Annotated in this window: 47 protein-coding genes (1 of these 47 running past the window's edge); 16 read left to right on the forward strand and 31 right to left on the reverse strand. The window is 74.1% G+C overall.

Annotated elements, in window-relative coordinates; genetic code table 11:
- The 6 genes from MA879_RS08970 to MA879_RS08995 all read right to left on the reverse strand — a co-directional run.
- Nucleotides 1–260, reverse strand: a 260-nt coding sequence (locus tag MA879_RS08970; protein ID WP_248125308.1) for a hypothetical protein, incomplete at its 3' end; no start/stop codon positions are given.
- The gene (gene ruvX, locus MA879_RS08975) at nt 257–751 is read right to left on the reverse strand and encodes a Holliday junction resolvase RuvX (RefSeq protein WP_418001239.1); all 495 of its coding nucleotides are present in this window, start codon (nt 749–751) and stop codon (nt 257–259) included. The genes ruvX and MA879_RS08970, both read right to left, overlap by 4 nt.
- Before the next feature lie 11 nt (nt 752–762).
- Nucleotides 763–3,474, reverse strand: coding sequence for an alanine--tRNA ligase (gene alaS / locus MA879_RS08980; RefSeq protein WP_248125310.1), 2,712 nt, complete (start codon nt 3,472–3,474; stop codon nt 763–765).
- Nucleotides 3,471–3,890 (reverse strand): hypothetical protein, encoded by a 420-nt coding sequence (locus MA879_RS08985; protein ID WP_248125313.1) that lies wholly within the window; start codon nt 3,888–3,890, stop codon nt 3,471–3,473. The genes alaS and MA879_RS08985 overlap by 4 nt, the downstream gene beginning before the upstream one ends.
- A gap of 183 nt (nt 3,891–4,073) precedes the next feature.
- Nucleotides 4,074–4,700, reverse strand: a complete 627-nt coding sequence (rpsD, locus tag MA879_RS08990; protein WP_248125327.1) for a 30S ribosomal protein S4 — start codon at nt 4,698–4,700, stop codon at nt 4,074–4,076.
- A gap of 427 nt (nt 4,701–5,127) precedes the next feature.
- The gene (locus MA879_RS08995; RefSeq protein WP_248125330.1) at nt 5,128–6,543 is read right to left on the reverse strand and encodes a replication-associated recombination protein A; all 1,416 of its coding nucleotides are present in this window, start codon (nt 6,541–6,543) and stop codon (nt 5,128–5,130) included.
- On the opposite strand from MA879_RS08995, the gene MA879_RS09000 reads away from it, so the two are divergent.
- On the forward strand, nt 6,517–8,415 hold the full coding sequence (locus tag MA879_RS09000) for a choice-of-anchor I family protein (protein WP_248125333.1): 1,899 nt from the start codon (nt 6,517–6,519) through the stop codon (nt 8,413–8,415). The genes MA879_RS08995 and MA879_RS09000 overlap by 27 nt on opposite strands.
- A 75-nt stretch (nt 8,416–8,490) precedes the next feature.
- On the opposite strand, the gene MA879_RS09005 is transcribed toward MA879_RS09000, so the two are convergent.
- The gene (locus MA879_RS09005) at nt 8,491–9,828 is read right to left on the reverse strand and encodes an MFS transporter (protein WP_248125335.1); all 1,338 of its coding nucleotides are present in this window, start codon (nt 9,826–9,828) and stop codon (nt 8,491–8,493) included.
- Between MA879_RS09005 and dtd the strand changes: the two genes are divergently transcribed.
- Nucleotides 9,827–10,279: a D-aminoacyl-tRNA deacylase gene (gene dtd, locus MA879_RS09010; RefSeq protein WP_248125337.1), complete on the forward strand. Its 453-nt coding sequence runs from the start codon at nt 9,827–9,829 to the stop codon at nt 10,277–10,279. The two genes, MA879_RS09005 and dtd, sit on opposite strands and share 2 nt — an antisense overlap.
- Nucleotides 10,280–10,294: 15 nt before the next feature.
- Here the strand turns inward: dtd and MA879_RS09015 are convergent, their stop codons facing one another.
- Nucleotides 10,295–10,516: a hypothetical protein gene (locus tag MA879_RS09015; RefSeq protein ID WP_248125339.1), complete on the reverse strand. Its 222-nt coding sequence runs from the start codon at nt 10,514–10,516 to the stop codon at nt 10,295–10,297.
- Nucleotides 10,516–12,387 carry an aspartate--tRNA ligase gene (gene aspS, locus MA879_RS09020; RefSeq protein ID WP_248125341.1) on the reverse strand — a complete coding sequence of 624 codons (1,872 nt, stop codon included), beginning with the start codon at nt 12,385–12,387 and terminating at the stop codon, nt 10,516–10,518. Before aspS ends, MA879_RS09015 begins: the two co-directional genes overlap by 1 nt.
- Before the next feature lie 182 nt (nt 12,388–12,569).
- Between aspS and MA879_RS09025 the strand changes: the two genes are divergently transcribed.
- Nucleotides 12,570–13,838, forward strand: a complete 1,269-nt coding sequence (locus MA879_RS09025) for an APC family permease (RefSeq protein WP_248125343.1) — start codon at nt 12,570–12,572, stop codon at nt 13,836–13,838.
- Between the two features lie 37 nt (nt 13,839–13,875).
- On the opposite strand, the gene hisS is transcribed toward MA879_RS09025, so the two are convergent.
- Nucleotides 13,876–15,243 (reverse strand): histidine--tRNA ligase, encoded by a 1,368-nt coding sequence (hisS, locus tag MA879_RS09030; protein WP_248125344.1) that lies wholly within the window; start codon nt 15,241–15,243, stop codon nt 13,876–13,878.
- Nucleotides 15,244–15,429: 186 nt separating this feature from the next.
- Between hisS and MA879_RS09035 the strand changes: the two genes are divergently transcribed.
- Complete coding sequence (locus tag MA879_RS09035) at nt 15,430–17,025, forward strand: DUF349 domain-containing protein (RefSeq protein ID WP_248125346.1); 1,596 nt, start codon at nt 15,430–15,432, stop codon at nt 17,023–17,025.
- A 99-nt stretch (nt 17,026–17,124) separates the two neighbouring features.
- Nucleotides 17,125–17,769, forward strand: coding sequence for a hypothetical protein (locus tag MA879_RS09040; RefSeq protein WP_248125348.1), 645 nt, complete (start codon nt 17,125–17,127; stop codon nt 17,767–17,769).
- Between the two features lie 22 nt (nt 17,770–17,791).
- On the opposite strand, the gene MA879_RS09045 is transcribed toward MA879_RS09040, so the two are convergent.
- From MA879_RS09045 to MA879_RS09080, 8 genes are all read right to left on the reverse strand, one after another.
- Entirely contained in the window at nt 17,792–20,080 is a 2,289-nt protein-coding gene (locus tag MA879_RS09045; protein WP_248125349.1) for a RelA/SpoT family protein, read from the reverse strand.
- 70 nt (nt 20,081–20,150) lie between these two features.
- Complete coding sequence (gene secF, locus MA879_RS09050) at nt 20,151–21,173, reverse strand: protein translocase subunit SecF (protein WP_248125351.1); 1,023 nt, start codon at nt 21,171–21,173, stop codon at nt 20,151–20,153.
- Entirely contained in the window at nt 21,170–22,942 is a 1,773-nt protein-coding gene (gene secD, locus MA879_RS09055; RefSeq protein ID WP_248125353.1) for a protein translocase subunit SecD, read from the reverse strand. The genes secF and secD overlap by 4 nt, the downstream gene beginning before the upstream one ends.
- Nucleotides 22,943–23,007: 65 nt before the next feature.
- Nucleotides 23,008–23,421: a preprotein translocase subunit YajC gene (gene yajC / locus MA879_RS09060; RefSeq protein ID WP_248125354.1), complete on the reverse strand. Its 414-nt coding sequence runs from the start codon at nt 23,419–23,421 to the stop codon at nt 23,008–23,010.
- 54 nt (nt 23,422–23,475) lie between these two features.
- Complete coding sequence (gene ruvB, locus MA879_RS09065) at nt 23,476–24,489, reverse strand: Holliday junction branch migration DNA helicase RuvB (RefSeq protein WP_248125355.1); 1,014 nt, start codon at nt 24,487–24,489, stop codon at nt 23,476–23,478.
- Complete coding sequence (gene ruvA / locus MA879_RS09070; protein WP_248125356.1) at nt 24,486–25,133, reverse strand: Holliday junction branch migration protein RuvA; 648 nt, start codon at nt 25,131–25,133, stop codon at nt 24,486–24,488. Before ruvA ends, ruvB begins: the two co-directional genes overlap by 4 nt.
- An 86-nt stretch (nt 25,134–25,219) precedes the next feature.
- A complete protein-coding gene (ruvC, locus tag MA879_RS09075; protein WP_248125358.1) occupies nt 25,220–25,900 on the reverse strand; it encodes a crossover junction endodeoxyribonuclease RuvC in 681 nt (226 codons plus the stop codon).
- 5 nt (nt 25,901–25,905) lie between these two features.
- Nucleotides 25,906–26,667 carry a YebC/PmpR family DNA-binding transcriptional regulator gene (locus MA879_RS09080; RefSeq protein WP_248125360.1) on the reverse strand — a complete coding sequence of 254 codons (762 nt, stop codon included), beginning with the start codon at nt 26,665–26,667 and terminating at the stop codon, nt 25,906–25,908.
- 1,252 nt (nt 26,668–27,919) lie between these two features.
- Here MA879_RS09080 and MA879_RS09085 point away from each other — a divergent pair.
- From MA879_RS09085 to MA879_RS09095, 3 genes are all read left to right on the forward strand, one after another.
- Entirely contained in the window at nt 27,920–29,938 is a 2,019-nt protein-coding gene (locus MA879_RS09085) for a site-specific DNA-methyltransferase (protein ID WP_248125362.1), read from the forward strand.
- Complete coding sequence (locus tag MA879_RS09090; RefSeq protein ID WP_248125364.1) at nt 29,935–32,484, forward strand: DEAD/DEAH box helicase; 2,550 nt, start codon at nt 29,935–29,937, stop codon at nt 32,482–32,484. Before MA879_RS09085 ends, MA879_RS09090 begins: the two co-directional genes overlap by 4 nt.
- Before the next feature lie 99 nt (nt 32,485–32,583).
- Complete coding sequence (locus MA879_RS09095; protein WP_248125366.1) at nt 32,584–34,653, forward strand: M3 family metallopeptidase; 2,070 nt, start codon at nt 32,584–32,586, stop codon at nt 34,651–34,653.
- 16 nt (nt 34,654–34,669) lie between these two features.
- Here the strand turns inward: MA879_RS09095 and MA879_RS09100 are convergent, their stop codons facing one another.
- Nucleotides 34,670–36,118, reverse strand: coding sequence for an alpha/beta hydrolase family protein (locus MA879_RS09100; protein ID WP_248125367.1), 1,449 nt, complete (start codon nt 36,116–36,118; stop codon nt 34,670–34,672).
- Between the two features lie 100 nt (nt 36,119–36,218).
- Here MA879_RS09100 and msrB point away from each other — a divergent pair, with 100 nt between their 5' ends.
- The 5 genes from msrB to MA879_RS09125 all read left to right on the forward strand — a co-directional run bounded on the left by msrB (nt 36,219) and on the right by MA879_RS09125 (nt 42,068).
- The gene (msrB, locus tag MA879_RS09105; RefSeq protein WP_248125369.1) at nt 36,219–36,734 is read left to right on the forward strand and encodes a peptide-methionine (R)-S-oxide reductase MsrB; all 516 of its coding nucleotides are present in this window, start codon (nt 36,219–36,221) and stop codon (nt 36,732–36,734) included.
- A complete protein-coding gene (locus MA879_RS09110) occupies nt 36,731–37,858 on the forward strand; it encodes a threonine aldolase family protein (protein ID WP_248125371.1) in 1,128 nt (375 codons plus the stop codon). Before msrB ends, MA879_RS09110 begins: the two co-directional genes overlap by 4 nt.
- A gap of 68 nt (nt 37,859–37,926) precedes the next feature.
- On the forward strand, nt 37,927–38,535 hold the full coding sequence (locus MA879_RS09115) for a DUF3000 domain-containing protein (protein ID WP_248125373.1): 609 nt from the start codon (nt 37,927–37,929) through the stop codon (nt 38,533–38,535).
- Between the two features lie 29 nt (nt 38,536–38,564).
- Nucleotides 38,565–39,827, forward strand: coding sequence for an HRDC domain-containing protein (locus MA879_RS09120; protein ID WP_248125375.1), 1,263 nt, complete (start codon nt 38,565–38,567; stop codon nt 39,825–39,827).
- A gap of 78 nt (nt 39,828–39,905) precedes the next feature.
- Complete coding sequence (locus MA879_RS09125; RefSeq protein WP_248125378.1) at nt 39,906–42,068, forward strand: 3-hydroxyacyl-CoA dehydrogenase NAD-binding domain-containing protein; 2,163 nt, start codon at nt 39,906–39,908, stop codon at nt 42,066–42,068.
- 105 nt (nt 42,069–42,173) lie between these two features.
- Here MA879_RS09125 and MA879_RS09130 read toward each other — a convergent pair whose 3' ends face one another.
- Nucleotides 42,174–42,812, reverse strand: coding sequence for a hypothetical protein (locus tag MA879_RS09130; protein ID WP_248125380.1), 639 nt, complete (start codon nt 42,810–42,812; stop codon nt 42,174–42,176).
- An 84-nt stretch (nt 42,813–42,896) separates the two neighbouring features.
- Between MA879_RS09130 and MA879_RS09135 the strand changes: the two genes are divergently transcribed.
- Nucleotides 42,897–43,409, forward strand: a complete 513-nt coding sequence (locus MA879_RS09135) for a Rieske (2Fe-2S) protein (protein WP_248125383.1) — start codon at nt 42,897–42,899, stop codon at nt 43,407–43,409.
- Between the two features lie 6 nt (nt 43,410–43,415).
- On the opposite strand, the gene MA879_RS09140 is transcribed toward MA879_RS09135, so the two are convergent.
- The 7 genes from MA879_RS09140 to MA879_RS09170 form a co-directional block, all read right to left on the reverse strand.
- Complete coding sequence (locus MA879_RS09140) at nt 43,416–43,850, reverse strand: PLD nuclease N-terminal domain-containing protein (RefSeq protein WP_248125386.1); 435 nt, start codon at nt 43,848–43,850, stop codon at nt 43,416–43,418.
- Complete coding sequence (locus MA879_RS09145; RefSeq protein ID WP_248125389.1) at nt 43,850–44,824, reverse strand: aldo/keto reductase; 975 nt, start codon at nt 44,822–44,824, stop codon at nt 43,850–43,852. Before MA879_RS09145 ends, MA879_RS09140 begins: the two co-directional genes overlap by 1 nt.
- Before the next feature lie 4 nt (nt 44,825–44,828).
- Nucleotides 44,829–45,362, reverse strand: coding sequence for a hypothetical protein (locus tag MA879_RS09150; protein ID WP_248125392.1), 534 nt, complete (start codon nt 45,360–45,362; stop codon nt 44,829–44,831).
- Complete coding sequence (gene dxs, locus MA879_RS09155) at nt 45,359–47,407, reverse strand: 1-deoxy-D-xylulose-5-phosphate synthase (protein ID WP_248125395.1); 2,049 nt, start codon at nt 47,405–47,407, stop codon at nt 45,359–45,361. Before dxs ends, MA879_RS09150 begins: the two co-directional genes overlap by 4 nt.
- 118 nt (nt 47,408–47,525) lie before the next feature.
- Nucleotides 47,526–50,345, reverse strand: a complete 2,820-nt coding sequence (locus MA879_RS09160) for an aconitate hydratase (RefSeq protein WP_248125398.1) — start codon at nt 50,343–50,345, stop codon at nt 47,526–47,528.
- Between the two features lie 190 nt (nt 50,346–50,535).
- Nucleotides 50,536–51,993, reverse strand: a complete 1,458-nt coding sequence (locus MA879_RS09165; RefSeq protein WP_248125401.1) for a class I SAM-dependent RNA methyltransferase — start codon at nt 51,991–51,993, stop codon at nt 50,536–50,538.
- 104 nt (nt 51,994–52,097) lie between these two features.
- On the reverse strand, nt 52,098–54,110 hold the full coding sequence (locus MA879_RS09170) for an APC family permease (protein WP_248125403.1): 2,013 nt from the start codon (nt 54,108–54,110) through the stop codon (nt 52,098–52,100).
- Between the two features lie 80 nt (nt 54,111–54,190).
- On the opposite strand from MA879_RS09170, the gene MA879_RS09175 reads away from it, so the two are divergent.
- Together MA879_RS09175 and MA879_RS09180 are read left to right on the forward strand one after the other, a co-directional pair.
- Nucleotides 54,191–54,895, forward strand: a complete 705-nt coding sequence (locus MA879_RS09175; protein ID WP_248125406.1) for a potassium channel family protein — start codon at nt 54,191–54,193, stop codon at nt 54,893–54,895.
- A complete protein-coding gene (locus MA879_RS09180) occupies nt 54,892–55,659 on the forward strand; it encodes a potassium channel family protein (protein WP_248125410.1) in 768 nt (255 codons plus the stop codon). The genes MA879_RS09175 and MA879_RS09180 overlap by 4 nt, the downstream gene beginning before the upstream one ends.
- Here the strand turns inward: MA879_RS09180 and MA879_RS09185 are convergent.
- The 4 genes in view from MA879_RS09185 to dut are tightly spaced (at most 31 nt apart) and all read right to left on the reverse strand, a layout consistent with a single transcriptional unit that may run on beyond the window.
- The gene (locus MA879_RS09185) at nt 55,557–56,312 is read right to left on the reverse strand and encodes a DUF3159 domain-containing protein (RefSeq protein ID WP_248125414.1); all 756 of its coding nucleotides are present in this window, start codon (nt 56,310–56,312) and stop codon (nt 55,557–55,559) included. The genes MA879_RS09180 and MA879_RS09185 overlap by 103 nt on opposite strands.
- 31 nt (nt 56,313–56,343) lie before the next feature.
- A complete protein-coding gene (locus MA879_RS09190; RefSeq protein ID WP_248125416.1) occupies nt 56,344–56,646 on the reverse strand; it encodes a hypothetical protein in 303 nt (100 codons plus the stop codon).
- A complete protein-coding gene (locus MA879_RS09195) occupies nt 56,643–57,437 on the reverse strand; it encodes a DUF3710 domain-containing protein (RefSeq protein ID WP_248125418.1) in 795 nt (264 codons plus the stop codon). The genes MA879_RS09190 and MA879_RS09195 overlap by 4 nt, the downstream gene beginning before the upstream one ends.
- Nucleotides 57,434–57,671 carry the end of a dUTP diphosphatase gene (dut, locus tag MA879_RS09200; RefSeq protein WP_248125421.1) on the reverse strand. The gene runs 266 nt beyond the window's last position, so the window shows 238 of its 504 coding nt (coding positions 267–504); its start codon lies off the right edge, out of view; the stop codon is at nt 57,434–57,436. The genes MA879_RS09195 and dut overlap by 4 nt, the downstream gene beginning before the upstream one ends.

The raw sequence follows: 57,671 nt of genomic DNA on the forward strand, positions 1-57,671 counted from the left end.
GACGCCCCGGCCAGACCGGCGCGCAGCCGCCCCCGCGGCCCGCCGACGCCGAGCGCCCGGCGGGAACGCGCGGCCCCCGCGGCGGCACCGTCCGCGTCGACGGCGTCGCTCCCGTCCCGGCCGGCCTCGCCACGTCCGGACCCGGTGCGGTCCGCGGGGTCGCCCCCGTCCTCGTCGTCGTTGCTCACGAAGGAGAACACGTCGAGGTCGTCGTCGGGCTCATTCTCACGCCACTGCGGGGTCTCGGGCGGGGTGCTCATCGGTCGGTCTCCTCCTCGGCGGCCACACCGGCCCACGTGCCGGTGCGCCGCTGCTCGTCGAGCGCGGACTGCAGGATGGCCACGGCAGCGGCCTGGTCGATCACGTCGCGGCTGTCCTTGACCCGGCGCCCGGCCCGGTGGAGGCCCGCCTGGGCCGTCACCGTGCTCAGGCGCTCGTCCACGAGTCGGACGGGCACGAGCCGACCGCCCCGCGCCAAGCGCTCGCGGACGGCTCCCGCGTAGGAGAGCGCGTCCTCGGTGGACGGAGTGCTCTCCCCACGCAGGTTCAGCGGCAGGCCGACCACCACGGCCACGACGTCCAGCTCCGCGGCGTGGCCGGCGAGCTCGTCGAGGTCGCGCCGGCCGCGCGCATCGCGGCGGAGCGTGGCCACGGGAGTCGCCACGAGGCCGTCCGGGTCGGACGAGGCCAGGCCCACCCGGGACCGACCGACGTCCACCGCGAGCATCCGCCCGCGCACCACGGCGTCCACGGGGGCAGGCCTCAGGCGTCCCGCACGGCGGCGCGCACCGCGTCCAGGGCCTGCTCCACGGCGGAGACGTCCTGGCCGCCGCCCTGGGCGACGTCGTCCTTGCCGCCGCCTCCGCCGCCGAGCACGCCGGTGGCGGTCTTGACCATGGCGCCGGCCTTGAGCCCGGCGGCACGCGCGGCCTCGTTGGTGGCCACCACGACGAGCGGACGGCCCTTGGCCTCGCCGGTCAGGGCGACGAGCACGGGGGTCCCCGCGGCGTTGCCGGCGGCGTTCTCGAGGCGGGAGCGGAGATCCAGGACGAGGGAGCGCAGCTGGTCGCCGGCCACCTCGCCCACATGGTGGGCGAGGACCGTGACGGAGACGCCGGCCGTCGTCGTGACGTCCCGGGCCTGCGCGGCGAGGGTGCCGGCCTGCGCCTGGAGGGCCTTGGCCTGGAGGTCGGCGACCTGCTTCTCGGCGGCCTTGAGCCGGTCCATGGTGGCGGTGATGCGGTCCTTGAGCTGATCCGCGGGTGCCTTGAACATCTCGGACAGGTCGGAGACGAGGGTGCGCTCCGCGGCCAGGTGGCGGAACGAGTCGAGGCCCACGAGCGCCTCCACGCGGCGGTTGCCCGAGCCCACGGACTGCTCGCCGAGCAGGGTCAGCGAGCCGATCTGCGCCGTGCGGCCCACGTGGGTGCCGCCGCAGAGCTCACGGGACCACGCGCCGTCGATCTCCACCACGCGCACCCGGTCACCGTACTTCTCCCCGAACAGGGACATGGCGCCCAACTTCCGGGCCTCGTCCAGGGACATCTCCTGGGTGAGGACCTGGTGGTCGTCGCGGATGGCGATGTTGACCACGTCCTCGATCTCCGAGCGCGCCATGGCGGACACCGCCTCCGCCCAGCGGAAGTCGAAGCGCAGGTAGCCCTCCTTGTTGAAGGAGCCGGACTGCGTGGCCTCCGGGCCGAGGATCTGGTGCAGCGCGGCGTGCACCAGGTGCGTGCCGGAATGCGCCTTCTCGCCGTCCAGGCGGCGCTGCAGGTCGATCCGGCCGACGGCGTCGGCGCCCACGGGCACCTCGCCCTCCGTGACGCGGACCCGGTGCACGGAGAGGCCCTTGACCGGGGCCTGCACGTCGAGCACCTCGAGGGTGAAGCCGTCCCCCGTGATCAGGCCGGTGTCCGCGGCCTGGCCGCCGGACTCGGCGTAGAACGGCGTGGCGTCCAGGACGAGCTCGACCTCCTGGCCGGCCCCGGCGGAGGGGACTTCTTCACCGCCGGCCAGCAGGCCGCGGACCACGGACTCGGTGGTGTGCTCGGTGTAGCCGGTGAAGTGGGTCTGACCCTCGGCGCGCAGTCGCTGGTACACGGCGGTGTCCCCGTGGCCGGACTTCTTGGCCTTGGCGTCCGCGCGGGCGCGATCCCGCTGCTCGGCCATCAGGGCGCGGAAGCCCTCCTGGTCCACGGCGACGCCGGCCTCCTCCGCGATCTCGAGGGTCAGCTCGATCGGGAAGCCGTACGTGTCGTGCAGCTCGAACGCGTCCGTGCCGGCCACGCCGGCACCGGCGTCGCGGGCCTGGGCCAGCGCCGCGTCCAGGCGCGCGGTGCCGGCGGCGATCGTGCGCAGGAACGCCTTCTCCTCCGCGTAGGCGATCCGGGAGATGCGCTCGAACTCGTCCGCCACCACCGGGTAGGCGCCGGCCATCGCGTCCCGAGAGACCGGCAGCAGCTCGGGGAACACCGGCTCCGTGACGCCCATCAGGCGCAGGGCGCGGACCACGCGGCGGATCAGGCGGCGCAGCACGTAGCCGCGGCCCTCGTTGCCGGGGGTCACGCCGTCGCCGATCAGCATGAGCGCGGAGCGCACGTGGTCGGCCACCATGCGCAGGCGCACGTCGTCCTCGTAGTGCGGGTCGGCCGGGTCCTCGGTGGAGGTGTAGGACTTCCCGGCCAGCTCGGCGGCGCGGTCGAGCACGGGACGCACCTGGTCGGTCTCGTACATGTTCTCCACGCCCTGCAGGATCATCGCCAGGCGCTCGAGGCCGAGGCCGGTGTCGATGTTCTTGTTCTGCAGCTCGCCGGCCACGTCGAAGTCCACCTTGGAGCGGACCTGGGAGAGCCGGTACTGCATGAACACGAGGTTCCAGATCTCGATGTACCGGGTGTCGTCCGCCGCCGGACCGCCCTCGGCGCCGTACGCGGGGCCGCGGTCGTAGAAGATCTCCGAGCAGGGGCCGCCCGGGCCGGGCTGGCCGGTGTTCCAGTAGTTGTCCGCCGTGCCCATGCGCTGGATGCGCTCGGCGGGAACTCCGACGTCCTCGCGCCAGATGCGCGCGGCCTCGTCGTCCTCCTCGTACACGGTGACCCACAGGCGCTCGGGGTCCAGGCCGAACCCGCCGTCCGCCACCGCCGTGGTCAGCAGCTCCCAGGCCAGGGGGATGGCCTTCTCCTTGAAGTAGTCGCCGAAGGAGAAGTTTCCACACATCTGGAAGAACGTGCCGTGGCGGACGGTCTTGCCCACCTCTTCGATGTCCGCGGTGCGGATGCACTTCTGCACGGACACGGCGCGGGGCGCGGGAGGGGTCTGCTCCCCCAGGAAGTACGGGATGAACGGGACCATGCCGGCCACGGTGAACAGCAGCGAGGGGTCCGGGGAGACCAGGGAGGCCGAGGGCACGGCCAGGTGGCCGCGCTGCTCGAAGTAGGCCGTCCAGCGGCGGGCGATCTCGTGGGACTTCATGCGTTCGGGTCCTTCGGGGTGGTCGGGGCGGCGGGGACGTCGACGGCCTCGCCGGGGATGGTCATGCGGGCGGACGACGACGGGCGGGCGTCATCCCTCGGTCCTCCGGGCTCACCCGGGCCGGGGACGGTCTCGCCGGGCACGGTGGTGACGGCCGGGCCCAACAGCTGGGACACCCACGGCGGCGCATCGGCCCGCAGGCGCTCCGTGAAGGCCTGGGCGCTCTGGGCAACGGCCTCGGCGGCGGCCTCCCCCACGGCCTGACCGGCGGAACGGCCCAGTCGGGTGGGGTCCAGGGTCTCGCGGACACGGCGGCCCGCCTCCTGCTCGGCGACGCGGCGGCCCGACTCGGCGGCGCGATGGGCGAGCCACCCGGCGGCGGTGCCGGTGCCGAGCAGCAGCAGCGAACGGATCACGATGTCCTCCTGACATGGACGCCCCGGCGGGCGCACGGGCTCCATCGTACCGGCGCGGCCCCGGGGGCCCCGGGACGCCCGGCGTCCGGACAGGCCGCAGGCCCGGCCACCTCCAGGAGGTGACCGGGCCTGCGGGACGCGCGCGGCGTCGTCGTCCCCGGCGTCAGGCCAGGAGGGTGCGGATCAGCGCGCGTAGTACTCGACCACGAGCTGCTCCTCGCAGGTCACGGGGACCTCGGAGCGCTTGGGGCGGCGGGAGAGGGTGGCGCGCAGCTTCTCGATCTCCACGGTCAGGTAGCCCGGGGTGGCGGGCAGGACCTGCTGGTGGGCGCCGGCGGCGGCCAGCTGGAAGGGGACCATCTTCTCCGAGCGCTCGTGCACGTGGATCATCTGGCCCTCCTTCACGCGGAAGGAGGGGATGTCCACACGCTTGCCGTCCACCATGATGTGGCGGTGCACGACGAGCTGGCGGGCCTGCTGGATGGTGCGGGCGAAGCCGGCGCGCAGCACGAGGGCGTCGAGGCGCATCTCGAGGAGCTCGACCAGGTTCTCACCGGTCAGGCCGGCGGTGCGCTTGGCCTCCTCGAAGTAGCGGCGCATCTGGGCCTCGCGGATGTTGTACTGGGCGCGCAGACGCTGCTTCTCCTTCAGGCGCACCGCGTAGTCCGAGTCCTGCTTGCGGCGGGCGCGGCCGTGCTGGCCGGGGCCGTACGGACGGCGCTCCATGTACTTCTCGGCCTTGGGGGTCAGGGCGATGCCCAGGGCGCGGGAGTGCCGCACGGTGCGGCGGGTGCGGAGGTTGCCACTCATGGTGGATCTCGCTTTCTTCTCGACGTGCGGCACGGTTCGGGTTTGTCGACGCGGCCCTCGTCGAGGGGCGTGTCACCTGGCCTCCGCGGGTCCATCGGAGAGCTGAGGGGCGTGCCGCCGCCCGTCATCCACTGATGCGCTGCGCTCCCCGACCACGGGCACACGTGTGCCCTCGCAGGAGACCTGCGTCAGATCGGGGGGATCCGTCCGGTGGCGCAGCGCCTGCCAGACAGCGTTCAAGCCTAGCAGAGGCGCGGCGTCTGGCCCGGCGGCGGGATCCTCGCCGCGCGTCGCGGACCTCTTCCCCTGCTTCCCCTGCGCGTTGTGGTCACGACACGCCGCGGCGCGCCCGGTGCTCACGGCGTGTCGTGACCACGACGCGGGGGCGGAAGAAGGGTGCGGTGGCGGGGAGGGTCTCCCTCGGGGCTCAGCCGCCGCGGATGATCCGGCGCAGCGCGTCCACCTGCGCGGAGAGCTGGCGCTCGTGGCCGATCTGCTTGGGCCGGTAGTAGTCCCGGCCCACGAGCGGGTCCGGGGCGTACTGCTGGCGGGCGACGGCGTGGGGCTCGTCGTGGCTGTAGACGTACCCCTCGCCGTGGCCCAGGGCCTTCGCCCCCGGGTAGTGGGAGTCCCGCAGGTGCGGAGGGACGAGTCCGCCGCGGCCGGCCCGCACGTCCGCGATCGCCTCGTTGACCGCGGCGTAGCTGGCGTTGGACTTGGGCGCGGTGGCCAGGTGCGTGACGGCCTGCGCGAGGATGATCCGCCCCTCGGGCATGCCGATCAGCTGCACGGCCTGCGCGGCGGCCACGGCGGTCTGCAGCGCCGTGGGGTCGGCCATGCCCACGTCCTCGGAGGCGGAGATGATCAGGCGCCGGGCGATGAACCTCGGGTCCTCCCCCGCCTCGAGCATGCGCGCCAGGTAGTGGAGCGAGGCGTCCACGTCCGAGCCGCGGATGGACTTGATGAACGCGCTGATGACGTCGTAGTGCTGGTCGCCGTCCTTGTCGTAGCGCTGGACCTGGTGGTCCATCGCCTGGGCGGCGTCCTCCTCGGTGACCTCGACCGGACCCTCCGGGGCGCCACCGTCGGCCTCCCCCGCGGCGGCCGCCGCGCGGTCCAGCCCGACGCCGGCCGCGGCCTCGAGCACGGTAAGGGCCCGCCGCGCGTCGCCGCCGGCCATCCGCACCACGTAGTCGCGCGCACCGGGCGTGAGGGTCACGGTCCCGTTGAGCCCCCGCTCGTCCGCGACGGCGCGGTCCACGAGCGCGGCGAGGTCGGCGTCGTCGAGGGGGCGCAGGGTCAGGAGCAGGGACCGGGAGAGCAGCGGCGCGATCACGGAGAAGGAGGGGTTCTCCGTGGTGGCGGCCACCAGGACCACCCACCGGTTCTCCACGCCCGGCAGCAGGGCGTCCTGCTGCGCCTTGGAGAACCGGTGGATTTCGTCCAGGAACAGCACGGTGGTGCGGTCGTAGAGGTCCCGCTCGCGCTGGGCCTGCTCCATCACCTGGCGGACGTCCTTCACCCCGGCCGTGATGGCGGAGAGCTCCCGGAAGGTCCGACCTTCGGCGCGGGCGATCACGTGGGCGATCGTCGTCTTGCCGATCCCGGGCGGCCCGTAGAGGATCACCGAGCTCGGCCCGGCGGCCTGGCCGGCGGCGGAGGGCTCGGTGAGCTTGCGCAGCGGCGAGCCCGGCTCCTTCAGGTGCGCCTGGCCCAGCACCTCGTCCAGCGTGCGCGGCCGCATCCGCACCGCGAGCGGGGCCGAGGCGTGCGGGCGCGCCACCGTCCCGGTGGGGGCGTCGTCGCCGGCGGCGCCGTGCGCGGAGCTGAAGAGGTCGTCCATGGCCGTCCCAGCCTAGCGAGCGGCGGCGGCGCGGCGGCGGGACACCCGGGGTCCACCCCGCCCTGGCCTGCCGGCCACCGGCGGTTCACCGGTCTCGGGTGGAGTGGGAGGCACTGCCATCCCCACCTGCAGAAGGACCACATATCCCGCTCCACCCGCTCCCGGCTCGCCCGCCTCGGCGCCGCGACCTCCGCCGCCGCCCTGTCCGCCGCCGTCCTGGCGTCCCTGGCGGTCTCCGCCTCCGCTGAGCGCGCCGCCGCTAACCCGTCCGGCAAGACGGTCGAGCTCACCGCCGCCGGCACCCACGAGACCGGCGTCTTCGACGCCTCCGCCGCCGAGATCCCGGCGTTCGACCCCGCGACCGGCCGCCTGTTCGTGGTCAACGCCGAGAAGGGCGCCGTGGACGTGCTCGCGGTCGGCGCGGACGCCGTCCCGGCCTTCGAATCCACCCTCACCGTGGCGGGCCTGCGCGCCGCCGACGGCTCCGTGGTCGACGCCGGCGCCACCGTGAACTCCGCGGCGGTCTCCGACGGCGTCCTGGTCGTGGCCGTCGAGGCCGAGGCCAAGACGGACCTCGGCTGGCTCGCGTTCTACCGGACCGACACCCTCGCCCCGCTCGGCGCCGTCCGCGTGGGCGCGCTGCCGGACTCCGTGGCCGTGTCCCCGAACGGCGCCTATGCCGTGGTGGCGAACGAGGGCGAGCCCGCCGACGACTACGCGGTGGACCCCGAGGGCACGATCTCCGTGGTGATGCTGCAGAAGAACGTCCGCCAGTACGCCCGCCTGTCCCAGGACGCGGTGCGCACCGTGGACTTCCGCGCCTACGACGCCGGCACGCCGCTGCCCGCGGGCGTGCGCGTCTTCGGCCCGGACGTGCCCGTGCCGGCCGGCCAGGAGGAGGCCGGGTACATGGCCCGCAACCTCGAGCCCGAGTACGTGACCATCGGCGACACCGGCCGCACCGCCTACGTCTCCGTGCAGGAGGCGAACGCCGTCGTCGCGATCGACCTGACGTCGGCCACGATCCAGGACTTTTGGGCCCTGCAGCTCACCGACTGGTCGGAGGACGGCCGCCTGGACGCGTCCAACGACGACGGCGGGATCACCCTGCAGAACTGGCCCGTGATGGGCGTGCCCATGCCCGACGGCATCGACTCCTACCGCTGGCGCGGGCAGGACCTGGTGGTCACCGCCAACGAGGGCGACTCCCGCGAGTGGGGCGACGTCGTGGACGCCGAGCGCGTGAAGGACCTCGAGCTCTGCGCCGCCGAGTACCCGGATGCCGAGGCGCTGCAGAAGAAGGCCGCCCTCGGCCGCCTCACCGTGGTCACGGACCTCGGCTACGACGCCGAGCGCGAGTGCCACTCCCAGCTGCACGCCTTCGGCGGCCGCTCGTTCTCCATCTACACCGCGGACGGCGAGCTGCTGTTCGACTCCGCGGGCATGATCGAGGAGCAGATCGTGCGGCTCATCGAGGCCGGTGAGCTCCCCGAGTCCGCGTTCAACGCGAACAACGACGAGACCCCGTCGTTCGACTCCCGCTCGGATGACAAGGGCCCCGAGCCGGAGTCCGTCGTCGTCGGGCAGGTCCAGGGCCGCACCTACGCGTTCGTGGGCCTGGAGCGCATCGGCGGCGTGATGGTCTTCGACATCACCGACCCGACCAAGGCCGCCTACGTGGACTACGTCAACGAGCGGAACTGGGACGCCGAGGGCGACGACGCCGCCGCGGGCCTGGGCGACATGGGCGCCGAGGGGCTGACGTTCGTCCCGGCGCACGAGTCCCCCTCGGGCGAGGCGCTGCTGATCGTGGCCAACGAGGTCTCCGGGTCCACGACCGTCTACGAGGTGGAGCCGACCCGGGCCCGCTGACCCGCCACTCCTCTTCCCCGTCGGGCGGTCTCGGTTGACTTGTCACGGGTGTCCGGCCCCCGGACCCGTGACAAGTCAACCCGAACGGGGAGAGGCGAGGTGCCGGACCGCCAGCAGGACCATCCCCAGCCCGGCCACGGCCAGGGCCAGCCGCGCCCCCAGCACCCACCCGACCCCGAGGGCCGAGCCGGCGATCCCGCCCAGCAGCGTGGCCGGCGGCACGGACCCGCGGCTGAGGGTGCGGCGCATGGCCGTGACCCGTCCGAGCGCCCCGGGCGGGCACGCGCGGGCGAACACCGCCCCCTGGGTGACGTTGCCGAGCACGATGAAGAACCCCCACGCGGCGTTGCCGGCCAGCAGCCAGGCCGGGGCGTGCGCCCGGTCCGCCAGCGCCGCCACCAGCAGTCCCACGGCGACGACGCACCCCGTCGAACCGACGACGAGCACCGTCCGCTCCCCCAGCCGGCCGATCGCGCGACCCACCGCCGCCGACGCGGCCAGCGCCCCGACCGCCCCCGCCGTGAGCTGGAAACCGACGAACTCCGGCCCCAGCCGCAGGTCCGTGAGGATCCACACCGCCTCCACGGGCGCGAACAGCGCCATCCCGACGTTGCCGACGGTGGACGCCAGCGTGAGCGCCCACAGCACCGGGGTGCGCCGCAGCGTGGTCCAGCCCTCGGCGGCCTCGGCGAGGAAGCGCCGCCACACGCCCAGGGTGGCGGCGGCCGCGGGGGCGTCGGGGTCGGCCTGCGGCACGTTCGCCCCGTCCTCGTCCCCGTCCACCGTCTCGGCGGCCGCCACCGGGGCCATCCGGACCGTGGCCGCGGTCAGCCCCGCCGCCGCCAGCAGCGCGGCCGCCAGCCCCGCCACCGGCCCCGCGCCGAGCGCACCCACGGCCAGGCCCGCCGCCGCGGGGACGGCGACACCCAGGGCCGCGTCCGCTGACTCGAGACGCGCGCTCAGGCGGGCGACGCCGTCGGGGCCCGTCACCCGCGGCACCAGCGTGGTCTGCGTGGTCTCGGCGAGCACGGTGAGCACACCGAGCCCGGCCATCACGGCGGCCAGGTGGGCGAAGGTGAGGGCGTCGAGGGCCCAGGCGGCGACGAGCGTGCCCAGCAGCGCCCCCTTGGCCAGCCCGGCACCGGCCAACAGCCGTGGGCTGAGGTGCCGGTCCACGAGGATGCCCAGCGGCACGCCCAGGAAGAGGAAGCCCAGGCCGGAGAGCGTCATGAGCACGCCCATCTCGGCGGCGCCCACGCCCAGGGCGAGGACGGCGATCACGTCCAGGGCGACGTCGGTGGCCGAGCGCCCGGCGGCGTCGAGGGCGTTGGCCGCCACGAGGCGGCGAGCGGAGCGGCGAGTGGACCCGTCGTCGGAGGCGGGCGGGACCGCCGGATGGGACGATGGGGCCATGCGTGCAGTATGTCAGCGAGCCCGGTCCGCGTCCGTGAGCGTCGGGGACGAGGTGGTCGGCGCCTTCGAGGGCGAGGGCCTCGTGGTCCTGCTCGGGGTGTCCGTCGAGGACACCGAGGCCGAGGCGGTGCAGACGGCCCGCAAGGTCGCCGGCCTGCGGATGCTCGACGGGGAGCGCTCCGTGGCCGACGCCGACGCGCCCGTCCTGGCGGTCAGCCAGTTCACGCTTTACGGGGACGTGCGCAAGGGGCGACGGCCCTCCTGGACGCGCGCGGCGAAGGGCGAGGCCGCCGAGCCCCTCTACGAGCGGTTCATGGCGGAGCTCGAGGCCGCGGGCGTGCGCGTGGAGCGCGGCGTGTTCGGCGCGGAGATGGACGTGTCCCTCACCAACGCCGGTCCGTTCACGCTGATCGTGGACACGGACGACCTGGCGGCCCCGCGCCGGGGCTGAGGGGCGGGGCGGAGGTCAGCCGCGGCGGCGGCGCGCCCACAGCGTGACCGCCACGACGCCGACGGCCAGCCCCACGCCCAGCGCGATGATCCACCGGACCCACCAGGGCCAGTCCGTGGCGACGTCGATGAGCATCGACGCCAGGAAGGTGGCCAGGAGCGTGGGCAGCAGGCGCACCGACGTCGGGGGGACCCCTCCGGATCCCGCCGACACGCGGCGCTCGGGCTGGCCGGACATCAGCGCAGCTCCGCCTCGTCGGCCGCGGTCCGCTCGTCGTCGGCCTTGGCCTGGGCCTCGGCGCTCTTGTCCCCCGCGCCCTTCTTAGGCTCCGGCTTCGCGTCCACGCCGGCCTCCGTGCGCTGCTGCGCGGTGATGGGGGCCGGGGCGGCGGTCAGCGGGTCGTAGCCGCCGCCGGTCTTCGGGAACGCGATGACCTCGCGGATGGACTCGGTGCCGGCCAGCAGCGCCACCACACGGTCCCAGCCGAAGGCGATGCCGCCGTGCGGCGGGGCGCCGTACTTGAAGCCCTCGAGCAGGAAGCCGAACTTCTCCTGGGCGTCCTCCTCGGACAGGCCCATCACGCCGAAGACGCGCTTCTGCATCTCCTGCTGGTGGATGCGGATGGAGCCGCCGCCGATCTCGTTGCCGTTGCAGACGATGTCGTAGGCGTAGGCCAGCGCGGAGCCCGGGTCGGTATCGAAGGTGTCCGCGAACTCCGGCTTCGGGGAGGTGAACGCGTGGTGCACGGCGGTCCACTTCCCGGAGCCCACGGCGACGTCGCCCGAGGCCACCGCGTCCGCGGCCGGCTCGAACAGGGGCGCGTCCACGACCCACACGAACGCCCAGTCGGCGTCCTTCGCGGCCACGCCGTCCCCGGCGTCGGTGAACAGCCCGCAGCGGCGGCCGATCTCCACGCGGGCCGCGCCGAGCAGGGCGCGGGACTCCTTGGGCTTGCCCGCGGCGAAGAACACGCAGTCGCCCGGGTTCGCGCCCACGGCGGCGGCCAGCCCGGCCTTCTCCTCCTCGGAGATGTTCTTGGAGACGGGGCCGGTGAGGGAGCCGTCGTCCTGGATGAGCACGTAGGCCAGGCCCTTCGCGCCGCGCTGCTTGGCCCACTCCTGCCAGGCATCCAGGGTGCGGCGGGCCTGGGAGGCACCGCCCGGCATCACGACGGCGCCGACGTACTCGTTCTGGAACACGCGGAACGGGGTGTCCTTGAAGTACTCGGTGAGGTCGGTCAGCTCGAGGCCGAAGCGCAGGTCCGGCTTGTCCGAGCCGTACTTCTCCATGGCCTCCGCGTAGGTCATGCGGCGGATCGGGGTCTCGACCTCCACGCCCACCAGCGCCCACAGGGCCTTGACGATGCGCTCGCCGAGAGAGATGACGTCGTCCTGCTCCACGAAGGAGGCCTCGATGTCCAGCTGCGTGAACTCCGGCTGGCGGTCCGCGCGGAAGTCCTCGTCGCGGTAGCAGCGGGCGATCTGGAAGTACTTCTCCACGCCGCCCACCTGCAGCAGCTGCTTGAACAGCTGGGGGGACTGCGGCAGGGCGTACCAGGAGCCGGGCGCCAGGCGGGCCGGCACCAGGAAGTCACGGGCGCCCTCCGGAGTGGAGCGCGTGAGGGTGGGGGTCTCCACCTCGATGAAGCCGTCCTCGTGCAGCAGCTGCCGGGCCACGCGGTTGGCCTCCGAGCGCAGGCGCAGGATCCGGCCCGGCTCCGGGCGGCGCAGGTCCAGGTAGCGGTGGCGCAGGCGCGCCTCCTCGCCCACCTCGACGTGCTCGTCGATCTGGAACGGCAGGGCGGCGGCGGTGTTCAGGACGGTGACCGTCTCGGCGATCAGCTCGACCTCGCCCGTGGGCAGGTTCGGGTTCTCGTTGCCCTCCGGGCGGCGCTCCACGGTGCCGCTGACCTGCAGGACCCACTCGTTGCGCAGCGGGTCGAAGTCGGCCTCATCGCGGACGACCACCTGGGCGCGGCCCGACGCGTCGCGCAGGTCCACGAAGGCGACGCCGCCGTGGTCGCGCCGCTTCGCCACCCAGCCGGTGACGGTGACGGTCTGGCCGATGAGCGAGGCGTTGAGCTCGCCGAGATGGTGGGTGCGCAGCACGAGGCTTCCTCTCCGTCCGGGTCACGGACGATGTGCGGGGTTCATGTCGTGGTCGATCCGGTGTGGTACCCGTGTGGGGCGCGGATCGCGTCGGCCCCAGTCTACGGGGACGCCCGGCCCGGGCACCGACCGCCCGCCGCCCCCGTCCCGACCCCGTGCCCGCCCCCGACGAGAGGACCTCCATGACCCCCACCCTGCAGCGCCGCCTGACCCTGCCCGGGGCCCTCGCCATCGGCGTGGGCTCCATGGTGGGCGCCGGCGTCTTCACCTCCCTCGGCCTCGCCGCGCTGCTGACCGGCGGGCGCGTGGGTCCGCTCGTGGCGGCCCTGGTGCTGGCGGCCGTGGTGGCCACGTGCAACGCGATCTCCACCGCCCAGCTCGCGGCCGTCCACCCCGCCTCGGGCGGCACCTACGTCTACGGGCGCCGGCAGCTGAGCCCCCTGGCCGGGTTCGTGGCCGGCTGGGGCTTCGTCACCGGCAAGACGGCCTCTGTGGCCGCCATGGCGACGACGGCGGGCCTCTACCTCTTCCCCGGCTCCCCCCTCGGTGCGCGCCTGACGGGCGTGGCCGCCGTCGTGGTCCTGACGGCCGTGGCGCTAAGGGGGATCACCCGCACGGCGCAGGCGACCGTGGCGATCCTGGTTCCCGTGCTGCTGATCCTGGGCCTGGCCGTCGTGTCCGGGCTGGCCCTCGGGGAGGCCGGCCGGACGCCGGGGTTCGACCCGGCGGCGCTGGACCTCGGCGGGGTCCTGGCCGCCGCGGGCGTGCTGTTCTTCGCGTTCGCCGGGTACGCCCGCGTGGCCACGATGGGCGAGGAGGTCGTGGACCCGGAGCGGACCATCCCGCGGGCCGTGCTCGGGGCGCTGGGGTTCACGGTGGTCCTCTACGGCCTGCTCACCTGGGCCCTCGTGAGCGCGCTCGGCGCCCATGGCCTGGCCATGGCCGACGCGCCGGTTCGAGCCGGTCTCGAGGCATCCCTGGGGCCCGGCTGGGGCTGGCTCGCCGTCGTGGGGGCGGTCCTGGCCTCCGCCGGGGCCATGCTGAACCTGCTGGCCGGGATCTCCCGGACGGCCCTGGCCATGGCGCGGGAGGGCGACCTGCCCGGCCGCCTCGCGACCGTCGGCGAGCGCACCGGGACGCCGTGGGTCGGGCAGCTGGCGGTGGCCGTCGTCGTGATCCTGCTGGTGCTGGCCACGGACGTGCTGACGATCGTCGGCTTCAGCTCGTTCGGGGTCCTCGTGTACTACGCCGTGGCGAACCTCGCGGCGCTCACGCTGCGCCCCGAGCAGCGGGCCGTGCGCGTGCCCCGGGCCGTGAACGTCCTCGGCCTGGTGCTGTGCCTCGTGATCGCGTTCACCCTGCCGGCGGTGTCCGTGGCGGCCATGGTCGGCGTGTTCCTGGTCGGCGTCGGGGGACGCTGGTTCCTGCAGACGCGCCGCCCGGGCCGGTGAGGGAGCTGCCCGCCCGCCCGCGCGACGACGGCGCCGGTCACTCCCCCGTGCGCGTCACCTGCGGCACGAGGTCCTCGGCCGGCGGGGCCCAGGTGGCAGCGTCGGCGGCGACCTGCTCGCCGGAGCGGATGTCCTTGACCTCGTCGGACGCGCCGTCCGCGCCGAGGAACCAGACGTAGGGGATGCCGCGGCGGGCGGCGTGCTTGATCTGCTTTCCGAACTTCTCGGCGGACACGGCCACCTCGGCCGCGATCCCCCGCCCGCGCAGCGCCGCGGCGACGTCCTGGCCGCGGGCCCAGTCGTCGTCGTGGGTCAGGGCGACGTAGACCGCGGTGGGCACGGAGCGCGAGGCCGCGGCCATCTCCTGAGAGAGCATGCGCATCACCAGGCGGGTCACACCGATGGACAGACCCACGCCCGGGAACACGCGGTTCCCCTTGGACGCGAGCGCGTCGTAGCGGCCGCCCGAGCAGATGGACCCGAGCTGCTCGTGGCCCACCAGCACGGTCTCGTAGACGGTGCCCGTGTAGTAGTCCAGGCCGCGCGCGATGGACAGGTCCGCCACCGCACGCCCCGGGGCGCGCCGGTGCAGGGTGCCGACGACGTCGGCCAGCTCCGTCAGGCCCTCCTCCAGCAGCGGGTGCTCCACGCCGAGGGCCCGGACCTGCTCCACAAAGGCCGTGTCCGGGGTGCGGATCTCCGCCAGCGCGAGGGCCTGCCGGGCCTGCTCCTCGGTCGCGCCGACCTCCTCCTGCAGCAGGCGGGCCACCTCCTCGACCCCGACCTTCTCGAGCTTGTCGATATTGCGCAGGACACCGGTCGTGTCCTCCAGGCCGATGCCGCGGTAGAACCCCTCGGCGAGCTTGCGGTTGTTCACGCGGATGAGGAAGTCGCCGATCGGCAGGGCGCCGAGCGCCTCGGCCATCACGAGGGCGACGTCGGCGTCGTACCGCGGGGAGAGCACGCCGTCGCCGACGACGTCGATGTCCGCCTGCGTGAACTCACGGGCCCGGCCCTCCTGGGGGCGCTCGCCGCGCCACACCTTCTGGATCTGGTGGCGGCGGAACGGGAAGGCCAGGTGGCCGGCGTTCTCCACCACGTAGCGGGCGAAGGGCACGGTGAGGTCGAAGTGCAGGGCCAGACGCTTGGGGTCGGCGGGGTCCTTGGCCTGCCGCACGCCGTCGGCGACCTCCTGGTCCTCGGCCAGGCGGGAGACGGCGTACACCTCCTTGTCCACCTCGCCCTTGCGCAGCAGCTGGCCCAGGGTCTCGACGGCGCGCGTCTCGATCCCGGCGAAGCCGTGCAGCTCGAAGGTCCGCCGCAGGGTGTCCAACACGTGCTGCTCCACGATGCGCTCGGCGGGGAGCCACTCGTGGAAGCCGGACAGCGACTGCTTGCGGGACATGGGGCTCCTTCGTCGTCGGTGCGGGGCATGGCCCAGCGGCGCAGACGTGGGGCCCGCCAGCGCCCGGGCCGTGGTCCGCACAGTCTAGGGGCGGGGCGGGGGTCCGGCCGGTACGCTGGCCCTGTTCGTGTCCATCCCCACCGCCGCGCATCCCGGCGCGGTGCACAGTCAGGGAGAGTTCCAGCGGTGACCCACCAGCATCAGTCCGACGACCAGCAGACCCCCGCCGCCGACGAGGCGCCGGCGGCTGCCGCCCTGCCGCCCGAGGCACGCCCGCTGCCCGAGATCCTTCCGGACGCCTCCGCCCACGGCTCGGACGAGTCCGCCGAGGACACCGCTCCGACCTCGCAGGACGAGGCCGCCCCGGCTGAGGACCTGGCCGCCGCGCCCGCCCCCGCGGAGGAGCCGGCCACCGCCCCCTCGGCCCCCGTCGCCCCTTCCCCGGCCGCCCTGAAGCCCTCACCGGCCCAGGCCCGCCCCGCGAAGGCCGCCGCGCCCGTCGCCCCGGCCCCCGCCGTGCCGCCCACCCCGCTGGAGGAGGCCGCCGCGTTCGCCCGCGTCTCGGAGGACGGCCACGTCACCCTGCTGGACGGCGAGGAGGAGGTGGCGGTGGGTCAGGTCCCGGACGCCACCGAGCAGGACGCCCTGGCCTACTTCGTGCGCAAGTACGACGACGTCCGCGCCCAGATGGCCCTGTTCGAGCAGCGCATCGCCGCGGGCGCCCCCTCCTCGGAGCTGGGCAAGGCCCTCGGCCAGATGACCGCCGCGGTGCAGGAGCGCCACATGGTGGGCGACGTCGCCACGCTGCGCACCCGACTGGCCGCGCTGGAGACCCTGCTGGGCGACTACCGCATCGCCGAGCAGGAGAAGCGCCAGGCGGCCCAGGCCGAGCAGCGCGCCGCGCGCGAGGCGATCGTGGCCGAGGCAGAGCAGTACGCCGCGACGCCCGCCGAGCGCATGCCGTGGAAGCAGGCCTCCCACCGCATGGCGGAGCTCTTCGACGAGTGGAAGGCCGCGCAGAAGGCCGGCCCGCGCCTGTCCAAGTCGGTCGAGGACGGCCTGTGGAAGCGCTTCCGCGGCGCCCGCACGCAGTTCGACAAGACGCGCCGCGCCCACTTCTCCCAGCTGGATGCGAAGTCCGCGGAGGCCAAGCAGGTCAAGGAGCGCCTGATCGCCCGCGCCGAGGAGCTCTCCTCGTCAACCGACTGGGGCGTCACCGCGGGCAAGTACCGCGACCTGATGGACGAGTGGAAGCGCGCCCCGCGGGCCTCCCGCAAGGAGGACGACGCGCTGTGGGCCCGGTTCCGTGCCGCGCAGGACGTCTTCTTCGCCGCCCGCAAGGCGGAGAACGCGCAGATCGACCAGGAGTTCGGCGAGAACCTCAAGGTCAAGGAGCAGATCCTGGCGGACGGTCAGAAGCTGCTGCCGTTCACGGACGTGAAGGCCGGCCGGCGGGCGCTCAACGAGCTGCGCGGCCGGTGGGAGGAGGCCGGCAAGGTCCCCCGCGGAGACATCCGCCGGATGGAGGAGGGCTTCCGCAAGCTCGAGGACGCCCTCAAGCAGGCCGAGAACGAGCACTGGCGCCGCACCGACCCCGAGACGAAGGCCCGCACGAACTCGGCCCTCACCCAGCTCGAGGAGACCATCGCGGGGCTCGAGGCCGACCTCGAGAAGGCCAAGGCCAAGGGCGATCAGAAGGCCATCGCCCGGGCCCAGGACGCCCTGGACGCCCGCCTGCAGTGGAAGTCCGCCCTGGAGGCCTCCGCCTCCGAGCTGCGCTGATCTCCGCTCCTCCGGGCTCGGACCCGTCCCGCAGCCCCCGCCGCGCGCCTGTCCACAGGCACCCGGCGGGGGCTGCTGACGTCCTGGCAGGATGCCCGCATGGAGACGACCCACGCGCAGCGGATCGACGACGGCGGCGCGCCGCCCATCTGGTCCCTCACCGAGGGCCTGCTGCTGGCCGGGGAGTGCTTCACCGCCGCAGAGCTGCGGGTGCTGGCGGCCCGTGGGGCGGTCGAGGAGGTGCTGCCGGGCGTCTTCCGTCCCGCGGACGGGCCCTCGCGTCCCGCCGAGCGGGCCCGGGCACTGGGCCTGCTGTGCGCACCCGTGCTCGCCGCCGGGTGGACGGCCATCGGACCGTCGGCGGCGTGGGTGCACACCGGTGGCACGCCTCCCGCCCGGGTGCACGCGGCCGTCCCCCACTTCCACCGCCGACCCGCGGGCGGTCCGGGCGTGCCCTTCACGCTCGTGCAGTCGGACGTCGCGGCGAGCCCGGACGGCTTGGCCCCGGCCGAGCCGGACGTCCGGCGCGTGGGCGGCGTGCGGGTCACCACCCCCGCGCGCACCGTGGAGGACCTCCTGCTGACCGGGGACCCGGACCACACCCGCCGGGCGGCCCGGCTCATCGCCCGCCACGGGGCCGCGGGCCTGCGGGAGCGGCTCGCCCGCCCGAGCCGACGGCCGGGGGCGGTGGGCGCCCGACGCCGGCTCGCCCAGCTGCTGGAGGCCCTCGAGGCGCCGGCCTGACCGGCCGTCGGGCGCCCTCTGCTCAGGTGCGGCGGACCTCGAACACGCCGTCGATCCGGCGCACCGCGTTGACCACGTGCTCCAGGAACAGCGGGTCGCCCATCTCGAACACGAACCGGCTCATTGCCACGCGGTCGCGGGTGGTGTTGACGGACGCCGAGAGGATGTTGACGTGGTTCTCGGACAGGACCCGGGTGACGTCCGAGAGCAGCGAGGTGCGGTCGAGGGCCTGCACCTCGATCTCCACCGTGTACACCGCGTCCCGCGACGGCGCCCACGTCACCGGCACGCGCCGCTCGGGCTCGTTCTCCAGGATCGTGGCGAGGTTCCGGCAGTCGTGCCGGTGCACGGACACCCCGGACCCGCGCGTGACGAACCCGACCACCTCGTCCGGCGGCAGGGGGTTGCAGCAGCGGGCGAGCTTGGCGAGCACGCCGCCGTCGCCGTCCACCAGGACCCCGGCCTCGTTCGTGGCGCGGGCCGGCGCCCGGCGGGAGTGCGCGGGGACCAGCCCCTCGAGGTCCACCGCCCCCACCGAGAGCTCGCGGTGCGGCTCGGCGAGGGCGGCCGGCGGCGGGGCCTGCAGGGCGGCCAGGCGCTCCACGGCGGCCTGGGGCGAGACGTGCCCGTCCGCGAGCGCGGCGAACAGCCCGTCCGGGTCGTGGTAGCCCAGGTCCCCGGCGAGCACGTCGAGGTCCTCGCCGCCGAGGATCTTCTGCACCGACATCCCGGCACGGCGCAGCTGCCGGGTGAAGGCCTCGCGGCCGCGCTCGATCTGCTCGTCGCGGCGGCGGGTGGCGAAGTGGTGGCGGATCTTCGACTTGGCCCGCGGGGACACCACGAAGCCGAGCCAGTCGCGGCTGGGGCCGGCGTCCTCGGCCTTGGAGGTGAAGACCTCCACCGTCTCGCCCTGGTTGAGCGGGGTGGACAGCGGCACGAGCCGCCCGTCCACGCGGGCACCCACGGTGCGGTGGCCGACGTCGGTGTGGATGGCGTAGGCGAAGTCCACGGGCGTGGACCCGGCCGGCAGGGAGCGGATCTCCCCCTTGGGGGTGAACACGTAGACCTCGTCCGCGCCGATCTGGGTGCGCAGGGAGACGAGGAACTCGTCCGGGTCGCTGGTCTCGTGCTGCCAGTCCATGACCGAGCGCAGCCAGCCCGGGGTCCCCTGGCCCGGGGCCTCGCCGGCCTCGCCGCGCGCGCCGGCCTTGTACCGCCAGTGGGCGGCCACGCCGTACTCGGCCTGGCGGTGCATGTCCCACGTGCGGATCTGGATCTCCACGGGCTTCCCGCCCGGGCCCATCACGGTGGTGTGCAGCGAGCGGTACATGTTCAGCTTCGGGACCGCGATGTAGTCCTTGAACCGCCCCGGCATCGGACGCCACCGGGCGTGCACCACGCCGAGCACCCCGTAGCAGTCCCGCACGGAGTCCACGAGGACGCGGATCCCGGTGAGGTCGTGGATGTCGTCGAAGTCCTTCCCGCGCGTGATCATCTTCTGGTAGATCGAGTAGTAGTGCTTGGGTCGGCCGGTGACGGTGGCCCGCACGCGATGCTCCCTCAGCTCCTCCTCGATCGCCCCGCGCAGGGCCGCGATGTGCTTCTCCCGCTCCGGGTTGCGCTCCCCCACCAGGCGGACGATCTCCGCGTAGACCTTGGGCTTGAGCGCCGCGAAGGAGAGGTCCTCGAGCTCCCACTTGACGGTGTTCATGCCGAGGCGGTGCGCCAGGGGCGCGTAGATGTCCAGGGTCTCGCGGGCCTTCCTGGCACTGGACTCGGGCGAGACGTACCGCCACGTGCGCGCGTTGTGCAGGCGGTCGGCCAGCTTGATCAGGAGGACGTTGACGTCCTGGGCCATCGCGATGACCATCTTGCGGACCGTCTCAGCCTGCGCGGCGGCCCCGTAGGTGACCTTGTCCAGCTTGGTGACGCCGTCCACGAGCAGGGCCACCTCAGCGCCGAAGTCGGCCGTGAGCTGCGCGAGCGAGTAGTCGGTGTCCTCTACCGTGTCGTGCAGGAGCGCCGCCAGCAGGGTGGAGCCCGTGACCCCGAGCTCGGCGAGGATCGTGGCCACGGCCACGGGGTGGGTGATGTAGGGGTCGCCCGAACGGCGCATCTGCCCCTCGTGAGCGCGCTCAGCCACATCGAACGCCCGGACGATCCGCTCCTGCTCGGCGTGCGTGGTGCGCTGGCGCACCGTCCGCATCAGCGGTTCTAGCAGCGGCGAGTACTCCGTGGCCCGGCGGCCCGTGAGCCGCGCGATCCGGCCCCGGCGGGCGGGAGCGGCGGGGTGGCAGTCCTGCTCGGTCACGGTGCCTCCTTCTGGGCCGTCCCGGCCCGGGGTGATGCGGCAGTCTACTCCGGGGTCGGCCGTCCGCCGGTCACAGCACCGCGCCGTGTGCGTCCTCGAGGTCGGTCTGCTGGCCCAGCCCGTCCCGGTCCCGGCCCACGCGGGCGTCCTGGTCGCGCACGTCGGCTTCGCCGCGGCGCAGCAGGGCGTACAGCGGTGCCTGGAGGAACAGGGTGGACAGGGTGCCCACGATGATGCCGATGAACAGGGCCAGCGAGATGTCCCGCAGGGTCCCCGCGCCGAGCAGTCCGGCGCCGATGAACAGGATGGAGGCCACCGGCAGCAGGCCCACGATCGAGGTGGTGATCGAGCGCACCAGGGTCTGGTTCACGGCCAGCTCCACGTTCTGCTCGAACGTGCGTTCCGGGTCCTCCTCCTGGCCCACGGTGTTCTCGCGGACCTTGTCGAACACCACCACGGTGTCGTAGAGGGCGTAGGAGAGGATCGTCAAGAAGCCGATGATCGCCGACGGCGTCACCTCGAAGCCGGTGGCCCCGTAGATCCCGGCGGTCAGCGCCACCACGTAGAGCATCCCGACGACGGCGGCCAGCGACATCTTCCATGTGCGGAAGTAGAGGGCCATGAACACTGTCACGAGGGCCACGAAGATCACCAGGCCGAGCAGCGCCTGCTGGGACACGGCCTCACCCCACGTGGGACCCACGAAGGTGGAGGTCACCTGGTCCTGCGTGACGCCGTAGGCCTCCTGCAGGTTCTGGGCGACCTGGCGGGTCTGGGCGTCGTCCAGCTGCTCGGTCTGCACCCGCATGGTGCCCGGGGCGATCGCGGTGACGGTCGGCTCCACGCCGGGGACGACGTCGGCCACGGCCTCCCTGCCCGGGTCCACTTCGCCCGTGGCGGCGTCCGAGACGGTGAACTCGGAGCCGCCGCGGAACTCGATGCCGAGGTTGAATCCGCCCCGCAGGGCGGTCAGGCCCCCAGCGAGGACCAGCAGGGCCGCGGCGATCGCGAACCAGAGCCGCCAGCGGCGGACGAACGGGTAGGCGCGGCGGCCGGTGTACAGGGCGTTGCCCCAGTCGGCGAAGCGGTTCACGAGGCGTCCTCCTGGGTGTCGGCCGGGCGGCGGGCGGCGGGGTCGGCCGCCCGGGCGCGCTCGGCGCGGCGGCGTTCGGCGATGGTGAGGGCGGGTTCGCCCCGGCCGCGGCGGCGGCCCGGGCGGACGTCGGACGTGGGGGCCGAGGCGACGGCGGGGCGCGGCTCGCGGACCTGCCCGGCGCCGCGGTAGAGCGCGGAATCCACGCCGAGCTGGCGCGGGTCCAGCCCGGACATCCGGTGGCCGCGGCCCACGAAGTCGCCCTGGGCGAGGAGCACCATGAGCGGGTGGGTGAAGAGGAACACCACGATCAGGTCGGCGATCGCGGTGAGGCCGAGGGTGAAGGCGAAGCCGCGCACGTTGCCCACGGCCACGAAGTACAGCACGAGGGCGGCGAGCAGGTTCACGGCCTTCGAGGCGGTGATCGTGCGCTGGGCGCGCTTCCAGCCCTCGTGCACGGCGGCCTCGACCGGGCGGCCGGCGCGCAGCTCGTCCTTGATGCGCTCGAAGTAGACGATGAAGGAGTCGGCGGTCAGGCCGATGGCCACGATCAGGCCCGCGATGCCGGCCAGGGAGAGGCGGTAGTTGTCCGTCCAGCCGAGGATCGCGATGGCCAGATAGGTCATCAGGCCCATCACCAGGATCGAGGCGAAGGTCAGCAGGCCCAGGGCCCGGTACTGGAAGAACTGGTAGAGGGCCACGAGAGCCAGACCGATCAGCCCGGCGATCAGGCCCCAGCGGAGCTGGTCCTCGCCGAGGGTGGCGGAGATCTGCTGCTCGGACTCGATGGTGAAGGAGATGGGCAGCGAGCCGTAGTTGAGCTGCTCGGCGAGCTGGTTCGCGGACTGCTCCGTGAAGGACGGACCGTCGATCCGGGCGCTGCCGCCGGTGATCACCGCGTTCGAGCTGGGGGCGGAGATGACGCGGCCGTCGAGGACCATGGCGAACTGCTTGCGCGGGTCCCCGGCGGGCATGGGAGTCAGCCGCTGGGTCACCGCCTGGAAGGCACGGGCCCCCTCGTCGGTGAAGTCCACGTTCACGCCCCACTGGTTGGTGGACACGCCGCCTGAGGTCTGGGCCAGACCCGGCTGCGCGCCGTCGACCTCGGTGCCGGAGACCACCACGGGGCCCAGGACGTACTTGATCGCCGGCGCGGCCCCGGCCGGGGTCTCCTCCGCGGGCTGGCAGGCGACCACCGCGCGGTCGGCGGGCATCGGCGCCGCGCCCGGGTCGCGCGGGACGGCGCAGTCGGTGCGCTGAAACTCGTCGGCCAGGTCCGGGGTCAGCCAGTTGGAGTCGTACGCGTCGGACGGCTCGGCCGAGGGCGCCGGGAACTGCTCCTTCGGGAGGAGCTGGTCCTCGGGGGTGGGCTCGCCGGGGGCGGCCTGGAGCACGGGGCGGAACTGCAGGTCCGCGGAGGCCTGGATCAGGCGGCGGGTGTCCTCGTCCGGCACACCCGGCAGGGAGACGACGACGTTCTGGTCGCCCTGGGTGGCGACCTCCGCCTCGGCCACGCCGGAGCCGTCCACGCGCTGGCGGATGATCTCCACGGCCTGGCCGAGCTGCTCCGGGGTGGCCTGCTCACCGGAGGCCGTCTGCGGGGCCAGCACCATCTGGGTGCCGCCCTCGAGGTCGAGGGCGAGCTTGGGGGCCCAGCCGGCCTGGCCGCTGGCCACGCCGATGCCGAGGATCGCGGTCAGGCCCACGACGAGCGCGGCCAGCCAGGCCAGGGCGCGGCCGGCGGCGCGGGAGGGGGAGGTCTTCGCCATGCGTCACGTGCTCTCTGTGCGCGGCGCGGGCCCGGCGGTGCGCGCCGGGCCCGGCCGAGGTGGTCTCAGGCGCGGTCGGTGCGCGGGTCGACGCCGTCCGCGGGGGCGTCGGCGGCGGTCGAGCGGTGCTGCCCGTCCGCGGCGGAGGACGGGTCCACGGCGGCATCAGGATCGACGATGTTCGCCACGCCCTGCAGGTGCACGTCGAGGCGCGTGCCGGGGGAGGTCTCGAGCGTGACGCGCTGATTCGGCTCGTCCACGGCCACCACGGTGCCGAAGATGCCGGCGGCGGTCATGACCTCCATCCCCGGGGTCAACCGGCTGCGCATCTCCGTGGCCTGCTGCTGCGCCTTCTTGGCGCGGCGGAAGGACAGGAAGAGCATCAACGCCAGGGCGGCGAACATGACGAGCATGAACACGTTGGTGCCCCCGGCGGCCTGCTGGGCGATCACGGGGGCGGAGGTCTGGGACAGCGGCACGGGGCGCACTCCTCGGGTCTGGACGGGATCGGAATCCGGGCCAGTCTAGGGGGATCAGCCGGGCGTGCCCTCCGGCGCCGCCATGCCGAGGTGCTCCCATGCGGCGGGCAGGGCCACGCGGCCGCGCGGGGTGCGGGCCACCATGCCCTCGCGGATGAGGAAGGGCTCCGCCACGGTCTCCACGGTCTCGGCCTCCTCCCCCACGGCGGTGGCCAGCGTGGTCAGACCCACGGGGCCGCCGCCGAACACGGTGCACAGCGCGGTGAGCACACCGCGGTCCAGGCGGTCGAGGCCACGGGCATCCACCTCGTACATGGTCAGGGCGGCGGAGGCGGCCTCAGCATCCACCGTGTCCAGGCCCTTCACGAGGGCCCAGTCGCGCACGCGCCGCAGCAGGCGGTTGGCGATCCGGGGGGTGCCCCGCGAACGGGACGCGATCTGGCGGTAGCCGTCCGTGTCCACGCGCATGTCCAGCAGCGCGGAGGAGCGGCGAAGCACCCTCTCGAGCTCCTCCTCGGCGTAGAACTCGAGGTGCCCGGTGAACCCGAAGCGGTCCCGCAGGGGCCCGGGCAGCAGGCCGGCGCGCGTGGTGGCGCCCACCAGGGTGAACGGCGGCAGCTCGAGCGGGATGGACGTGGCGCCGGCGCCCTTGCCCACCACGATGTCCACCCGGAAGTCCTCCATGGCCATGTAGAGCATCTCCTCCGCCGGCCGGGACATGCGGTGGATCTCGTCGAGGAACAGCACCTCCCCCTCGGTGAGCGAGGACAGGATCGCGGCGAGGTCCCCGGCGTTCTGGATGGCGGGCCCGGAGGACAGCCGCAGGGGCGCGTTCATCTCCGCGGCCACGATCATGGCCAGCGTGGTCTTGCCGAGCCCCGGAGGGCCGGAGAGCAGCACGTGGTCCGCCGTCCGTCCCCGCAGTCGGGCCGCGGCGAGCATGAGGTCCAGCTGCTCCCGGACGCGCATCTGCCCGACGAACTCGTCCAGGTGTCTCGGCCGCAGGGCCGCCTCGAGGCGGCGCTCCTCGGCGTCGGCCTCCAGAGCGGAGACGGGGTGCTCGGTCATCGCGTCCGGCCCCCTCGCACGGCGGCGGCGGTGCCGACGTCGCGCAGCGTGGTGCGCAGCAGGGCGGCGACGTCGCCGGAGCCGGCGACATCCGGGTGGGCGGCCACGGTGGCGGCGACGGCCTTGGCCGCCTCCTTCTCGGACCAGCCCAGGCCGGTCATCGCCTGCACGACGTCGGCGTGCCATGCGTCCGTGGGCGTCTGCGGCTCCGCGGCCGCGGCCTCGTCGTCGCGCGCCTGACCCGTGGGAGGCAGGCGGCCGGCGAGGTCCACGATGATCTTACGGGCCATCTTCGGGCCGATCCCGGGCACGAGCGTGAGGGCCTTCTCGTCCTCCTCCGTCACGGCGCGCCGCACGTGCTCGGGGTGGTGCACGGCCAGGATCGCCAGGGCCAGGCGGGGGCCGACGCCGTTGGCGCCCAGCAGGACCTCGAAGACCTCGCGCTCGGCGCGGTCCGCGAAGCCGTAGAGGGTCAGAGCGTCCTCCTTGACCACCAGGTGGGTCTGGACGGCGGCCATCCGCCCCTCATGGAGCGTGGCCAAGGTCTGAGGCGTGGCCGCGAACGCCAGGCCCACGCCCCCGGCGGTGATCACGGCGTGGTCCAGGCCCACGTGTTCGACGGTGCCGCTCAGGGATGCGATCAACTCGGTCCGCCTTCCGGGCTCGAGGGGGGTGGGACGGATTCGAACATATCATCGAACGCCGCGCGCGAGGCCGCCGCTCGGGACGGTCAGGCGCGGCGCCCCGGACGGGCGGCGGCGGAGCGCTCGGCGGCCAGCCAGGCGCGCTGCGCTGCGGTCAGCTCCCCTGCCGGCGCCCTCCGCACGCGAGCTCCCCCGGCCCCGCGGGAGGCGCCGGTGCGGGAGGTGAGGGAGGCGGTGTCGAGCCCGGTGTGGCCGGCGGCCACGCCCAGGGCGGTGCCGCGCCACGCGTGCGTGATGGCCAGGGCGAGGGCGTCGGCGGCGTCGGCCGGCCGCGGCGGGGCGGCCAGGCGCAGGATCCGGGTGACCATCGTGGTGACCTGCTCCTTGCCGGCGTCGCCGTCCCCGGTGACGGCGGCCTTGACCTCGGAGGGGGTGTGCAGGCCCACGGGAACCCCGGCCCGGGCGGCGGCGGCGATCGCCACGCCGGCGGCCTGCGCCGTGCCGAGCACGGTGGGGGTGTTGTTGTTCGCGAACATGCGCTCGACGGCGGCGCGCGTCGGCGAGAACCGCGCCAGGACGGTGCTCACGGCCTCGTCGATGCGCAGCAGGCGCGCGTCCAGCGGGGTGTCCGCCGGGGTGCCCACCACCTCCACGTGGACGAGGCAGGCCCGCCGACGCGCGTCCACGTCCACCACGGCGATCCCGCAGCGGGTGAGCCCGGGGTCCACCCCGAGCACGCGGACGACGTCGACGGGCCTCCCCGCCACGACGCTCAGTCCTCCTCGAGCTCGGACATCACCTCGGGGGCGATGTCCACATTGGAGAACACCGACTGCACGTCATCGAGCTCCTCGAGGGCGTCCACGAGCTTCAGGAAGGTGCGGGCACCCTTGGCGTCCAGCTCGGTCTTCATGGTCGGCAGGAACTCGAGCTCGTCGGTCTCGTAGGCGATCCCGGCGGCGTCCAGGGCGCCGGCCACGGCGCGCAGATCGGAGGGCTCGGAGACGATCTCGAACTCCTCGCCGGACTCCACGACCTCCTCGGCGTCCGCGCCGCCCTCGAGCACGGCCTCCAGCAGGCCGTCCTCGGTGTTGCCCTCGGCGGGCAGACGCACGACGCCCTTGCGGTTGAACAGGAAGGACACGGAGCCGGAGTCGGCCATGGTGCCGCCGTTGCGGGTCACCGCGGCGCGCACGTCCGCGGCGGCGCGGTTCTTGTTGTCCGTCAGGCACTCCACCAGCAGGGCCGAGCCCTGGGGGCCGCGGACCTCGTACATGATCTCGGTGTAGTCGATGACCTCGCCGGTGAGGCCGGCGCCGCGCTTGATGGCGCGCTCGATGTTGTCGTTGGGCACCGAGTTCTTCTTGGCCTTGGTGACGGCCAGGTCGAGGGCCGGGTTGCCGGACAGGTCCGCGCCGCCGGCGCGGGCCGCGACCTCGATGCCCTTGATGTACTTGGCGAACGCCTTGGCGCGCTTGGCGTCCAGGGCGGCCTTCTTGTGCTTGGTGGTGGCCCACTTGGAATGACCGGACACGGGCGTCTCCTCCTGCTCGTCGGGGCGGCACGCCGACGACGGCCGGCGGGCCTGCGCTTGACCGGCGCGCCGGGGCGCACCGCACATTCGACCGCCCATCCTACCGGCGGGCGGCGGCGAGTCAGCGTGGTCGGGGACGACACAAGAGACCCCACACCCAAGGGGTGCGGGGTCTCCGAGTGAGATGCGGCGGTCCTAGCCCGCCGCTCGCTGCGGACAAGACTATAACCTCATCCTCATGGCGGCAATCTCTCCCTTCACGCGCATGGTGGGAGAGGCGCGCGCCCAGGTCTACTTGACCGCCGCAGTCCACGACCTCGATCTCGCAGCCCGCTTGTATCTCTGGGGAGTCGACCTGGCAGGCGCCTGGCACTCGCATCTCAGTCACGTGGAAGTCGCCGCCCGCAATGCCATGGATCGAGAACTCCGCGTCTGGAATGCTTCACAGACTGCCGCGGATGGCCGCGCCTTGAGCGCTGACTGGACACGCGACCAGGGGGCAGCGCCCCTGCTCTACACGGTAATCGGGCGCAAGATTATCCAGGCACGGCGAGACGCTCGGCGCACTGCCGATGCGCGCCCGTTTGAGCATCCCCGCCACGGTGCCGCACCCCAGCATGACGACGTCGTGGCGCAGTTGATGTTCGGGACGTGGACCCAGCTGCTGCGATCGCCTGGGCGGACCGCGCCGACGGCGGCTCAGCGAGAACTCTGGGAGGCCTGCCTCCACCGAGCATTCCCAGGAGCGCCCTCCGGCCTGCAGGGCCTGACGGAGGTGGGCGCGGGGCTTGAGACCCTTCGGGTCCTCCGAAACCGAGTGGCACATCATGAGAACCTCTTCTCGGTGGACACCCCCGCTCGTCTCCGTGGATCGCTCACACTTCTGGGATACATCGACTCAGGTCTGCCGACGTACGTCATGGGGCGAAACCGCCTACGACGCCTGCACCGCGAAGATCCTCGCCGCCGGCCGGCAGGAGACTCCTGACCTGGCCGTGCGGCAGATGGCGTCACGGGAGAGCAACACACGCCATGAGAACGGACCGCCAGGAGCGCCCGTCGAACCGGGCGTAGCGGCGGTACAAGTCGCCAACGGCGGCTCCGACGCTCATCTGATCCCCTCTTGTGGCGGATGTAGTGCCGCCCGTCATGCCCGGTCCCGGGGCGCGCCATTGCGGGCCGTTACTGTGTGCGGAGGGCAACGGCGGCGAGATGACGCCAGACCCGTCCGAGGACAAGAGGAGGACCGCTGGTGGCACGCACCCGTCTGGAACTGACCTGGGCCAACAAGGACAGGGCGCTGATCCCCACGGAGCACGGCCGCTACGGCTACACGTGGGTGGACCCGCGGGACCCGCGCTACTGCGAGGTGCGCCCGCTGGTGCTGGGCGAGCAGGTGACGGGGCAGCAGGCCCCTAAGGACGACGCCGGCCACTACACCGAGCGGGCGGACCTGCCCCCGCAGTCGGACAACCTCCTCATCCACGGGGAGTCCGGGGACGTGCTGGAGGCCCTGACGCTGGTGCCGGAGCTGGCCGAACAGTACGTGGGCCAGGTCAAGTGCGTGTACATCGACCCGCCCTTCAACACGGCGCAGACGTTCGCCAACTACGAGGACAACCTCGAGCACTCCATCTGGCTGACCATGATGCGGGACCGCCTCCTGCATCTGCGGACGCTGCTCAGCGACGACGGCTCCATCTGGGTGCACCTCGACGACGTAGAGGTGCACCGCATGCGCGTGCTGATGGACGAGGTGTTCGGCGCGTGCAACTTCGTAGCCGAGGTGGTGTGGCAGAAGGCTTATTCGCCAAGAAATGATGCTCCTGGGTTCTCTGTGGACCAAGACATCATCCTTGTTTACTCCAAGCACCCCGACTGGCGGAGCAATCGTCTGCCGCGATTAGCATCTCGTGATGCTCTTTACAACAGTGTCGACGGAGATCGCAGACCATGGATTTCGGCCGACCCCGCGGCACCAAGCGCTCACAGGAACCAACTCTGGGTTTATGCGATTCAAAACCCCATCACCGGCGACCTAATTTACCCGGCCACGGGTAGGTGCTGGGGGCAGAATCAGGACACCATGCACTCCATACTCGAAGAGTGGGACGTCCCCTACCGGCGTGAGGTGATCGCCGACGCCGACAGGCGGGCGCAGATCGCAGGAGTTCCCACAACCGAGGTTCGTCAGGGGGTTCCCGCCCTCCTGGTTGATATCCCCTTGGAGGAGGCCGCGAATCGCGCGCAAGAGCGCTATAAGATGGGAACGTGGCCGGACCTATATTTCACCAAAAAGGGGAAAGGGGGAATCAAGCGCAAAAGATACTTGGATTCGGTCAGCGCGAGCAGAGCGCCTCAAACTTTATGGCTGCACGAAGACGTGGGTCACAACCGTTCTGCCAAGCATGAAATAGGCCTACTCTTTCCGAACAGCCATCCGTTCTCCACCCCCAAGCCGGAGCGACTGCTCGAACGCGTCATCCACATCGCCACGAACCCTGGCGACGTGGTGCTGGACGTGTTCGCCGGGTCCGGCACCACGGCGGCCGTCGCGCAGAAGATGGGGCGCCGCTGGGTGACCTGCGAGCTTGTGGAGGACACGCTGGAGCGGTTCACCCGGCCGCGCCTGGAGAAGGTGGTGCGCGGGGAGGACCCCGGTGGCGTCACCTCCGTGGCCGGTGAGCGTGTGGCCGCGGACGGCGTCGACCTGCCCGAGGGCGTCTCCGCCGAGGACGCCCAGGCGTTCACGTCCCTGCTGAACAAGGTGATCAAGGCGGACCCGGACGGGACTCTGGCCACGGATCCTGCGGTCAAGCGGCTCAAGGCGCTGACCAAGACCGTCAAGACCAAGCCGGCCCTGAACTGGCGCGGGGGCGGCGGGTTCACCACCGCCACGCTCGCCCCGCCCGTGTTCGACTACGACCCAGACCTGCAGCTGGTCACCCTTACCGAGCACGCCACCGGCCCCACCCTGATCCGCTCGGTGGCCGCCAACCTCGGGTTCCGGCTCACCCCTGAGCACCCGCACTTCCACGGCGTGAAGAACCGGATGCGCCTCGTCATCGTGGAGGGCACCGTCACCGAGGACACCGCCCTGGACCTCGCCGGCCATCTCGCCGCGGGCGAGGGCCTGACCATCGCCGCGCTTGGCCGTGAGGAAGGCGTCCAGGAGGCGCTGCGCCGCGCCGCCCGCGGCGTGCGCGTGCTGCACGTGCCCGACGACCTCTTCCGCCACGGCGGAACCGCTGCCGAGGAGGAGACCGCATGAGCGCCCACCCGCTGAACCTTCCCCTGGACCAGGCGGTGATCGACCAGCTCAGCCGCGAGTTCGGCCTCCGCGCGCACAACGCGGAGGGCCTGCGCCAGCTGGTGTTCGCCCTCTCCGGTGGATACGACCCCGCCGTGCCGCAGGTCATGGACATGTGCACCGGCTCCGGCAAGACCTACCTGATGGCCGCGTTCATCGAGTACCTGCGCCGGCAGGGGCACCGCCACGTCATGGTGGTCACCCCCTCCACCGTGGTGCAGACCAAGACCGTCCAGAACTTCACCCCCGGCTCCCGCCGCCACATCTCGGGCGCCGCCGTGCACCCGCAGGTGACCACCCCGCAGGACTACTCCGCCTGGCGGGCAGCGCAGGCCTCCCCCGGCGGGCAGCTGTTCGGCGAGGGCGCCTCCCAGCTGTTCGTGTTCAACATCCAGCAGCTGATCGCCCCCAAGCAGGCCGAGGGCGAGACCGCCGGCGAGGGCATGGCCGCCATGCAGCGGCGCATCCGCCGGTTCGACGAGTCCACCGGCAACCTGTTCGAGCACCTGCGCGCCCAGGACGATCTGGTGGTGATCGCCGACGAGTCCCACCTCTACGGCACCCAGGCCAAGGCCTTCCACCAGGCCATCCGGGACCTCGAGCCCGCCGCCACCGTGGGCCTGACGGCCTCCGCGAGCGCGAAGGACCACGTGGTGTTCCGCTACCCACTGCACCAGGCGATCTCGGACGGCATGGTGAAGACCCCGGTGATCGCGTACCGCTCCTCCGGCTACCCGGAGGTCGGCGGCGAGGAGCTGCAGCTGCAGGACGCCCTCGTGCTGCTGAACGCCAAGCAGGCCGCCTACGAGGGCTATGCCTCGGAGACCCTGGGTGCGAAGCCGGTGAATGCGGTGCTGTTCGTGGTCTGCGCTGACGTCGCGCACGCCACCGAGGTGGCAAAGCTGCTGCGCACCCCCGCCTACTTCGGTGCCGATGACGCCGTCCTCCAGGTGGACAACGCCCACGACGACGTGGTCACCCAGCAGCGCCTCGAAGACCTGGACCAGCCGTTCTCCACGGTGCGCGCCGTGGTGAGCGTGAACAAGCTCAAGGAGGGCTGGGACGTGCGCTCGATCGCCGTGATGGTGACCCTGCGTGCTCTGGCCTCCGAGACGCTGACCCAGCAGACCATCGGCCGTGGGCTGCGCCTGCCGTTCGGCCAGCGGACCGGGGACCCACAGGTGGACACCCTGGACATCCTCAGCCACGCCTCCGTGAAGAAGCACCTGAGCTCGGAAAAGGTCCTCCAGGAGTTCGGGCTCGTCGATGCCGTGCGCCCACAGGACGCGGATCGTACGCTGCCGCCCGTGCCCACGGACCCGGGGACCGGCGCCGACGGCAATGCGTCCGGGCAGGAGGGGGTCGACGTCGTCGGCCCGGACGGAACCACGAACCCGCCGGAGTCGACCCGGACGCCCGACCCGCGGCCTACCGTGGCCATGCGCGAGTTCGGCGACACCAAGGACTTGGACCGGCAGGTGAGCCGCCCGGAGCCGGTGCGAGTGGGCCTCCAGCCGAAGTTCCAAGCCGTCGGCGGCTTCCAGGTGCTCTTCCCGCGTGTCACGAGCGAGCGGGTGATCGCGCCGCTGAATCTGGCGCGTCTGTCCGACGAGACCATCCGTTCCCACGCGCGCAAGGTCCTCGACACGGGTGAAGTCCTGCATCGCCAGGAGCTGCTGGCGAACCGGCTCAAGACCCGGCTCCAGCTGCACTCTGTGGACCAGGCCAACGTGGCGTCCGTGCCCGTGGAGCCCGACGACGTCGCCCGTGAGCTTGAGAGGGCCGCGCTCGCCGTGGCTTCGCTCCCGCGCACCGCGACAAACCTGACGCAGATCAAGCGGTACGTGGTTCCCACGTTCATCCGTCAGAGCGACACCGCCGAGTGGACCGTGAAGTCCCTGGCGTCGGCCTGCGACCGGCTGACGGACATGCTCAAGCAGGCGGTGCGGGACCACGAACGCTCCGCCACTACAGCGGACATCGTGACACCGGTGCCCGTGCCCCGGACCGACCATCACCTGCTGCCCGCCGGCGAGGTCGTCCATCCCCGACCGGAGGCTCGGGGCGACTTCGTGGTGCGCCGGTGGTACGAGGGCTGGCAGCGCAACGTGTTCACCGCCGCCCGCTTCGACTCCTGGACCGGCGAGTACGCCCTGGCCGAGCTACTGGACATCTCCCCGGACATCACCTGGTGGATGCGTCTGGAGCCCGCCGCCGGGGCCGGCATTGCCTACACCCCGCGGGACACCTACTACCCGGACTTTCTGGCACTGGACGCCGACGGCACCCACTGGATCATCGAGGGAAAGAACGACGCCGGCGCCGGGGACGCGACCGTGCAGCTCAAGCGGGAGGCTGCCCAGCGGATCGTGCGCGAGCTGATCGGCGTGGAGGAGTTCATGGACCAGCGGTGGGGCTACCTCATCGCATATGAGGGGGAGATCGCCCGGGCGGACTCATGGAAGGACCTGCTATCCGCCAGTGCGCCGGTGGTGACGCCTGCCTGACGGAACCACAGTCGCCGCCCGGACAGCCCCGGGTGGCGACGCCGGAGCGTGCCCCCGACCTCGCCCAGACCCCGGATCCTGATCAGTAGGGTGGGGCACATGACCCCAGTCACAGCCACATTGCCCGAGGATCACCCCCTGCTGACCTCCTCTCCCCTCCCCCTCGAGCTGCCCGACTTCGCCGCCGTGAGCGACGCCGAGCTCGCCGCCGCGCTGCGCCACGGCATGGCCGAGCAGCGCGCCGAGGTGGAGGAGATCCTCTCCGCCGAGGCGGCACCGACGTTCGAGAACACCGTGCGCGCCCTCGAGCTGTCCGGTCAGCTGCTGCGCCGCGTGGCCCCGATGTTCTTCACCCTCGTCGGCTCGGACGGCACGGACGCCCGGCAGGCCCTCGCCGAGGAGCTCTCCCCCGAGCTCGCCGCGCACGAGGACGCGATCCTGTTGGACCCGCGCCTGGCCGAGCGCGTGGCCGCCGTCGATGACGCCGCCCTCACCGGGGAGGACGCCCGGCTCCTGCACCATCTCCGGGTGCGGCTCGAGCTCGCGGGCGCGCACCTGGACGAGGCGGCTCGCCACGAGCTGCGCCGGATCAACGGGGAGCTGGCCTCCGCCAAGGCCGCCTACACGCGCCGCCTCGTCGCGGACACCGCCGCCCGTGCGGTGCTGGTGACGGACCGCGAGCGCCTGGCCGGCCTCGGCCGGGACGAGATCGCGGCCGCCGCGGCGGCCGCCGGGGAGGCGGGCCACGGCGACGGCGACGCGGAGACGGGCCCGTGGCTGCTGACGCTGTCCCTGTTCACCTCGCAGCCGTGGCTGGCGGACCTGGCGGACGCCGCCCTGCGGCGCGAGGTCTTCGAGGCGTCCGTGGCCCGCGGCTCGGAGGGCGAGCACGAGACGCTGACCACCGCCATGCGGATCGTCCGGCTGCGCCTCGAGAAGGCCCGGCTGCTGGGGGCCTCGTCCTGGGCGGAGCACGCGTTGAAGGACCGCGCGGCGCCGTCGGTGGCCGCGGTGGAGGAGCTGCTGGGCGCCCTGGTGGGCCCCGCCATGGCGAACGCGCGGGCGGACGCGGCCGCCGTCGCCGCGGACGGCGCGGAGGTGGCCCCGTGGGACTGGCCGTACCTCTCCGCGCTGCACGCGCGCGAGGCGTTCGCGGTGGACGCGGGGGCGCTGCGCCCGTTCTTCGCGCTCGACCGGGTGCTGACCGAGGGCGTGTTCGCGGCGGCGACGGCGCTGTACGGCCTCTCGTTCACCGAGCGCCCGGAGCTGGCGCCGCACCTGTACCGGCCCGGGATCCGGGTGTGGGAGGTGGCGGACGAGGCGGGCGCCGTCGTCGGGCTGTTCGTGGGCGACTTCTTCGCGCGTCCCACCAAGTCGGGCGGCGCGTGGATGCACACGGTGCGGGACAAGGCGGAGGCCCTCGGCGAGCGCCCGGTGGTGTTCTGCACCATGAACATCCCGGCCCCTGCGGCGGGCCGGCCGACGCTGCTCACGCTGGACGAGACGACGACGCTGTTCCACGAGTTCGGCCACGTGCTGCACGGCCTGCTGGCCGAGGGCGAGTACGCCTCGCTCACCGGCACCGCGGTGCCGCGGGACGTCGTCGAGTTCCCGAGCCAGGTGAACGAGTACTGGCTGCGCGAGCCGTCGCTGCTGGACGCGTACGCGCGGCACGTGGAGACGGGCGAGCCGCTGCCGGAGGGCACGCTGGAGCGGCTCGAGGCGGCGGACCTGTGGGGCGAGGGCTACCGCACGGTCGAGTACCTCGGTGCCACGATCGTGGACTGGGCGTGGCACACGGTCACCGAGGAGACGGTGGAGGAGGCGACGGCGGACCCCGCCGCGTTCGAGCGGCGCGCCCTCGAGGCCGCGGGGATCGACCCGGACCTGGTGCCGCCGCGCTACGGCACGGGCTACTTCAAGCACATCTTCGGCAACGACTACGCCGCCGGGTACTACTCGTACATCTGGGCGGAGGTGCTGGACGCGGACGCCGTGGAGTGGTTCCGGGAGAACGGCGGCATGACCCGCGAGAACGGGCGCCGGTTCGCCGCGGAGCTGCTCTCCCGCGGCGACACCCGCGACCTGCTGGAGTCCTACCGGGCCTTCCGCGGCCGGGACGCCGAGCTCGAGCCGCTGCTGCGCCGCCGCGGGCTGCTGGCCGACTGAGCACCGCTCAGGCGGATCAGTCGGTGCGCCCCGGCCGCGGCGCCGCCAGCACGGCGCGCAGGAAGCCGCGCACGGTGCGGTCCCACTTCACGGGGTCCACGTTCTGCTCGCGGGTGTGGCCCGCCTGGGTGAACCGGACGAACCGCACGAGCTCCGGGTTGCGCTCGGCCAGGGCCATGGACGGGCCGACGGGCACGTACTCGTCGTCCTCGGAGTGCAGGATCAGGGTGGGCACCCGCACGTGGTCGGCGCGGGTGACCCAGTCCAGGGCGCGCAGGTCCACGGGGGCGGCCATGCCGGTGGCGAGCCGGCCGGCGCGGTTGGACAGCAGCCACTGCCCCAGCAGGCCCACGGCCTCGGGGATGCGGTTCAGGCGGGCCTGGTGGCGCAGCACGTCCATCCAGTCCACCACCGGTCCGGTGAGCACGATCCCCCGCACGCGGACGGCCAGGTCCGAGCGGTCGGCGAACTGCAGGGCGATCGCCCCGCCCATCGACCAGCCGAACAGGACCACGTCCCGCGCCCCCTGGTCGAGGGCGTACCGCACCGCGGCCGCCACGTCCTCCCACTCGGTGGTGCCCAGCCCGTAGCGGGCGTCCTCGGCGTCCGGGGCGTCGCCGTCGTTGCGGTAGGAGACGAGCAGGGACGTCATCCCGAGCCGCTGCGCCGTGGGCACGGCGCGCAGGCCCTCGGTGCGGCGGGCGCCGCGGCCGTGCACCATCACGGCCCACAGCCCCTCGGCCGGACGCGGCTCCGCGGACGGCCCCGGATCGATCCGCCAGGCCGGGGCCACGCCCCCGGGCACCGGCACCTCCACGTCCGTCGCATCCAGGCCCGCGTCGGCCGGCGTGGGGTAGACGAACCCGGTGAGCCGTCCGCGCACGGCGGAGCGCAGGTCCCCCGAGTAGACCTCCTCCACCACCCGCTGGACCGTCCCGTCGCGGGGGTCGTGGGAGCGGATCGCGCCGATCCGCGCCACGTGCTCGCCCTGCCCGTACGTCAGGGAGTACGCGCCGGGCGCGGTGGTGTGCCGGTCCGCCGGCAGGATCACCTCGAGCCCGTCCGGTCCGTCGACGACGGCGAACACCGCGGTGTCCTCGGCGTGGCCCCGCACGGGCGTCACCACGGCGCGCGCGAACACGCCCGCGAGCGCCGAGCTGGCCCCGGCCACCACGAACGCCCCGGAGGCGGCGACGGAGAGCGCGGTGGGGGCCAGCCGGGCGGCGGGACTGATGACGGCGGCCGTGCCGCGGGCGCTCCCGACGACGGCGCGGCGCACGGCGTCGGCCCACGGATGGGCCGGGGCGGGCGGCGGCATGCCGGGCAGGCGCCGCAGCAGGGCGTCCGCGGCGGGCCGGGCCCGTGCCGGGGTGAGCCGACGGGCGACGGCGAGCGGGGGGACGGCGGGACGGGCGAGGAGCCGTCCGCGGCGGGGGCCGCGGCGGCGTCGGCGGGAGGTGGCCATGGCGACCATTCTGACCTACGGGCACGGCGCGCACGCAACCGCGGAGCAGGGGGCGGACCGCGCGGGAACATCGGGCCGCCGTCGCCGGTTGGCACCGGACATGAGCACCCCTGAGCCGAGCATCAACCCTGCCGTCGCCCCGGCGGACGCCGCCGACGCGGACCGCACGCCCCTGACCGACGAGGAATGGGCCCGCCGCCTGACCCCGCAGGAGTTCGACGTCCTGCGCCGCGCGGGCACCGAGCGTCCGTACACGGGCGAGTACTGGGACACCCACGTGGAGGGGGTGTACGCGTGCCGGGCGTGCGGGCAGGAGCTGTTCCGCTCCTCCGAGAAGTTCGACGCGCACTGCGGCTGGCCCTCCTTCTTCGCCCCGCTGGCGGAGGACCGCGTCGAGTACATCAAGGACGCCTCGCTGGGCATGGAGCGCATCGAGGTGCGCTGCGCCGCGTGCGGCTCCCACATGGGGCACGTGTTCGCCGGAGAGGGCTACGGCACCCCCACGGACCTGCGGTACTGCATCAACTCGATCTCGCTGCGCCTGGACCCGGGCCCCCTCACCCCGTCCCAGGACCCCGCGGACGAGGACGCCGCGCCGGGCCGGGGACGGGCGTGAGCCCCGCTCCGGGGCTGCGCGCGTTCGCCTCGGACAACTACGCCGGCGTCCACCCGGACGTGTGGGCCGCCCTGGCCGACGCGGACGCGGACCACGCCGTCTCCTACGGCGCGGACCCGCTGAGTGGGCGCCTGCAGGAGCGGGTGCGGGACCAGTTCGGCGAGCAGGCCTTCGCCGTCCCGGTGTTCACGGGCACGGCGGCCAACGTGCTGGCCCTGCAGGCGATGACACCGCCGTGGGGCTGTGTGCTCACCGCGTCCGGCTCCCACCTGCTGCACGACGAAGGCGGCGCGCCCGTGCGGATCGGCCGCGCCCCGGTGATCCCTCTGGCCACCGACGACGGCCGGCTGCGACCGGAGATGCTCTCCGCCCATCTGGACCGGCGCGGAGACGTGCACGCGAGCCAGCCCGCCGTCGTCGCGATCGCCCAGGCCACCGAGGTCGGCACCGTGTACACCCCCGAGCAGGTGCGGGCCCTGGCGGACGCCGCCCACGACGCCGGCCTCACCCTGTACATGGACGGGGCCCGGCTCTCCAACGCCGCCGCCGCCCTCGACCTGCCGCTGCGGGCCTTCACCACCGACGCGGGCGTGGACGTGGTCTCCTACGGGGGCACCAAGAGCGGGGCCATGGGCGCCGAGGCCGTCGTCGTGCTGGACCCGGAGGCCGTGGTGGCCGCCCGGCTGCTCGGTCCCGCAGACCTGCCGGGCCAGGACCCCGCCGACGCCCGCGCGCGTGCCGCGCAGGCCCTGGGATACCTGCGCAAGCAGGACATGCAGCTGGCCTCCAAGCACCGCTACCTGGCCGCCCAGCTGCTCGCGCTGCTCACCGACGATCTGGGCGTGCGCCTGGCCGGACGCGCCAACGCCATGGCCGCCGCGCTCGCCGACCGGGTGGCGGGGCTGGACGGCGTCGAGCTGGTGCGCGCCCCCGAGGCCAACGCGGTGTTCGCCCGCCTGGACCGGACGGTCGCGGACCGGGTGCGCGCGCGGCACCCGTTCTACGACTGGGACACCGCGGCCCGCGAGGTGCGCTGGATGACCTCGTGGGACACCACCCCGGCGGACGTGGACGCCTTCGTCACCGCCCTCACCGAGGCCCTCGAGGAGGCCGCGGCCCGCTGAGGGGCCCGGCCCGGCGTCGTGCGGCGCGCCCCCGGCCCGCGGGCGCCCGCCCGCCCTAGGCTGGGCCCATGAGCACCCCCGGTCCGCTGCGCGCCGTCGGCGCGCCGGCTCGTCCCGCGCCGACGGCGGCGTTCCGGGACGCCCTCGCGGACCTGCGCGACGCGCGGCCGCGGACCGAGGTGCGCCTGCGCCGGATCGAGGCCCCGCGCGGGCTCGCGCCGCACGCCGTGGCGCTCGCGGCTGAGGTCCACGACCCGGCGGGCGGCGGCGAGGCGGCGCTGGCCACGGGCCGGTTCGTGCTGCTGCACGACCCGGCCGGTTCCCCCACGTGGCACGGCGTGTTCCGGGCCGTCACGTACATCCGGGCCAGCCTGGAGCCGGAGGCGGCCGCCGACCATCTGGCCGGGGCCGTCGCGTGGACGTGGCTGACCGAGGCCCTGGACCTGCGGCACGCCGAGCACACCCACGCCGGGGGCACCGCCACACGCCAGCTGGCCGAGCACTTCGGCGTCCTGGCCGAGGAGCCGGGGTGGACCGACCTCGAGCTGCGCGCCTCGTGGACCCCCGCCCCGCGGGACCTGGGTGCCCACCTCGAGGCGTGGTCCGACATGATCTGCGCCTTCGCCGGCCTGCCCCCCGAGGCCGACGCCGAGCCGCCCCCCGCCGCCCGACGATGACCGAGACCCCGAGTCCGACCAGGAGCCCCATGCCCCACGCCGACCCCCCGTCCACTCCCGCCGCGCCCGTCCCCGCCCCCGCGCTGGTCTCCGCGCCGGCGGGCGGCGTCCCGCGCGTGACGGACACACTCGCCGGCCTGACCGCGTGCGCCCGCGCGCTGCGGGCCGGCACCGGGCCGGTGGCGGTGGACGCGGAGCGGGCCTCCGGGATCCGCTACGGCCAGCGGGCCTTCCTCGTGCAGCTCAAGCGGGAGGGCGCAGGCATCTGGCTCGTGGACCCCGAGGCCCTCGGGGACCTCAGCGAGCTGGGCGAGGCGCTGGCCGGCGTCGAGTGGATCCTGCACGCCGCCAGCCAGGACCTGCCGTGCCTGGCCGAGCGGGGCATGGCCCCGGACCGCCTCTTCGACACCGAGCTGGCCGCGCGCCTGGCGGGCCTGCCACGCGTGGGCCTGGCCGCCGTGCTCGAGTCCCGCCTCGGCCTGACCCTGGCCAAGGAGCACTCCATGGCCGACTGGTCCACCCGGCCGCTGCCCGAGCAGTGGCTCAACTACGCCGCCCTGGACGTCGAGCTGCTGATCGAGCTGCGCGACTCCCTCGCGGCGCTGCTGGCGGAGCAGGGCAAGCTGGAATGGGCCGAGCAGGAGTTCGAGCACGTCCGCACCGCCGCCCCGCCGGCGCCGCGCCTCGACCCGTGGCGGCGCACGTCCGGCTCCCAGGCCCTCACCAGGCCGGTGCAGCGGGCCGTGCTGCGCCGGCTCTGGCAGGCCCGCGAGGACCTGGCCCGCCACCGGGACACCGCCCCCGGCCGCCTCCTGCCGGACTCGGCGCTGGTGGCGGCCTCCGCCTCGCCCCCGCGGACCGTCCCCGAGCTGCGCGGCCTGCGCGGCTTCCACGGCCGGCACGCCGCCAAGGAGGCCCCCCGCTGGCTCGCCGCGGTCCGGGCCGGGGTGCACGACGCCGACGCCGGCCAGGCGCCCCCGCGCCACGCCCCCGGCGGCTCCGACGGTCCGCCCCCGCACCGCTCGTGGAAGGACCGCGACCCGCTCGCGGACCGCCGCCTGAAGACGGCGAGGCCCCGGATCGCCCGGCACGCCGAGGCCCTGGGCATGCCCACGGAGAATCTGCTGACCCCGGACACGCTGCGCCGTCTGTGCTGGGCCCCGCCGGAGCCGATCACCCCCGAGGCCGTGGCCGCGGCGCTCGCCGACCACGGCGCACGCCCATGGCAGGTCGAGGCGGTGTCTGCGATCGTCACGGTGGCGCTGCTGGACCCGGACCCCGTCCAGGACTGACGCCCCCGAATGCCGGGACGAGTGGTCGCAGGTACAGTGAGAGCCGTCTCACAACCGTCCGCCATGTCTGGGAGCACCATGAGCCACCACCCTGTCCCCCTGTCCGATGTCGACCGTCTCGTCCAGCTCGCCCAGGACGAAGTCCTGACGCGCGCCGAGGTCACCGACCACCCCCTGCCCGGCGACGCCGGCACGCTGGCACTGATCACCCTGGACAACGGCCAGGGTCCGCGTCGGCCCGCCACCCTCGGCCCCGCCACCCTGATCGGCCTCGGCGAGGTCCTCGACGCCCAGGCCGCCCGCGCCGAGGCCGGTGAGATCCAGGCCCTGGCCGTCACCGGCGTGGAGGGCGTCTTCGCCGCCGGCGCGGACCTCTCCCTGGTGGCCTCCCTGCCCGCCGACGCCGAGATCGGCCGCGCGCTGGCCCGCCTGGGTCACGCGGTCTACGACCGCCTCGACGCGTTCCCGGCCCCCACGTTCGCGTTCGTCAACGGCACCGCCCTCGGTGGCGGCCTCGAGCTCGCCCTGGCCGCCGACCACCGGATCGTGGCCCCCGACGCGAAGGGCTTCGGCCTGCCCGAGGTGCGCCTCGGCCTGATCCCCGGCTGGTCCGGCGTGTGGCGTGCGCCCCACCTGATCGGCCCGGAGGCCGCCCTCGAGGTGGTTCTGAAGAACCCGCTGGACAACAACCGCACCCTGGACGCCCGCGCCGCCTACGCGCTCGGTCTCATGGACGTCGTCGCCGAGACCGACCTGCTGGCCGAGGGCCTGCAGCTGGCCGCCACGGTGGTCTCCGGCGGCACGGCACCCGCCGCGGACCGCCCCGGCCCGGACGTCTCGGACGCCGCCTGGGACCGCGCCCTCGCGGCACTCGAGAAGCTCCAGGCCACCCGTCCCGGCCGCGAGCTGCCCGCCCGCCACGAGCTGGCCGAGCTCTTCACCGCCGCCCGCACCCGCTCCCGCGCCGAGTCGGCCGAGGCCGAGGCCGAGAGCCTCGCCCGCCTCATCGCCACCGCGGAGTTCCGCCGCACCGTCTACGCCTTCCTCGGCCTCGTGCAGGGCCGTGCCAAGCGTCCGGCCGGACACCCCGGCGCCGAGCTGGCACGCGAGGTCCGCAAGGTGGGCGTCGTGGGCGCGGGCCTGATGGCCGGCCAGCTGGCGCTCGTCTTCGCTCAGCACCTGCAGGTGCCGGTCGTGATGACGGACATGGACCAGGAGCGCGTGGACCGTGGCCTGGCCGGCGTGCGCTCGCAGGTGGAGCGCATGGTCTCCCGCGGGCGGATCACCGCCGAGCAGGGTGAGGCCCTGGCCGGTCTCATCACCGCGGACACGGACAAGTCCGTGTACGCGGACGCGGACTTCGTGATCGAGGCCGTGTTCGAGGAGCTCGAGGTCAAGCGCACGGTGTTCCGGGAGCTCGAGGGGATCGTCTCCCCCGAGGCGATCCTGGCCACGAACACCTCCTCGCTGTCCGTGGCGGCCATGGCCGAGGTGCTCGAGCACCCCGAGCGGCTCGTGGGCTTCCACTTCTTCAACCCCGTGGCGCAGATGCCGCTGATCGAGATCGTGCGGGTCGAGCAGACCTCCGACGAGGCCGTGGCCACCGCCTTCGAGCTGGCCCGGCGCCTGCGCAAGACCGGCGTGCTGGTCAACGACGCCGCCGCGTTCGTGGTCAACCGCGTGCTGCTGCGCCTGATGGGTGAGGTGCAGGCCTCCTTCGACGAGGGCACGGACGCGCACACCGCCGACCACGCCCTCCACCCGCTGGCCCTGCCCATGACGCCCTTCACGCTCGCGGCGATGGTGGGCCTGCCCGTGGCCCAGCACGTCTCCGAGTCCCTGGCCGCCGCGTTCGGCGAGGAGCGCTTCCCCGTCTCCCCGAACGTGCAGCGCATGATCGACGCCGGCAAGACCGCCCTGTGGGCCAAGGACGTCCGCAAGGACCGCCGCGAGGAGGAGGCTGCCGGCGCGACCGGCGAGACGATCCCCGAGGCCACCGCGGCGCTGCTGGAGCAGGGCGACGCCCCGCAGACCGCGGAGCAGCTGCGCACCCGGGTGGAGGACGCCCTGGCCGAGGAGATCGGCCTGCTCCTGGACGAGGGCGTCGTCGCCGCCCCCGAGGACGTGGACCTGTGCATGATCCTGGGCGCCGGCTGGCCGCTGCACCTGGGCGGGATCACCCCGTACCTGGACGACTGCGGCGCGAGCGAGCGCGTCCGGGGCAGGCGCTTCCACGCCTGATCCGCCCCGCACCGGCCGCGCGGCCGGACCGCCGCCGCCCGGGGCCCTCCTGCGAGGGCCCCGGGCGGCGGCGTGCTGAGGCCCGGTGAGGCGGGCCCGTGGGGGTCAGTGCGGCAGGGCGGCGAACGTGTGCAGGTCCGCGGCCAGGCTCTCGAGGGCCTCGGCCTGGGTGGCCACCGGGGCGGACGCGGTCCCGCCGCCCCAGTCGGAGGCCACCACGACGCCCGCGCGCACCGTGTGCACGGCCAGCACGTGGCCCTCGGAGACCACCTCCACCCGCCGGTCGGCCACGCCGCCCGGCGAGTCCGCATCGGCCACGCGCAGCACGGCCCGCGGCATCCGCAGCGGACCCTGCAGCGGCGATGCCTCCTCCAGGCGGGCGTGCTCGGCGCCCCCGGCGGCCGCGGCGGCGGGCACCAGCAGGTGCTCGGCCCATGAGGGCACCACGTCCGGGGCCAGGCCGACGCGCTCGCGGTCGATCCGGACCCGCTGGGCCGTCGCAGAGTCCTCGTGGTCGCACCAGGTCCACGTGGCGCCGACGTCGGTGAAGGCCACCCGCGCCTGGGCGAGGTACCGCTCGGGCAGGTCGGCGCGAGCCCGGCGCTGGGCGCCCGTGGGCTGGAAGGCCATCCGCGTGGTCAGCACGCCCTCCCTCAGGCGGCGGTGCAGGAAGCCGGCGTGCACCCCGTCCAGGGACACGGCCTCCCAGCGGTCGAACGGGGTCAGGTCGAATCGGGCGGTCACGGGGCTCTCCTGGCGGCGGGGGATGGGCGGTGGGGACCCCCGCATCATCCCATCCGGGCGCGGACCGGGTGACATACTGGACGGATGACCTCGCAGGACACCCCCGACTCCGTCTCCCCCACCCCCTGCCGCGGCGGCTGCTCCGAGCACGCCGCGGGCGCCACCCGCCGCACCGTGCTCAGCCGCGGCTCGCTCGCGGCCCTCGCCGGCGCCGGCACTCTCGCGCTGGCCGGCTGCACGCAGGAGATCAAGGACAAGGAGAATGCGCAGGACCACTATGCGGGCTCGGAGCTCACCGACGCGCTGGCCGCGGAGGACCTCCCGGTGGGCGCCGCCCAGGCCGTCGAGGTGAACGGTCGGACCCTGCTGATGCACCGGGTGGACGAGGAGACCGTCACGGCCCACTCCAACGTGTGCACCCACCAGGGGTGCCTCGTGCAGCCCGTGGACCGCGCCGAGGGACCGGCGTACGCCTGCCCGTGCCACGGCTCCAACTTCGACCCGGTCACCGGCGAGCCCTTCGGCGGGCCGGCCCGGCAGCCGCTCATGGACTACGAGGCCGCCGTGCAGGACGGACGCATCGTCGTCAAGCTCTGAGCCGGCTCACTCCCCCGGCTCGGCCGGCGCGCCGTAGCGCCGCGCGGGCAGCCGCCCCGGATGGCGGGCGTGCCCCGCGTACGGGTCGGGGCGGCCGATCGAGGTGGGGACCGCCCGGCCGGTCCGTGGCGGCGGCAGCACCACCGGGTCCCGGCGGTTGGGGTCCCAATCGGGCTGGGCCGCCCGGCGGGCCGGGTAGTGCCGGTGGCGCCACCAGAACCAGATCAGCGCGCCGAGGCCGGGCAGCAGCATCATCGTCAGCGCCCACGGCAGGCGCCGCCGCTCGTCCAGCGGCCCGCGCAGCAGGGACACGAGGCCGGCCACCCACAGGACGCCCACGAGGGCGGACGCGGCCCACCACAGCGCCGCCACCGCCGCCTCCCCACCCGTGGGGACGAGGGGACCGACGCCGGCGGCGAGCACCGCCGCCCCGGAACCCATCAGAACAGCGCCACCGGGTCGGGCGCCGGGAACAGCGCGTCCAGCTCCGCGAGGTCCGCGGAGGTGGGCACCCAGTCCGCCGCGCGGGCGTTCTCCGCGATCTGCTCGGGGCGCGTGGCGCCGGCGATGACGGAGGCCACCGGGCCCTGGGCGGCGAGCCAGCCGATGGCCGCCTGCACCTCGGTGATCCCTCGCGCGGACGCGAACGCGCCGAACGCGGCCAGCTGCCCGAGGTCCGCGTCCGCCACCATGTGCTGCCGCACGTGGGACAGGCGCGAGCCCTCCGGGGCGGTGCCCTGCGAGTACTTGCCCGTGAGCAGGCCGTTGGCCAGCGGGAAGTAGGGCAGCACGCCCAGGCCGTACTCGGCCGCGGCGGGCAGGACCTCGAGCTCCGCCCGGCGGTCCAGGAGGTTGTAGTGGTTCTGGGCGGAGACGAACCGCTCCGTGCCCAGCTCCCGGGCCACGTGCTCGGCCTGCGCGATCTGCCAGCCGGCGCGGTTGGAGTGGCCCACGTACAGCACCTTGCCGGCGCGGACGAGGTCGTCGAGCGCGGAGAGCGTCTCCTCGATGGGGGTGCACCGGTCGGGGGTGTGGAACTGGTACAGGTCGATCCGGTCCGTACCGAGCCGCCGCAGGGACGCCTCCACGGCGCGCACGATGTACCGCCGGGCGCCGCGGGCGCCGTCGTCCCGGCCGTTGGCCCCGGCCATGTCCATGCCGAACTTGGTGCCGATCACCGCCTCGTCCCGCCTCGCCCCGAGCGCGGCGCCGAGGCGGGTCTCGGAGAGCCCGGGCTCGGCGCCGTACATGTCCGCGACGTCGAAGAAGGTGATGCCGGCCTCGAGCGCGGCGTGGACCACCGCGTCCGAGCCGGCCTGGTCCAGGGTGGCGGTGCCGGGGCGGCCGAGGTTGTTGCACCCCAGGCCCACCACGGACACGCTGAGGCCGGAGCGGCCCATCCGTGCGGTGCGCATCGGGTCAGGCCCTCCCCTCGGCGGCGCCGCGGGACACGGCGCGGGCCGCCACCTTGTTGGGCTGCACCCCGTGCGCGCGCTTCGCCGCCGCGGGCACCTCGGCGCACGCCTTCGCGGCGTGCGGGGTGCGGACGGTGAGCACGAGCTCGCCCTCGCCGTCGACCACGTCCGTCACCTCGCCCAGCCCGCGCCACGCGAGCTGGTGGGTGAGCTCCTCGCGGAGCGTCTGGGCGTGCCGGCGCTCGATCTCGGTCGCCGCGCGCCCGCGCAGTCGCAGGCCCACCTCGACGACGTCGAACGTCTCCGGGTCCGCCTCGACGAAGCCCTCCTCCAGCCCGTGGGCGAGGAACGCCGCCAGCAGCTCGCGGCCCTCGTCCTCGTCGGCGACCGGCTGGTCGCTCACGGCGCCGGGATGGCCCACGCGGCCGTGGTGGACGGTGACGACGGAGGCATCCGGCTCGAGCCAGGCCTCCCGGTACTCGAACACGCGGCGGCCGTCCTCGGCCGTGGTGTCCCGCTGCAGGCGGACGATGCTCACGACTGCTCCTCTCCAGGGGTGTGGCTCCGGGCCTCGGCCCCGAGCGTCGGGGCGGCGCCGCCGTCCCGCTCCGGGACGGGCCGCGCGTACGGGACCTTCGCGCCCAGGACCTGGGCCACGGTGTCCTGCGTGATGCGCTGCGCGGTGAGCCCGACCCGCGCGAGCACCTGGTCACGGGTGCCGTGCGCGAGGAACTCGACGGGCAGGCCGACCTCGTTCAGCGCGGTGTCCACGCCGGCGGCACGCATCTCCTGCCGGATCCGGGATCCGACGCCGCCGGCGCGCACGCCGTCCTCGAGGCACACCACGATCCGATGGCGGGCCGCCAGGCGCACCACGGACTCCGCGACCGGCAGCACCCAGCGGGGGTCCACCACGGTGGCGGAGATGCCGTGCTGGGACAGCCGGCGCGCCACGTCGAGGCCGAGCTCGGCGAACGAGCCCACCGCCACGATCAGCACGTCGCGGTCAGCGCCGTCCTCCCCCGTGGCGTCACCCAGGCGGGCGAGGACGTCCGTGCCGTCCGCCAGGCGCTCGAGGGCGCGCACCGGCTCCCCCACCGAGCCCTTGGCGAAGCGCACCACGGTGGGGGCGTCGTCGACGGCGACGGCCTCGCGCAGCTCCTCGCGCAACGTGTCCGCGTCCCGGGGCGCGGCGATCCGCAGCCCCGGCACGGACTGAAGGAGGGCCAGGTCCCACATGCCGTGGTGGCTGGGGCCGTCCGGTCCGGTCACGCCGGCGCGGTCCAGCACGAACGTCACGCCCGCCCGATGCAGGCCCACGTCCATCAGGACCTGGTCGTACGCCCGGTTCAGGAAGGTGGCGTAGACGGCCACCACGGGGTGCAGGCCGCCGAAGGCCATGCCCGCGGCGGAGGTGACGGCGTGCTGCTCGGCGATCCCGACGTCGAACACCCGGTCCGGGTGGGCGGCGGCCATCGGGGCCAGGCCCACGGGGTTGCGCATCGCGGCGGTGATGGCGACGACGTCGGGGCGCTCGTCCGCGATCGCCGCCATCTCCTCACCGAACACCGACGTCCAGGACTGCGCCGTCGAGGAGGAGACCGGCTCGCCGGTCTCCGGGTCGATCCGCCCGATGGCGTGGAACTGGTCGTCCTCGTGGGCCACCGCGGGGGCGTACCCGTGGCCCTTCTCCGTGATGGCGTGGACGAGCACGGGCCCTCCGTAGGCGTGGGCGTCCTCGAAGGCCGCCTCGAGCGCGGCGAGGTCGTGCCCGTCCACGGGGCCGATGTACTTCATGCCCAGATCCTCGAACAGCCCCTGGGGGGCCCACAGGTCCTTGAGGCCCTTCTTGGCGGCGTGGAGGGACCGGTACACGAGGTCGCCCGCGGTGCCGGCCCCCTGCAGCCGTCCCTTGAGCAGGTCGAGGGTCTGCTCGTAGCGGCGATGGATGCGCACCTTGTCCAGCACGCCGCGGCGCAGCCCGCCGAGGTGGTCCGCGAGCCCGCCCACCGTCGGGGCATAGGAGCGGCCGTTGTCGTTGACCACGATCACCACACGGCGTCCCCGGTCCGCGGCGATGTTGTTCACAGCCTCCCAGGCCATGCCGCCGGTCAGCGCGCCGTCGCCGATCACGGCGACGACCGTGCGCTCCCCCTGCCCGGTCTGCTGCCACGCGCGCGAGATGCCGTCCGCCCAGGACAGGGAGGAGGAGGCGTGGGAGGACTCGACGACGTCATGCTCCGATTCGGCGCGGTCCCCATAGCCGGACAGCCCGCCCTCCTGGCGCAGCGAGGCGAAGTCCTGGCGACCGGTGAGGAGCTTGTGCACGTACGACTGGTGGCCGGTGTCGAACACCACGGCGTCCCGCGGGGAGTCGAAGACCCGATGGATCGCCAGGGTCAGCTCCACGACGCCCAGGTTGGGACCGAGATGGCCGCCGGTCTGGGAGACGTGCCGGATCAGGAACGCGCGGATCTCCGCCGCGAGGCCGGGCAGGTCGTCGGCGGACAGGGCCGCGAGGTCGGCGGGCCGCGTGATCTGGGGCAGCAGGGGGGCGCCGGCGGCGCGGGGCTTCTCGGACATGGTCGTACCAGGGTACTCCGCGCGCACGACGGCGGCCCGTCGCCCCTCCGCGCGGGAGGGGCGACGGGCCGCCGTCGAGGGCAGGCCGGCGGGCGTGGCGCCGGCCGGGCCTGCGGGATCAGGCCTTGGCCGCGATCTGACGCAGGACGTACTGCAGGATGCCGCCGTTGCGGTAGTACTCGGCCTCACCGGGGGTGTCGATGCGGACGACCGCGTCGAACTCGGTGACCTTGCCGTTCTCGCCGGTGGCCGTGACCTTCACGGTCTTCGGCGTGGTGCCCTCGTTGAGGGCGGTGATGCCGGAGATGTCGAAGGTCTCGGTGCCGGTCAGACCGAGCGAGTCGGCGTTCTCACCCTCGGGGAACTGCAGCGGCAGCACGCCCATGCCGATGAGGTTCGAGCGGTGGATGCGCTCGAAGGACTCGGTGATCACGGCCTTGACGCCCAGGAGCGCCGTGCCCTTGGCCGCCCAGTCACGGGAGGAGCCGGAGCCGTACTCCTTGCCGCCCAGGACCACCAGCGGCGTGCCCTGCTCGGCGTAGTTCTGCGCCGCGTCGTACACGTAGGCCTGCGGGGCGCCCTCCTGGGTGAAGTCGCGGGTGAAGCCGCCCTCCACGCCGTCGAGCAGCTGGTTCTTGATGCGGATGTTCGCGAACGTGCCGCGGATCATCACCTCGTGGTTGCCACGACGGGAGCCGTAGGAGTTGAAGTCCTTGCGCTGCACGCCGTTCTCCAGCAGGTAGCGGCCCGCCGGGGTGTCCGACTTGAAGGAGCCGGCCGGGGAGATGTGGTCCGTGGTCACGGAGTCGCCCAGCTTGAGCAGGACGCGGGCGCCGGAGATGTCCGACACCGGGTCCGGCTGCATGGTCATGCCCTCGAAGTACGGGGGCTTGCGCACGTAGGTGGACTTCTCGTCCCACTCGAAAGTGGAGCCCGAGGGGGTCTCCAGGGACTGCCAGCGCTCGTCGCCGTCGAAGATCGTGGCGTACTGCGAGGTGAACATCTCGGTGTCGATCGACGCGTCGATGATCTGCTGGACCTCGGTCGGGTCCGGCCAGATGTCCTTGAGGAAGACGTCGTTGCCCTCCGTGTCCTGGCCCAGGGCCTCGTTCTCGAAGTCGAAGTCCATGGTGCCGGCCAGGGCGTAGGCGACCACCAGCGGCGGGGAGGCCAGGTAGTTCATCTTCACGTCCGGGTTGATGCGGCCCTCGAAGTTGCGGTTGCCGGAGAGCACCGCGGTCACGGACAGGTCGTTCTCCTGGATGGCCTCGGAGATCTCGGACTCCAGCGGGCCGGAGTTGCCGATGCAGGTGGTGCAGCCGTAGCCGACCACGTTGAAGCCGAGGTCGTTGAGGGACTCGCGCAGCCCGGACTTCTCGTAGTAGTCGGTCACCACGCGGGAGCCCGGGGCCACGGAGGTCTTCACCCACGGCTTGGACGTCAGGCCCTTGGCGACCGCGTTGCGGGCCAGCACGCCGGCCGCCATCATCACGGAGGGGTTGGACGTGTTGGTGCACGAGGTGATCGAGGCGATGGACACGGCGCCGTGGTCCAGCTGGAACTGGCGGCCGTCGGGCATCCGGACGTCCACGCGCTTCGACGGGCGACCCTGCACGGTCGTGGCGTCGGTCTGACGCGGCGCGTCGGCGGCGTCGGAGGTGTCGCCGGGGGTGGCGCTCGGGGCGTCGGAGGCCGGGAAGGACTCGGCGGAGGCCTCGTCCACGTCGCCCAGCTGGTCGTCCTGACCGGCGTAGTCGTGCAGGTCCTTGCGGAACTGCGCCTTGGAGTCGGTCAGGTCGATGCGGTCCTGCGGCCGCTTCGGGCCGGAGATGGAGGGCACCACGGTGGACAGGTCCAGCTCGAGGTACTCGGAGTAGGCGACCTCGGAGGACGGGTCGTGCCACATCCCCTGCTCCTTGGTGTACGCCTCCACGAGGGCGACCTGCTCCTCGGAGCGGCCGGTCAGGCGCAGGTAGTCGAGGGTGACCTCGTCGATCGGGAAGATCGCGGCGGTGGAGCCGAACTCGGGCGACATGTTGCCGATGGTGGCGCGGTTGGCCAGGGGCACGGAGCCGACGCCCTCGCCGTAGAACTCGACGAACTTGCCGACCACGCCGTGCTGGCGGAGCATCTCGGTGATGGTCAGCACCACGTCGGTGGCGGTGGCGCCGGACGGGATGCTGCCGGTCAGCTTGAAACCCACGACCCGCGGGATCAGCATGGACACGGGCTGGCCGAGCATCGCGGCCTCGGCCTCGATGCCGCCGACGCCCCAGCCGAGCACGCCCAGGCCGTTGACCATGGTGGTGTGCGAGTCGGTGCCGACGCAGGAGTCCGGGTAGGCGCGCAGCACGCCGTCGACCTCGCGGGTCATCACGGTGCGGGCCAGGTTCTCGATGTTCACCTGGTGGACGATGCCCATGCCCGGGGGGACGACCTTGAAGTCGTCGAAGGCGGTCTGGCCCCAGCGCAGGAACTTGTAGCGCTCCCCGTTGCGCTCGTACTCGATCTCCATGTTCCGCTCGATGGCGGCGTCGTTGCCGAAGGAGTCGATCTGCACGGAGTGGTCGATCACGAGCTCGGCCGGGGAGAGCGGGTTCACGCGCTCCGGGTCGCCGCCCAGGTCCTGGATGGCCTCGCGCATGGTGGCCAGGTCCACGACGCAGGGCACGCCGGTGAAGTCCTGCATGATCACGCGCGCCGGCGTGAACTGGATCTCGGTGTCCGGCTGGGCGTTCGGGTCCCAGGCGGCCAGGGCCTTGATCTGGTCGGCGGTCACGTTGGCGCCGTCCTCGGTGCGCAGCAGGTTCTCCAGCAGCACCTTCAGGGAGTAGGGCAGCTTCTGCGCCCCCTCGACCTTGTTCAGACGGAAAATCTCATACTCGGCTCCCTTGACGTCCAGGACGCCCTTGGAGCCGAAGCTGTCGACAGTGGTCATGTGAGGACTCCTCATTCCCGCCCGGTGTCGACCGGGCGCATGGTCCGACGGGGGTCGGCCTCCGCGCCACGCCCACATCCGGCCGGAGGCCGGATGTGGGCGTGGCCACATCGGCCGCGCTGCGCTCCACCCTACCGCGCGGGGCCCCCGATCACGCCGCATGTCGCGCGCCGGGGGCTCCCCGTGACCGTCAGCGGGCGGCGGCGACCTCGGCGGCCGGGCGCAGCAGGGTGACCGACTCGAGGTGGTGGGTGTCCGGGTAGAGGTCGATCACCCGGGTGCGCTCGACCTCGTAGCCGCCCTCGCGCAGCCACGCGAGGTCGCGGGCGAACGAGGCGGGGTCGCACGAGACGTACACGACGCGGCCGGGGGCCAGGGCCAGGATGCGCTCGACGACGCGGCGGCCGGCACCGGCGCGCGGCGGGTCGAGGACGACCGTGTCGAGGGCCCGGCCCTCGAGTCCGCCGCCGGAGGCGGGCCGCTCCGGCTCCTTGAGCCAGCTGCCCAGGACCTTGTCCGTGGGGCCGTTGAGGATCCCGGCCTGCGGCAGGGACAACAGGTTGCGGCGGGCGTCCTTCGAGGCCTGCCGTGCGGCCTCCACGGAGTAGACCAGGCCCTCCTCCCCCACGGCGTCGGCCAGGAACGCGCTGAACAGGCCGGCGCCGGCGTAGAGGTCCGCCACGATCTGGCCCGGCCGCGCGTCGGCGTCCTCGAGGACCGCGTCCACGAGGGTGGCCGGGGCGTGGCGGTGGACCTGCCAGAAGCCGTCCCCCGTGACGCGGAAGGCGCGCGTGCCGCCGCGCTCGGTCGCGACCGTCTCCTGGACCCAGGTGCGGCCCGTGATGCGCTCGATGCGCGTGGGGGCGTGGCGCTTGGACCCCGGGACGGCGAACCCGGCGGAGAGCTCCACGTCCGAGGCGTTGGCGGCCTGGCGCACACGGGTGCGCAGCTTCCCCAGGCGCGCCTCGTCGGCGAGGGTCTGCGGGGTAGGCGTGACCAGCACGAGCGGACGCGAGCCGTCCGCGGGCGTGGCGACGTCGACCCGGGCCGCACCGGTGAGGTCACAGTCCCACAGGGCCAGCGCGTCCAGGGCGGGCACGCCGAGGGGCATGTTGCGCACGGGCAGCAGCACCGCCGAGCGGTGGGCGTGCATCGCGATGTGCCCCTGCGGGTTCACCGCGAACGCGTTGCGGGTGCGCCAGTGCTGGCCGGTGGGCTCGTCCTCCGGGCCGGCGTGCAGCACCTCGGGCTCCACCGCGGCGCCGGCGATGCGGGCCACGGTGTCCCGGAACACCTGCGCCTTGAGGCGGCGCTGGTGGTGCACCACGATGTGGCCGAACTCGGCGCCGCCCACGGGCAGGCGGCCGGAGGCGTGCGCGCGCAGCGAGTCGGCGAGCTTCCACTGGTGGATGCGGCGGAACTCGGAGCCGCGCAGCACCTCGACGACGTCGCCGCGCCAGAAGCGCGCGCCCGGATCGGCCTCGGTGAGGACGACGCGCACCTGCTCGCCGGGGATCGCGTGGCGCGCGAACACGACGCGCCCCTCGTGGCGGGCGACGCAGTGGCCGCCGTGGGCCATGGCCCCCGTCTCCACCTCGATGATCGCTCCGATGCCGGTGGCCTCGGGGGTGGTCTGCGTGACCGTCATGGCTGTGCTCCTCTCCGCACGGGCGCGCCTCGGCCCTTGTGGACCACGGCGTCATGGCTCACTGTACCGCCCGCACGGGCCGACCCCCCGCCCGGCGGGGGCCTTCAGAGCGCGGAATCGTGCGGATCGCGGCGGGTGTGATGCACAGCATCCGGTGCCGCCGGGTCCGCGGCCCGCGGGTCCCCCTCGTGGATCTGCCACGGGACCGAGCCGACCATCACACCGGCCTCGCGCTGCAGCCGCCGGGTCAGGCGCGTGGCGGTGCGGTTGTGCAGGAGCGTCCGCCAGCCGGGCCGGACCACGTACTCGGGCAGGAAGACCATGACCAGGTCCCGCGGCGAGCGGCTGCGCCGCGAGCGCACGTGCCGCACGAGGGGCACGACGGTGTCCCGGTAGGGGGCGGCCACCACGGTCAGCGGGACGGGCAGGCCCGCCCGGGCGAAGTCCTCGACCACCCGCTCGGTGGCCTGCCGGTCCGTGTCCACCACCACGGCCTCCAGGGAGGAGGGCCGGGTGGCGCGCGCGTAGGCGAGGGCGCGCAGGGCGGGTCGGTTGAGGGTGGAGACCACCACGACCACGTGCACGCGGGAGGGCAGGGCCCGCGCGTCGTCCTGTGTGTCCGGTGCGAGCTCGGCCTCGACCGCCCGGTAGTGGCGGCGGATCCGGCCCATCACCAGGGCGCCGAAGAGGATGGCCAGCAGCGCGACCCACGCGCCCTGCCGGAAGCGGGTCACGAGGACGACGACGGCGGCCAGGCCCGTCACGGCCAGGCCGAGGGCGGTCACGAGGTAGCGCAGCCGCACGGAGGCGCGGGCGCGCACGCCCGGGGTGTGGGCGAGCTTGCCCCGCCACAGGCGCACCATGCCGATGAGCGCCAGGGTGAAGGCGAGCAGCACGCCGATCACGTACAGCTGCACGAGCAGGGCGGTGCGGGCGCGGAAGACCGCCAGGAGCAGGAGGGTGCCGGCGCCCAGGGCGAGGACCCCCCACGTGTGCACCAGGCGGTCGCCGCGCACCCGCAGCTGGCGCGGCAGGTACCCCTCGGCGGCGAGGCGGGAGGCCAGGGCGGGGAAGGAGTGGAAGGAGCCCCGCGCGGCGACGAGCAGCAGCAGGCAGGTCACGGCGATGACGGCGGTGGCTCCCGGGGAGCCGGCGCCGAAGACCGCGTCGGCGAGCTGCCCGAGGACCGGTCCGGGCTCCTCGCCCGGGGCGAGCGGCGTGCCGTCGGGGTGGCGCAGCGCCGCCGGGTCGAGGGCCACGACCGCGCCGGTGCGCTGGGCCAGGTGCATGACGCCGACGGTGAGGGCGCCCACCACCAGCGCCAGGACGGCCAGGACCCAGCGCACGGTGCGCACGGCGGGCCGGGCCATGCGGTGCGTGGCGGACAGGGGCACCTCCACGCCGGTGAGCAGGACCGAGCCGGCGCTGAAGGCGCGCAGCGCGAGGAGGGCCGTGGCGAGCGAGCCGGCCGGGCCGAGGCCTGCGTCCGCGACCGTGAGGCCGGCCGTCGACGCCGCCGCGAGCCGTCCCTGGCTGTCCTGCCACAGGCCCACGGCCACGAGCGCGGCGAGCAGGACGACGAAGGCGGTGACCACCACGGGGATGAGCCGCCCGCGCCCGGCGTCGCCGCGCAGTGCGGACAGCAGGACGACGATGAGCGCCGCCCCGGCCACGAGCCACGTGAGCCCGTCCACCGCGGGCACGAGCACGGAGAGGTGGTGGGCGAACGCCGCCACGGACACGGCGGCGGTGAACACGAAGTCGAGCAGCAGCGCCGCGGCCGCGAGGACGCCCGAGCGGGGTCCGAGCTTGGTGCGCGCCATGCGGTGGATGCCGCCCTGGGGGACGGCCACCACGGCCGCCCGGAAGGCCAGGACCGTGAGCACCATCACGGCCACCACGGCCCAGCCCACGAACGGGCCCAGCCACAGGGTGGCGCCGCCGGCGGCCACGAGGGTCAGGATGATCTCGTCCGGGGCGTAGGCGAGGGAGGACAGGGCGTTCGAGGAGGTGGCCTGCAGCGCGCGCCACCGGCCCAGTCGGGGCGCGTCGTGCACCGAGGACGCCACGGGCCGGCCCAGCAGCGCCCGGCGGAGGATCGAGGACGGCGAGCTCACCGGACCACGGTACCCCCGGCGGGGTGGGAGAATGGTGACCGGCGTCGTCGGGGCGCCGTCGGCAGCGGGAAGGAGCGGGCATGGCCCACTACGTGATCGTCGGGGCGGGCCGGGTGGGTCGACGCCTGGCGTCCGACCTGGACGCCGCCGGACACTCCGTGGCACTCGTGGACCGCTCGGCCCACGCGGCCGAGGCCGCGACGCCGGGCGAGGTCGTCGTGGGGATCGGCTTCGACCGGGACGCGCTGCGCCGGGCCGGGATCGAGCACGCCCAGGGCCTGGCCGCCGTCACCGCGGATGACAGCACCAACATCATCTCGGCGCGCGTGGCCCGGGAGACGTTCCACGTGCCGCACGTGGTGGCCCGCATCTACGACGCCGAGCGCGCCCGCGTGTACCAGCGGCTGGGCATCCCGACGGTGGCCTCCGTGGAGTGGACGGCCGACCAGGTCCTGCACCGGCTGCTGCCGGCGGGCACGGCCGACCCGACGCGACGGGACCCCTCCGGGCGGCTGCTGATGACCGAGTCCATGCCGCACCGCTCGTGGTGCGGGCTGCCCCTGACCCGGGTGGAGGAGCTGGCGGGCCTGCGGATCGCCTACCTCACCCGCTACGGCGAGGGCGTGCTGCCCGCCGCGGACGGGGTCCTGCAGGAGGGGGACGTGGTGCACGCCGTGTACCCGGTGGAGGACCGGGACCGCGTGGAGACGCTGCTCCAGGGCGAGGCCACAGGGGCCCGCACCCGCGGGGCCGAGGATGAGGACGACGAGGAGGACCGCGCATGAGGGTCGTGATCGCGGGGGCGGGCGCGGTGGGCGCCTCGATCGCGCGGGAGCTGGAGCGGCACGGCCACGAGGTGGCCGTCGTCGAGGTCCGGCCCGACGCGGCGGCGAAGACGGACGTCGGCGGGGCGAGCATGGTCCTGGGGGACGCCTGCGACCTGAGGGTGCTCCGCGAGGCGGGGACCCTCTCCGCGGACGTGCTGGTGGCCGCCACGGGCGACGACCGCGCGAACCTCGTGGCGTCCCTGCTGGGCCGCAGCGAGTTCGGCGTGCGGCGCACGGTGGCGCGCGTGAACAACCCGCGCAACGACTGGCTGTTCGACGAGTCCTGGGGCGTGGACGTGGCCGTGTCCACGCCGTCCATCATGACCGCCCTCGTGGAGGAGGCCGTCGAGTCCGGCGACCTCGTGCGGCTGCTCCGCCTCGAGGCCGGGGGCGCCGCGCTCACCGAGTTCCGCGTCCCGGCCGGCCACTGGCTGCGCGGGCGCCGCGTGGGCACGGTCTCCTGGCCGCTCGAGGCCCCGCTGCTGGCCCTGGTGCGCGACGGCGCACCGCGCCCGTCCGCCCCGGACGAGGTCCTCGAGGAGGCCGACGAGCTGTTCTTCCTGGTCGCCGCCGAGGCGGAGGCGGCCCTGCGCCGGCTGCTCGTGGGCCCCGAGGCGGATCAGCCGCGCCGGGTCGCCGTGGACGGCGCGGAGGCCGGCGCCCCGGGGGCGGAGCCGCGCGGCGAGGACACGGACCAGGCCAGCCACAGCCCCAGCGCGTAGAGCGGCAGGCCCATGACCACGCGGGCGATCCCCAGCCCCGTGGTCGAGTCCGCGAGGTAGAGGGGCAGCTGCACGGCGAGGCGCGCCGCGAACACGCCGGCCAGGATCCACGTGGCCGCCGCGTACTGCCGGCGCCGGCCCGGCTCGGCGCGCCACTCGGTCCCCTCCCCGCGGAGGAGGCCGAACAGCACGCCGGCCAGGGGCCAGCGCAGCACGATGGAGAGGACCATGGCCACGAGGTAGAGCGCGTTGGTCAGCAGGCCCCACACATAGAAGTCCGCGGCGCGGCCCGTGGTGAGCGCGAGGGCGACCGACAGGCCCACCACCACCACGCCCGCCGCCACCTGGACGGGCGACTGGCGCTGCACCAGCCGGAGGGCGCCCATGGCCACGGCCACCGCGAGCGCCGCCGCGCCCGCGGGCCACACCTGCCCCGTGATCAGCGACGCCACGAGGAACACGAAGGTCGGCAGGGACGCCTCCACGATGCCCCGCACGCCGCCGACGCTCGCGAGCGGATCCAGGCGGCCGCGTCCGTCGAGGGCGGGCCCGGACGGCAGGGGTCCGCGCACGGCGTCGGGGCCGGGCGCGACGGCGGGGTCGGACGGGTCCGCGGGACCGGTCGGGTCCGGCGTGGGCGTGGGCGCGGTCATGGGCTCTCCTGGGATGGGACCGGCGGGGCGGTCAGGTCGGGCTCGGGGCCTCGTCGAGGAGGTGGAACTCCGGGTTGTGGACGGTGGGCTCCCCGTCCAGGTGGTGCACCCGGCCGCGCAGGCGCAGCCACGCGCCCGGCATGACACCGGTCACCCGGTCGCGGCCGTGCCACACCAGGCTCAGGGTCTCCTGCGGCTCCACGCGGCCAGGACGGGGCAGATCCGGCGCCAGCTGCGCCCGGAACACCGTGGCGTCGTCCGCGCCGTGGAAGGTCACGGCCATGACGACGCCGGTGCGCCACTCCCCCGCGTCCGGCGCGCGCCGCACGCTCACCGGGTCTCCGTCATCTCCGGCCCCCGCCCGGGCAGGGTCGGGCCCCCGGTGCCGCCCTCGGCGGCGCGGGCTCCCTCGCGCCCGGCGCCGAGCACGTCGCCCGCGGGCTGAGCGGGACGCCGCCGGCGCACGGGCTGGGCGTCCGCGGGCGGGTGCAGGGGCAGCAGGTCGCGCGGGGGCAGGGGCCCGTCGCCGCGCACCACGACGACGCCGGAGAGCACCCGCTCGAGATCGGCGGCGGCGTCGGGCTGGTAGGCGGCCTCTCCGTGGAAGACGCCGCGCACGAACCAGCGCGGTCCGTCCACACCGACGAACCGGGCCACGTTCCACCCGGGCGAGCCGTCCGGCAGGGATGCCGGCACGCGCGTGAGCAGCTCGGCGCCGAACGCGCCGCGCTGCTCCTGCACGTGGGCACCGGGGGTGGCCGAGAGGGTCTCGAGCAGCTCGGCGCGCAGCTCGTCCCACAGCCCCGCGGCCCGGGGGGCGGAGAACGCCTGGATCTGCAGCGCCGAGCGGCCCATGGTCACGGTGACGGCCACGATCCGCTGGGTGGCGTCCTCGAGGTCCAGGCGCAGCTTCATGCCGCGCACCGCGGGCACCCGCAGGCCGCCGAGGTCCACGTAGCCGGAGGTGCCGGGACGGGCGGCGACGTCGTGGGGCCCGCGGGCGCCCTCGCCGGGGGCCGCGGCGGCCTCCGCCTCGGCCTCGACCTGGCGGTCCCGCTCGTCCTTGAGCTGGTCGGGGAGCACCACCTGCTCGTGGCGCACGGTGCGGTTGCGTCCGAAGATCATGCGGTCCTCCCGGAGGTCGACGTGGGGGTCTGGGGGTCGACGGCGGCGCCGAAGCCGCCGCTGGAGCCGAAGCCGCCCATGCCGCGGTCGGAGTCGGGGAGCGCATCCACGGGGACGAAGCGCGCCCGCACCACGGGCTGGATCACGAGCTGGGCGATCCGGTCGCCCCGCCGCAGGGTGACGGGCGTGCGCGGGTCCAGGTTGATCAGGGGCACCATGATCTCGCCGCGGTAG

It is taken from the genome of Micrococcus lacusdianchii (assembly GCF_023155805.1).
GTDB lineage: Bacteria > Actinomycetota > Actinomycetes > Actinomycetales > Micrococcaceae > Micrococcus > Micrococcus lacusdianchii.

Bases quoted from the DNA above. Each gene is read 5' to 3' on its own strand.
- MA879_RS09165 (WP_248125401.1), bottom strand. From the start codon at position 51,993: ATGACGGTCACGCAGACCACCCCCGAGGCCACCGGCATCGGAGCGATC.
- dxs (WP_248125395.1), bottom strand. From the start codon at position 47,407: ATGTCCGAGAAGCCCCGCGCCGCCGGCGCCCCCCTGCTGCCCCAGATC.
- secD (WP_248125353.1), bottom strand. From the start codon at position 22,942: ATGGCGAAGACCTCCCCCTCCCGCGCCGCCGGCCGCGCCCTGGCCTGG.
- alaS (WP_248125310.1), bottom strand. From the start codon at position 3,474: ATGAAGTCCCACGAGATCGCCCGCCGCTGGACGGCCTACTTCGAGCAG.
- MA879_RS09100 (WP_248125367.1), bottom strand. From the start codon at position 36,118: ATGGCCACCTCCCGCCGACGCCGCCGCGGCCCCCGCCGCGGACGGCTC.
- MA879_RS09145 (WP_248125389.1), bottom strand. From the start codon at position 44,824: ATGCGCACCGCACGGATGGGCCGCTCCGGCCTCAGCGTGTCCGTGGTG.
- rpsD (WP_248125327.1), bottom strand. From the start codon at position 4,700: ATGAGTGGCAACCTCCGCACCCGCCGCACCGTGCGGCACTCCCGCGCC.
- MA879_RS09135 (WP_248125383.1), top strand. From the start codon at position 42,897: ATGACCTCGCAGGACACCCCCGACTCCGTCTCCCCCACCCCCTGCCGC.
- MA879_RS09140 (WP_248125386.1), bottom strand. From the start codon at position 43,850: ATGGGTTCCGGGGCGGCGGTGCTCGCCGCCGGCGTCGGTCCCCTCGTC.
- MA879_RS09175 (WP_248125406.1), top strand. From the start codon at position 54,191: ATGGCCCACTACGTGATCGTCGGGGCGGGCCGGGTGGGTCGACGCCTG.
- MA879_RS08995 (WP_248125330.1), bottom strand. From the start codon at position 6,543: ATGGACGACCTCTTCAGCTCCGCGCACGGCGCCGCCGGCGACGACGCC.
- MA879_RS09095 (WP_248125366.1), top strand. From the start codon at position 32,584: ATGACCCCAGTCACAGCCACATTGCCCGAGGATCACCCCCTGCTGACC.
- MA879_RS09090 (WP_248125364.1), top strand. From the start codon at position 29,935: ATGAGCGCCCACCCGCTGAACCTTCCCCTGGACCAGGCGGTGATCGAC.
- MA879_RS09040 (WP_248125348.1), top strand. From the start codon at position 17,125: ATGGAGACGACCCACGCGCAGCGGATCGACGACGGCGGCGCGCCGCCC.
- MA879_RS09005 (WP_248125335.1), bottom strand. From the start codon at position 9,828: ATGGCCCCATCGTCCCATCCGGCGGTCCCGCCCGCCTCCGACGACGGG.
- MA879_RS09125 (WP_248125378.1), top strand. From the start codon at position 39,906: ATGAGCCACCACCCTGTCCCCCTGTCCGATGTCGACCGTCTCGTCCAG.
- MA879_RS09160 (WP_248125398.1), bottom strand. From the start codon at position 50,345: ATGACCACTGTCGACAGCTTCGGCTCCAAGGGCGTCCTGGACGTCAAG.
- dtd (WP_248125337.1), top strand. From the start codon at position 9,827: ATGCGTGCAGTATGTCAGCGAGCCCGGTCCGCGTCCGTGAGCGTCGGG.
- MA879_RS09025 (WP_248125343.1), top strand. From the start codon at position 12,570: ATGACCCCCACCCTGCAGCGCCGCCTGACCCTGCCCGGGGCCCTCGCC.
- MA879_RS09195 (WP_248125418.1), bottom strand. From the start codon at position 57,437: ATGATCTTCGGACGCAACCGCACCGTGCGCCACGAGCAGGTGGTGCTC.
- msrB (WP_248125369.1), top strand. From the start codon at position 36,219: ATGAGCACCCCTGAGCCGAGCATCAACCCTGCCGTCGCCCCGGCGGAC.
- ruvB (WP_248125355.1), bottom strand. From the start codon at position 24,489: ATGACCGAGCACCCCGTCTCCGCTCTGGAGGCCGACGCCGAGGAGCGC.
- MA879_RS09120 (WP_248125375.1), top strand. From the start codon at position 38,565: ATGCCCCACGCCGACCCCCCGTCCACTCCCGCCGCGCCCGTCCCCGCC.
- hisS (WP_248125344.1), bottom strand. From the start codon at position 15,243: ATGTCCCGCAAGCAGTCGCTGTCCGGCTTCCACGAGTGGCTCCCCGCC.
- MA879_RS09115 (WP_248125373.1), top strand. From the start codon at position 37,927: ATGAGCACCCCCGGTCCGCTGCGCGCCGTCGGCGCGCCGGCTCGTCCC.
- MA879_RS09185 (WP_248125414.1), bottom strand. From the start codon at position 56,312: ATGACCGCGCCCACGCCCACGCCGGACCCGACCGGTCCCGCGGACCCG.
- MA879_RS09180 (WP_248125410.1), top strand. From the start codon at position 54,892: ATGAGGGTCGTGATCGCGGGGGCGGGCGCGGTGGGCGCCTCGATCGCG.
- MA879_RS09015 (WP_248125339.1), bottom strand. From the start codon at position 10,516: ATGTCCGGCCAGCCCGAGCGCCGCGTGTCGGCGGGATCCGGAGGGGTC.